Origin of the sequence: Kineococcus gurbantunggutensis (genome assembly GCF_050871925.1) — a bacterium.
In the GTDB taxonomy this organism is placed as follows: Bacteria; Actinomycetota; Actinomycetes; order Actinomycetales; family Kineococcaceae; genus Kineococcus.
This window is the reverse complement of record NZ_JBJLSG010000007.1, coordinates 1-55,413: the sequence shown is the minus strand read 5'-3', so window position 1 is coordinate 55,413 and position 55,413 is coordinate 1. Positions and strand designations below refer to the sequence as shown.

The 55,413-nt window shown below is 73.4% G+C and carries 61 protein-coding genes; 4 read left to right on the top strand and 57 right to left on the bottom strand.

The features are described from left to right. Positions 1–228: 228 nt before the first annotated feature. A complete protein-coding gene (locus ACRYR7_RS02345; protein ID WP_432570443.1) occupies positions 229–1,254 on the bottom strand; it encodes a MerR family transcriptional regulator in 1,026 nt (341 codons plus the stop codon). A 390-nt stretch (positions 1,255–1,644) separates the two neighbouring features. Here ACRYR7_RS02345 and ACRYR7_RS02340 point away from each other — a divergent pair, with 390 nt between their 5' ends. Then, positions 1,645–1,947, top strand: a complete 303-nt coding sequence (locus ACRYR7_RS02340; RefSeq protein WP_432570442.1) for a WhiB family transcriptional regulator — start codon at positions 1,645–1,647, stop codon at positions 1,945–1,947. Between the two features lie 207 nt (positions 1,948–2,154). On the opposite strand, the gene groL is transcribed toward ACRYR7_RS02340, so the two are convergent. Both groL and groES read right to left on the bottom strand, forming a co-directional pair. Continuing rightward, positions 2,155–3,771, bottom strand: coding sequence for a chaperonin GroEL (gene groL / locus ACRYR7_RS02335; protein WP_432570441.1), 1,617 nt, complete (start codon positions 3,769–3,771; stop codon positions 2,155–2,157). A 92-nt stretch (positions 3,772–3,863) separates the two neighbouring features. After that, positions 3,864–4,160: a co-chaperone GroES gene (gene groES, locus ACRYR7_RS02330; RefSeq protein WP_432570440.1), complete on the bottom strand. Its 297-nt coding sequence runs from the start codon at positions 4,158–4,160 to the stop codon at positions 3,864–3,866. A gap of 212 nt (positions 4,161–4,372) precedes the next feature. Here groES and ACRYR7_RS02325 point away from each other — a divergent pair, with 212 nt between their 5' ends. Continuing rightward, on the top strand, positions 4,373–5,554 hold the full coding sequence (locus ACRYR7_RS02325; protein WP_432570439.1) for a class I SAM-dependent methyltransferase: 1,182 nt from the start codon (positions 4,373–4,375) through the stop codon (positions 5,552–5,554). Between the two features lie 18 nt (positions 5,555–5,572). Here ACRYR7_RS02325 and rimI read toward each other — a convergent pair whose 3' ends face one another. The 4 genes from rimI to tsaB form a co-directional block, all read right to left on the bottom strand. Continuing rightward, positions 5,573–6,055 carry a ribosomal protein S18-alanine N-acetyltransferase gene (gene rimI / locus ACRYR7_RS02320; protein ID WP_432570438.1) on the bottom strand — a complete coding sequence of 161 codons (483 nt, stop codon included), beginning with the start codon at positions 6,053–6,055 and terminating at the stop codon, positions 5,573–5,575. 78 nt (positions 6,056–6,133) lie between these two features. Beyond that, positions 6,134–7,522, bottom strand: coding sequence for an MFS transporter (locus ACRYR7_RS02315; RefSeq protein WP_432570437.1), 1,389 nt, complete (start codon positions 7,520–7,522; stop codon positions 6,134–6,136). 88 nt (positions 7,523–7,610) lie between these two features. Then, on the bottom strand, positions 7,611–9,134 hold the full coding sequence (locus tag ACRYR7_RS02310) for a GntP family permease (protein WP_432570436.1): 1,524 nt from the start codon (positions 9,132–9,134) through the stop codon (positions 7,611–7,613). A 162-nt stretch (positions 9,135–9,296) separates the two neighbouring features. Next, the gene (gene tsaB / locus ACRYR7_RS02305) at positions 9,297–9,962 is read right to left on the bottom strand and encodes a tRNA (adenosine(37)-N6)-threonylcarbamoyltransferase complex dimerization subunit type 1 TsaB (RefSeq protein WP_432570458.1); all 666 of its coding nucleotides are present in this window, start codon (positions 9,960–9,962) and stop codon (positions 9,297–9,299) included. Between the two features lie 75 nt (positions 9,963–10,037). On the opposite strand from tsaB, the gene ACRYR7_RS02300 reads away from it, so the two are divergent. Further along, positions 10,038–10,955: a phosphotransferase gene (locus ACRYR7_RS02300; RefSeq protein ID WP_432570435.1), complete on the top strand. Its 918-nt coding sequence runs from the start codon at positions 10,038–10,040 to the stop codon at positions 10,953–10,955. Here ACRYR7_RS02300 and tsaE read toward each other — a convergent pair. The 6 genes from tsaE to glmS all read right to left on the bottom strand — a co-directional run bounded on the left by tsaE (position 10,930) and on the right by glmS (position 17,814). Then, positions 10,930–11,514 carry a tRNA (adenosine(37)-N6)-threonylcarbamoyltransferase complex ATPase subunit type 1 TsaE gene (gene tsaE, locus ACRYR7_RS02295; RefSeq protein WP_432570457.1) on the bottom strand — a complete coding sequence of 195 codons (585 nt, stop codon included), beginning with the start codon at positions 11,512–11,514 and terminating at the stop codon, positions 10,930–10,932. The genes ACRYR7_RS02300 and tsaE overlap by 26 nt on opposite strands. Positions 11,515–11,522: 8 nt before the next feature. Further along, positions 11,523–12,593, bottom strand: a complete 1,071-nt coding sequence (locus ACRYR7_RS02290; RefSeq protein WP_432570434.1) for an alpha/beta fold hydrolase — start codon at positions 12,591–12,593, stop codon at positions 11,523–11,525. After that, positions 12,590–13,753, bottom strand: a complete 1,164-nt coding sequence (gene alr / locus ACRYR7_RS02285; protein WP_432570456.1) for an alanine racemase — start codon at positions 13,751–13,753, stop codon at positions 12,590–12,592. The genes ACRYR7_RS02290 and alr overlap by 4 nt, the downstream gene beginning before the upstream one ends. A 166-nt stretch (positions 13,754–13,919) precedes the next feature. Further along, positions 13,920–15,410 (bottom strand): NAD(P)H-hydrate epimerase, encoded by a 1,491-nt coding sequence (locus ACRYR7_RS02280; protein ID WP_432570433.1) that lies wholly within the window; start codon positions 15,408–15,410, stop codon positions 13,920–13,922. A gap of 88 nt (positions 15,411–15,498) precedes the next feature. Then, positions 15,499–15,852 (bottom strand): holo-ACP synthase, encoded by a 354-nt coding sequence (locus tag ACRYR7_RS02275; RefSeq protein WP_432570432.1) that lies wholly within the window; start codon positions 15,850–15,852, stop codon positions 15,499–15,501. 90 nt (positions 15,853–15,942) lie between these two features. After that, entirely contained in the window at positions 15,943–17,814 is a 1,872-nt protein-coding gene (glmS, locus tag ACRYR7_RS02270; protein WP_432570431.1) for a glutamine--fructose-6-phosphate transaminase (isomerizing), read from the bottom strand. A gap of 228 nt (positions 17,815–18,042) precedes the next feature. Between glmS and coaA the strand changes: the two genes are divergently transcribed. Then, entirely contained in the window at positions 18,043–18,993 is a 951-nt protein-coding gene (coaA, locus tag ACRYR7_RS02265) for a type I pantothenate kinase (RefSeq protein WP_432570455.1), read from the top strand. A 36-nt stretch (positions 18,994–19,029) separates the two neighbouring features. Here coaA and glmM read toward each other — a convergent pair whose 3' ends face one another. The 44 genes from glmM to rplJ form a co-directional block, all read right to left on the bottom strand. Beyond that, positions 19,030–20,385: a phosphoglucosamine mutase gene (gene glmM, locus ACRYR7_RS02260; RefSeq protein WP_432570430.1), complete on the bottom strand. Its 1,356-nt coding sequence runs from the start codon at positions 20,383–20,385 to the stop codon at positions 19,030–19,032. A gap of 127 nt (positions 20,386–20,512) precedes the next feature. Beyond that, the gene (gene rpsI, locus ACRYR7_RS02255; RefSeq protein WP_432570429.1) at positions 20,513–21,010 is read right to left on the bottom strand and encodes a 30S ribosomal protein S9; all 498 of its coding nucleotides are present in this window, start codon (positions 21,008–21,010) and stop codon (positions 20,513–20,515) included. Between the two features lie 35 nt (positions 21,011–21,045). Continuing rightward, positions 21,046–21,489 carry a 50S ribosomal protein L13 gene (gene rplM, locus ACRYR7_RS02250; protein WP_432570428.1) on the bottom strand — a complete coding sequence of 148 codons (444 nt, stop codon included), beginning with the start codon at positions 21,487–21,489 and terminating at the stop codon, positions 21,046–21,048. A 177-nt stretch (positions 21,490–21,666) separates the two neighbouring features. Continuing rightward, positions 21,667–23,349: an ABC-F family ATP-binding cassette domain-containing protein gene (locus ACRYR7_RS02245; RefSeq protein ID WP_432570427.1), complete on the bottom strand. Its 1,683-nt coding sequence runs from the start codon at positions 23,347–23,349 to the stop codon at positions 21,667–21,669. Positions 23,350–23,435: 86 nt separating this feature from the next. Then, on the bottom strand, positions 23,436–23,918 hold the full coding sequence (locus tag ACRYR7_RS02240) for a SixA phosphatase family protein (protein ID WP_432570426.1): 483 nt from the start codon (positions 23,916–23,918) through the stop codon (positions 23,436–23,438). 103 nt (positions 23,919–24,021) lie between these two features. Next, positions 24,022–24,882: a tRNA pseudouridine(38-40) synthase TruA gene (truA, locus tag ACRYR7_RS02235; RefSeq protein ID WP_432570425.1), complete on the bottom strand. Its 861-nt coding sequence runs from the start codon at positions 24,880–24,882 to the stop codon at positions 24,022–24,024. A 128-nt stretch (positions 24,883–25,010) separates the two neighbouring features. Next, positions 25,011–25,628: a 50S ribosomal protein L17 gene (gene rplQ, locus ACRYR7_RS02230; protein WP_432570424.1), complete on the bottom strand. Its 618-nt coding sequence runs from the start codon at positions 25,626–25,628 to the stop codon at positions 25,011–25,013. A 60-nt stretch (positions 25,629–25,688) separates the two neighbouring features. Beyond that, entirely contained in the window at positions 25,689–26,702 is a 1,014-nt protein-coding gene (locus tag ACRYR7_RS02225; protein ID WP_432570423.1) for a DNA-directed RNA polymerase subunit alpha, read from the bottom strand. Positions 26,703–26,858: 156 nt separating this feature from the next. After that, positions 26,859–27,266: a 30S ribosomal protein S11 gene (rpsK, locus tag ACRYR7_RS02220; RefSeq protein ID WP_106209584.1), complete on the bottom strand. Its 408-nt coding sequence runs from the start codon at positions 27,264–27,266 to the stop codon at positions 26,859–26,861. A gap of 90 nt (positions 27,267–27,356) precedes the next feature. Further along, positions 27,357–27,737 (bottom strand): 30S ribosomal protein S13, encoded by a 381-nt coding sequence (gene rpsM, locus ACRYR7_RS02215; protein WP_166609805.1) that lies wholly within the window; start codon positions 27,735–27,737, stop codon positions 27,357–27,359. Between the two features lie 168 nt (positions 27,738–27,905). Beyond that, the gene (rpmJ, locus tag ACRYR7_RS02210; protein ID WP_012084954.1) at positions 27,906–28,019 is read right to left on the bottom strand and encodes a 50S ribosomal protein L36; all 114 of its coding nucleotides are present in this window, start codon (positions 28,017–28,019) and stop codon (positions 27,906–27,908) included. Positions 28,020–28,092: 73 nt separating this feature from the next. Then, complete coding sequence (gene infA, locus ACRYR7_RS02205; RefSeq protein WP_012084955.1) at positions 28,093–28,314, bottom strand: translation initiation factor IF-1; 222 nt, start codon at positions 28,312–28,314, stop codon at positions 28,093–28,095. A gap of 161 nt (positions 28,315–28,475) precedes the next feature. Continuing rightward, the gene (gene map, locus ACRYR7_RS02200; RefSeq protein ID WP_432570422.1) at positions 28,476–29,288 is read right to left on the bottom strand and encodes a type I methionyl aminopeptidase; all 813 of its coding nucleotides are present in this window, start codon (positions 29,286–29,288) and stop codon (positions 28,476–28,478) included. Between the two features lie 10 nt (positions 29,289–29,298). Next, positions 29,299–29,874: an adenylate kinase gene (locus ACRYR7_RS02195; RefSeq protein ID WP_432570421.1), complete on the bottom strand. Its 576-nt coding sequence runs from the start codon at positions 29,872–29,874 to the stop codon at positions 29,299–29,301. Beyond that, on the bottom strand, positions 29,871–31,172 hold the full coding sequence (secY, locus tag ACRYR7_RS02190; RefSeq protein ID WP_432570420.1) for a preprotein translocase subunit SecY: 1,302 nt from the start codon (positions 31,170–31,172) through the stop codon (positions 29,871–29,873). Before secY ends, ACRYR7_RS02195 begins: the two co-directional genes overlap by 4 nt. Positions 31,173–31,388: 216 nt before the next feature. Next, entirely contained in the window at positions 31,389–31,850 is a 462-nt protein-coding gene (gene rplO, locus ACRYR7_RS02185; RefSeq protein ID WP_432570419.1) for a 50S ribosomal protein L15, read from the bottom strand. Between the two features lies 1 nt (position 31,851). Further along, positions 31,852–32,034: a 50S ribosomal protein L30 gene (gene rpmD / locus ACRYR7_RS02180; protein WP_166609810.1), complete on the bottom strand. Its 183-nt coding sequence runs from the start codon at positions 32,032–32,034 to the stop codon at positions 31,852–31,854. Further along, on the bottom strand, positions 32,034–32,687 hold the full coding sequence (gene rpsE / locus ACRYR7_RS02175) for a 30S ribosomal protein S5 (protein ID WP_432570418.1): 654 nt from the start codon (positions 32,685–32,687) through the stop codon (positions 32,034–32,036). Before rpsE ends, rpmD begins: the two co-directional genes overlap by 1 nt. Positions 32,688–32,721: 34 nt before the next feature. Beyond that, positions 32,722–33,099 (bottom strand): 50S ribosomal protein L18, encoded by a 378-nt coding sequence (gene rplR / locus ACRYR7_RS02170; RefSeq protein WP_432570454.1) that lies wholly within the window; start codon positions 33,097–33,099, stop codon positions 32,722–32,724. Positions 33,100–33,101: 2 nt separating this feature from the next. After that, positions 33,102–33,641 carry a 50S ribosomal protein L6 gene (rplF, locus tag ACRYR7_RS02165; protein WP_432570417.1) on the bottom strand — a complete coding sequence of 180 codons (540 nt, stop codon included), beginning with the start codon at positions 33,639–33,641 and terminating at the stop codon, positions 33,102–33,104. A 13-nt stretch (positions 33,642–33,654) separates the two neighbouring features. Further along, on the bottom strand, positions 33,655–34,053 hold the full coding sequence (gene rpsH, locus ACRYR7_RS02160) for a 30S ribosomal protein S8 (protein WP_166609813.1): 399 nt from the start codon (positions 34,051–34,053) through the stop codon (positions 33,655–33,657). Positions 34,054–34,135: 82 nt separating this feature from the next. Then, positions 34,136–34,321 carry a type Z 30S ribosomal protein S14 gene (locus ACRYR7_RS02155; RefSeq protein WP_369055792.1) on the bottom strand — a complete coding sequence of 62 codons (186 nt, stop codon included), beginning with the start codon at positions 34,319–34,321 and terminating at the stop codon, positions 34,136–34,138. A gap of 2 nt (positions 34,322–34,323) precedes the next feature. Next, positions 34,324–34,893, bottom strand: coding sequence for a 50S ribosomal protein L5 (gene rplE, locus ACRYR7_RS02150; RefSeq protein ID WP_432570416.1), 570 nt, complete (start codon positions 34,891–34,893; stop codon positions 34,324–34,326). Further along, positions 34,893–35,264 carry a 50S ribosomal protein L24 gene (gene rplX / locus ACRYR7_RS02145; RefSeq protein WP_432570415.1) on the bottom strand — a complete coding sequence of 124 codons (372 nt, stop codon included), beginning with the start codon at positions 35,262–35,264 and terminating at the stop codon, positions 34,893–34,895. The genes rplE and rplX overlap by 1 nt, the downstream gene beginning before the upstream one ends. Before the next feature lie 2 nt (positions 35,265–35,266). Further along, positions 35,267–35,638 carry a 50S ribosomal protein L14 gene (rplN, locus tag ACRYR7_RS02140; RefSeq protein WP_242126750.1) on the bottom strand — a complete coding sequence of 124 codons (372 nt, stop codon included), beginning with the start codon at positions 35,636–35,638 and terminating at the stop codon, positions 35,267–35,269. Positions 35,639–35,747: 109 nt separating this feature from the next. Continuing rightward, on the bottom strand, positions 35,748–36,032 hold the full coding sequence (gene rpsQ, locus ACRYR7_RS02135; protein ID WP_432570414.1) for a 30S ribosomal protein S17: 285 nt from the start codon (positions 36,030–36,032) through the stop codon (positions 35,748–35,750). Beyond that, positions 36,029–36,277: a 50S ribosomal protein L29 gene (gene rpmC / locus ACRYR7_RS02130; RefSeq protein WP_432483605.1), complete on the bottom strand. Its 249-nt coding sequence runs from the start codon at positions 36,275–36,277 to the stop codon at positions 36,029–36,031. Before rpmC ends, rpsQ begins: the two co-directional genes overlap by 4 nt. Next, entirely contained in the window at positions 36,277–36,693 is a 417-nt protein-coding gene (gene rplP, locus ACRYR7_RS02125) for a 50S ribosomal protein L16 (protein ID WP_242126754.1), read from the bottom strand. Before rplP ends, rpmC begins: the two co-directional genes overlap by 1 nt. A 3-nt stretch (positions 36,694–36,696) precedes the next feature. After that, positions 36,697–37,551 (bottom strand): 30S ribosomal protein S3, encoded by an 855-nt coding sequence (gene rpsC, locus ACRYR7_RS02120; RefSeq protein WP_432570413.1) that lies wholly within the window; start codon positions 37,549–37,551, stop codon positions 36,697–36,699. Further along, a complete protein-coding gene (rplV, locus tag ACRYR7_RS02115) occupies positions 37,551–37,931 on the bottom strand; it encodes a 50S ribosomal protein L22 (protein ID WP_432570412.1) in 381 nt (126 codons plus the stop codon). The genes rpsC and rplV overlap by 1 nt, the downstream gene beginning before the upstream one ends. A 52-nt stretch (positions 37,932–37,983) precedes the next feature. Next, a complete protein-coding gene (gene rpsS, locus ACRYR7_RS02110; protein ID WP_432570411.1) occupies positions 37,984–38,265 on the bottom strand; it encodes a 30S ribosomal protein S19 in 282 nt (93 codons plus the stop codon). Positions 38,266–38,283: 18 nt separating this feature from the next. Continuing rightward, complete coding sequence (gene rplB, locus ACRYR7_RS02105; protein WP_432483613.1) at positions 38,284–39,120, bottom strand: 50S ribosomal protein L2; 837 nt, start codon at positions 39,118–39,120, stop codon at positions 38,284–38,286. Between the two features lie 54 nt (positions 39,121–39,174). Continuing rightward, positions 39,175–39,486, bottom strand: coding sequence for a 50S ribosomal protein L23 (gene rplW, locus ACRYR7_RS02100; protein WP_432570410.1), 312 nt, complete (start codon positions 39,484–39,486; stop codon positions 39,175–39,177). Further along, the gene (gene rplD / locus ACRYR7_RS02095) at positions 39,483–40,178 is read right to left on the bottom strand and encodes a 50S ribosomal protein L4 (RefSeq protein WP_432570409.1); all 696 of its coding nucleotides are present in this window, start codon (positions 40,176–40,178) and stop codon (positions 39,483–39,485) included. Before rplD ends, rplW begins: the two co-directional genes overlap by 4 nt. 4 nt (positions 40,179–40,182) lie before the next feature. Then, on the bottom strand, positions 40,183–40,842 hold the full coding sequence (gene rplC / locus ACRYR7_RS02090; RefSeq protein WP_432570408.1) for a 50S ribosomal protein L3: 660 nt from the start codon (positions 40,840–40,842) through the stop codon (positions 40,183–40,185). A 13-nt stretch (positions 40,843–40,855) separates the two neighbouring features. Beyond that, positions 40,856–41,164 carry a 30S ribosomal protein S10 gene (gene rpsJ, locus ACRYR7_RS02085; protein WP_012084982.1) on the bottom strand — a complete coding sequence of 103 codons (309 nt, stop codon included), beginning with the start codon at positions 41,162–41,164 and terminating at the stop codon, positions 40,856–40,858. Between the two features lie 439 nt (positions 41,165–41,603). Continuing rightward, on the bottom strand, positions 41,604–42,797 hold the full coding sequence (tuf, locus tag ACRYR7_RS02080; RefSeq protein WP_432570407.1) for an elongation factor Tu: 1,194 nt from the start codon (positions 42,795–42,797) through the stop codon (positions 41,604–41,606). A gap of 129 nt (positions 42,798–42,926) precedes the next feature. Continuing rightward, positions 42,927–45,029, bottom strand: a complete 2,103-nt coding sequence (fusA, locus tag ACRYR7_RS02075; RefSeq protein ID WP_432570406.1) for an elongation factor G — start codon at positions 45,027–45,029, stop codon at positions 42,927–42,929. Positions 45,030–45,085: 56 nt separating this feature from the next. Continuing rightward, a complete protein-coding gene (rpsG, locus tag ACRYR7_RS02070; protein ID WP_432570405.1) occupies positions 45,086–45,556 on the bottom strand; it encodes a 30S ribosomal protein S7 in 471 nt (156 codons plus the stop codon). Continuing rightward, positions 45,556–45,930 (bottom strand): 30S ribosomal protein S12, encoded by a 375-nt coding sequence (rpsL, locus tag ACRYR7_RS02065; RefSeq protein ID WP_012084987.1) that lies wholly within the window; start codon positions 45,928–45,930, stop codon positions 45,556–45,558. Before rpsL ends, rpsG begins: the two co-directional genes overlap by 1 nt. A gap of 315 nt (positions 45,931–46,245) precedes the next feature. After that, positions 46,246–50,127 (bottom strand): DNA-directed RNA polymerase subunit beta', encoded by a 3,882-nt coding sequence (locus ACRYR7_RS02060; RefSeq protein ID WP_432570404.1) that lies wholly within the window; start codon positions 50,125–50,127, stop codon positions 46,246–46,248. 106 nt (positions 50,128–50,233) lie between these two features. Then, positions 50,234–53,719: a DNA-directed RNA polymerase subunit beta gene (gene rpoB / locus ACRYR7_RS02055; protein ID WP_432570403.1), complete on the bottom strand. Its 3,486-nt coding sequence runs from the start codon at positions 53,717–53,719 to the stop codon at positions 50,234–50,236. Between the two features lie 382 nt (positions 53,720–54,101). Then, positions 54,102–54,491: a 50S ribosomal protein L7/L12 gene (gene rplL / locus ACRYR7_RS02050; protein ID WP_432570402.1), complete on the bottom strand. Its 390-nt coding sequence runs from the start codon at positions 54,489–54,491 to the stop codon at positions 54,102–54,104. A gap of 73 nt (positions 54,492–54,564) precedes the next feature. After that, complete coding sequence (gene rplJ, locus ACRYR7_RS02045) at positions 54,565–55,137, bottom strand: 50S ribosomal protein L10 (protein ID WP_432570401.1); 573 nt, start codon at positions 55,135–55,137, stop codon at positions 54,565–54,567. Between the last annotated feature and the right edge of the window lie 276 nt (positions 55,138–55,413).

Below are 55,413 nucleotides of genomic sequence, written 5' to 3'. Positions count from 1 at the left end.
ACCTCTTCCCTGTACGGGTGGAGCGCACCCGTCCGTGGGAGCGCCGCGACGCGCGTCGGGCGCGCCACGCTGAGGTCATCGGCACGCCGGGGCACCCACCTGAGCGTCCGATAACGGGTGGAGCGCTCCGGTGTCAAGCGGGTCCGCCGGAACGGGGGCGGCAGAAGGGGCCGGGCCGGTGTCCGGGCCGGTGTCCGGGCCGGCGCGCGGGTGCCGGGCGGGCCGTCCTCAGGCGTGCACGGCGGCGGCGCACCGGCGCACCGCGTCGGCCAGGGACGCGGCGCGCTCGCAGCCCTCGACGGCGGCCGGCCAGCCGGGCCCGCTGAGCACGAGCAGGGGCGCGGGCCGCACGGCGAGCAGCGCGGCCAGCGCGGCCACCTGGGCCGGGGAGCGCTCGGCGCGCGCGTGCAGCAGCACCGCAGGGGGCCGCGCGCGGCGCACGGCCGCGGCCAGCATCCGCACCGGCACCCCGTCGCCCACCGCGCGGGCGCCGGCGCCGGCCTCGGCCAGCGCCGCGGCGGCAGCCACCAGGACCGGCCCGCGGGGGGCGGGGTCGAGGCCGGCGAGCACGACGGAGCGCTCGTCGTCGCGGGTGGGCAGCAGCGCCAGGGCGCGGGCGACGGCCTCGTGCAGGGCGGCGTCGTCGGTGGTCAGGGCCGGGCCCAGGACCGCGTCCCAGGCGGCGGCGGCGCCGCGGGCGCGCACCTCCTCGGCGAAGCGGTCGGCCAGGCTCTGCACGGCCCAGTCCTGCAGCTCGTCCAGCCCGCGCGGGGCGGCGGGCTCGTCGTCGTCGGCCTCGTCCGCCTCGTCGTCGGCCTGCTCGGCCGCCTCGGCCGCGGCGGTGCCCCCGCCGGCGGGGGCGACCGGGCCCGCGTCCGCGGCCAGACCGGCGCGCGGGTCGGCGGCCGGTCCCCCGGCGCGGCCGGGGGCGGCCTGCTCGGGGCCGGCGACGGCGGCGGCGTCGGCGGCGGCGGCCTCGACGACGGCGGCGGGGATGGTGGAGACGCTGGCCAGCGCGAAGCCGCCGTCGGCCACGGCGGTGGTGGCGGCGAGGGCTGCGGCCTCGGCGGGCGCCACGCCCTCCAGGGTCAGGCGGCGCATGACGACGAGGCGGGCCAGGTCCGTGGAGGAGTAGCGGCGGTGGGCCCCGGCGGTGTGCTCGGAGGGACCCAGGCCGTAGCGGCGGTCCCAGGTGCGCAGCGTGGCCGGCGCCACGCCGAGCCGGCGCGCCACCGCCGCGACGGTCAGCGTCATCCGCGGGGCCGACGGGGCTCCTTGGGGCGGCGAGGACACGCACCGATCTTCCCGCGCCCCGGACGGGCGCGCCACTCACCGCGCCGAGCGGTGCTCCACCCGGGCGACCGGACCGCGCCACCGGGTTGTTCAGCGTTGTTCACCGCAGGTCAGCAACGGTGCGGGCCGGTGAGCGAAAGTTGTTCACAGGGTTGTCCACCGGTGGTGCACGACGGGCGCGCACGCAGCGCGACGATCGATCGCCGTGTGGTGCAGGTCACACGGCTCACTTCTGAACAACCTGCCCCCAGGGCCTTGAACAACTTCTGACGCGGTTGTAGCGTCCTACCTCGTCAGCAAGATCCACCGCCCCGGCGGTCCCCCCGCACCACGCACCTCAAGGAGCGCACCATGGCCGAGATCTCCCGCCTCCCCGGACCCGTCGCCGACATCTGGGAGTGGCAGCTCATCGGTGCCTGCCGCGAGGCCGACCCGGACCTGTTCTTCCACCCCGAGGGCGAGCGCGGCCCGGCCCGCCGCAACCGCGACGCCGCCGCCCAGGCCGTGTGCGCCGGCTGCCCCGTGATCGAGCAGTGCCGCAAGCACGCCCTGAAGGTGCGCGAGCCCTACGGCGTCTGGGGCGGCCTGACCGAGGACGACCGCGAGACCATCTACGCCGCCGAGCGCCGCCGCACCCTGCGCATCGCCAGCTGACGCCGCCCGGCGGGCGGGGGCCCGCCGGCGTCGCACGGCGCCACCGCGCACGGGACGGTGCGGTGCGCGGGACGCCACGACGAGCAGCACGGCACGACCAGCACGACTCAGCAGCACGACGCAGCAGCACCGGCGGCACCGCCGCCGGGACGACGGAAGGCCCGGCCCCCTCGGGGGGACCGGGCCTTCGTCGTGCTGCGGGAGGGGTCAGTGGCCGTGGCCGTGACCGTGGCCGGCGGCCGCCGGCTCCTCCTCCTTCTTGTCCACCACGAGGGTGTCGGTGGTCAGGACCATCGACGCGATCGAGGCGGCGTTGCGCAGCGCCGAGCGGGTCACCTTCACCGGGTCGATGACGCCGGTGGCCAGCAGGTCCACGTACTCGCCGGTGGCGGCGTTCAGCCCGTGGCCCGGCTCGAGGTCGCGGACCTTCTCGACCACGACGTAGCCCTCGTGGCCGGCGTTCTCCGCGATCCAGCGCAGCGGCTCGGTGGCGGCGCGGTGCACCAGCTTCACGCCGGTCGCCTCGTCGCCCTCGAGGCCCAGGCCGCCCTCGAGCACCCGCACCGCGTGGGTCAGGGCGCTGCCGCCGCCGGCGACGATGCCCTCCTCGATCGCGGCGCGCGTCGCGGAGACGGCGTCCTCGATGCGGTGCTTCTTCTCCTTGAGCTCGACCTCGGTGTGCGCGCCGACCTTGATGACGACGACGCCGCCGGCGAGCTTGGCCAGGCGCTCCTGGAGCTTCTCGCGGTCCCAGTCGGAGTCCGTGCGCTCGATCTCGGCCTTGATCTGGGCCACGCGGCCCGCGACCTCGTCGGAGTCGCCCGCGCCCTCGACGATCGTGGTGTCGTCCTTGGTGACGACGATGCGCCGGGCGGTGCCCAGGACGTCCAGGCCGACCTGGTCGAGCTTGAGGCCGACCTCCTCGGCGACGACCTGGCCGCCGGTGAGGGTGGCGATGTCGCCCAGGATCGCCTTGCGGCGGTCGCCGAAGCCGGGGGCCTTGACGGCCACGGCGTTGAAGGTGCCGCGGATCTTGTTGACGACCAGCGTGGACAGCGCCTCGCCGTCGACGTCCTCGGCGATGATCAGCAGCGGCTTGGAGGCCTGCAGGACCTTCTCCAGCAGCGGCAGCAGCTCGGTGACCGTGGAGATCTTGCCCTGGTGCACGAGGACGTACGCGTCCTCCAGCACCGCCTCCTGGCGCTCGGCGTCGGTGACGAAGTAGGGCGAGATGTAGCCCTTGTCGAACTGCATGCCCTCGGTGAAGTCCAGCTCCAGCGCGGTCGTGGAGGACTCCTCGACCGTGATGACGCCGTCCTTGCCGACCTTGTCGAAGGCCTCGGCGAGCAGGTCGCCGACGGTCGCGTCCTGCGCGGAGATGGTGGCGACGTGGGCGATGTCGCCCTTGCCGTCGACGTCGCGGGCGAGCTTGAGCAGCTCGTCGCTCACCGCGTCGACGGCCGCGTCGATGCCGCGCTTGAGGGCGGACGGCGCCGCGCCGGCGGCGACGTTGCGCAGGCCCTCGTGGACCATCGCCTGCGCCAGGACGGTCGCGGTGGTGGTGCCGTCACCGGCGACGTCGTTGGTCTTGGTGGCGACCTCCTTGGCGAGCTGGGCGCCGAGGTTCTCGTACGGGTCCTCGAGCTCGACCTCGCGGGCGATGGTGACGCCGTCGTTCGTGATCGTCGGCGCACCCCACTTCTTGTCGATGACGACGTTGCGCCCCTTGGGGCCCAGGGTCACCTTGACGGCGTTGGCGAGGGCGTCGACACCGCGCTCCAGGGAGCGGCGGGCGTCCTCGTTGAACGAGAGCTGCTTGGCCATGCGCTTCTTCCTTCCAGATCCTCGTGCGGCAACGGCAGACGCCCCGGGCACCCGGTGACTCGGGCGCCCGGGGCGTCGTGACCTGCTGCGGCTTACTTGGAGACCTTGGCGAGCACGTCGCGCGCCGAGAGGATCAGCAGCTCGTCGCCGCCGTACTTGACCTCGGTGCCGCCGTACTTGGAGTAGATGACCTTGTCGCCGACGGTGACGTCGACGGGCACGCGGTTGCCGTTGTCGTCCACGCGGCCCGGACCCACGGCCAGGACCTCGCCCTCCTGGGGCTTCTCCTTGGCGGTGTCCGGGATGACCAGACCGGAAGCGGTCGTCTGCTCCGCGTCGAGCGGCTTGACGACGATGCGGTCCTCGAGCGGAGTGATGGAGACCGACACTGGGCGGCCCTCCCCTTCTGCGTACTCGGTGCGGATCTGGCGTACTGGTGGGTCGGGTGCGAGGCGGGCGCGCGACCGTCGTCGCGGGTGCCGGGCGGCGCCGCCTCGCTGCTGGCACTCCCGGTCAGGGAGTGCCACCGACGCTGGGAGAGAAGTTAGCACTCCCGCCCACCGAGTGCCAGGGACGGTCCCCGCCTGGCACAGTCGGGCGGGTGGACCCCGCCGACGTCGCCGCGCTCACCTCCCCCGCCGGGCGCGCCCTGCTGGACCTGGTCGCCGCCGCCGGCCCCGCGGACCCCCTGGCGCTGGGCCAGCGGCTGCGCCGCGAGGGCCACGAGCCCGCCCTGGTGGCCCTGGCCATGACCCAGGCGCGCCTGCGCGAGCGCGCCGCCGCCAAGCTCGGCCCGCGCGCGCACGGGCTGCTGCTGACCGCCGCCGGGGTGGAGCAGGCCACCCGCGCCGTCGTGGCCGCCGAGCACGCGCGCCGCTTCGCCCAGGCGGGGGTGCGCCGCGTGGCCGACCTCGGCTGCGGGATCGGCGCCGACTCCCTCGCCTTCGCCGACGCGGGCCTGGGCGTGCTGGCCGTCGACGCCGACCCCGGCACCGCCGCGGTGGCCGCCGCCAACCTGGCCGGGCGCGCCGAGGTGCGCTGCGCCGACGTCACCGCCGGCGTCACCGGCGAGCTCGGGCCCGGCGACGGCGCCTGGTTCGACCCGGCCCGGCGCACCGCGGGCGGGCGGCGCCTGTTCGACCCCGAGGCCACCTCCCCGCCGCTGTCCTTCGTGCTGGCCACCGCCGCCGCCGTGCCGGCCACCGGCGCCAAGCTCGCCCCGGGCCTGCCGCACGAGCTGGTGCCCGCCGGCGCCGAGGCGCGGTGGACGTCCGTGGACGGCGACGTGGTCGAGTCCGCGCTGTGGTGCGGGCCGCTGGCCCGGCCGGGCGTGGCCCGCAGCGCCCTGGTGGTGCGCGGCGGCGAGCGCTTCGAGCTCGACGACGCCGACAACCCCGTGCCGGACGTCGGCGCGGTCGGCTCGCACCTGCACGAGCCCGACGGCGCCGTCATCCGCGCCGGCCTCGTCGGCGCCGCCGCCCGGCTGCTCGGCGGGCGCCTGGTGGACGAGTCCATCGCCTACGTCACCACCGACGGCCCGGCGGCCTCGCCGTTCGCGCGCTCCTACGCCGTGCTGGACGTGCTGCCGTTCGGGCTCAAGGCGCTGCGGCGCCACCTGCGCGAGCGCGACGTGGGGCCGCTGACGGTGAAGAAGCGCGGCACCGCCGTCGACCCGGACGTGCTGCGCCGCCAGCTCGCCCTGAAGGGCTCGGTGCCGGCCACCGTGGTGCTGACGCGGGTGGCCGGCCGGCAGTCGGTGCTCGTGGTGGAGCCGGTGGCCTGAGCGCTCGCGCGCCGGGGCTCACAGCCGCGCGCGCAGCACCAGCGCGTCGATGCCGCCGGGCTCGTAGTAGCGCGCCCGGCGGGCGATCTGCTCGAAGCCCTCCGAGCGGTACAGCGCCTGCGCCGGCTCGTTGTCGGCGCGCACCTCCAGCAGCACGTGCGTGGCGCCGCCGGCGCGGGCGGCCCCCAGCAGCGCGCGCAGCAGCCGCCGGCCCAGCCCGCGGCCCTGCGCCGCGCGCGCCACGCCGAGGGTCTGCACGTCGGCGTCGGCGCCGGCCACGGCCAGGCCGCCGTAGCCGAGCACCTCCCCGCCCTCCAGCGCGACCAGGTACGTGCGCCCCGGCGCGGCCAGCTCGCCCCAGAACGTCTCGGGCGACCACGCGGTCGGCCCGAACAGGTCGGCCTCCAGGCGGTGCACGTCCGCCAGGTGCCACCACCGCGCCGGGGCGAGCACGACCCCGCCGGCGCCCGTGCCCGTCGCGGTCCCCGGTGCGCAGCTCACCGGGGCGACGCTACCCGCCGGCCGCCGGGCCCACCGCCGGGCTCGGCGGGTGGCCCGGCGGCCGGCGCGGCGGGTGGCTCAGCGGGTGGTGCTGCGCTCGTCCGCGGCGCGCACGTCGAGCAGGGTGTTCGCCCGGATCGTGAACCGCTTGGTGCCCCACATCATCGCCGCGGCCAGGAAGGGCAGGACGCCCAGCGCGTACAGGCCCGCGTCGTCGGAGCCGAACGCCTCGGCGATGTTCGCCCGCAGGATCGGGGCGACGAACCCGCCGAGGTTGCCCAGGGAGTTGATGAGCCCGATGCCGGCCGCGGCGGCGGTGCCGGCCAGGAACGCCGTCGGGAACGACCAGCAGATGGGACCGGTGGACAGGAACGAGCACACCGCCAGGGTGATGAAGACGATGCCCAGCACCGGGCGCCCGGTCGAGCCCGCCCACGCGGAGCCGAAGATGCACAGCCCCGTGGTGGTGAAGAACAGCGTGCCCAGCAGCCGGCGGCGGTGCACCGTGTTCGCGACCCGGCCGACGAAGTAGCAGGCGAAGAGGCCGAAGAACCACGGGATCGCGGCCAGCAGGCCCACCTCCCAGCCGACGTCGCGCCCGACCAGGCGGGAGACCTGCTGCGGCAGGTAGAACGTCACCCCGTACACGGCGATCTGCAGGCAGAAGTAGATGACGGTGAAGTACCAGACCTTGCCGTGGCGCATCGCCGCCGCCACGCCGCGCGGGCCGTCCTCGTCCTTGACGGCGTTCTCGTCGGCCATCACCTCCCGCAGGGCCCGCTTCTGCCCCTCGTCGAGGAACTTCGCCTCCTGCGGGGAGTTGGTGAGCAGGAAGAACGCCGCGACACCGGCCACGACCGCCAGCCCGCCCTCGACGGCGAACATCAGCTGCCAGCCGGCGACCCCGTCGATGCGGTCGCCGATCGAGATCAGCGCGCCCGACAGCGGGGCGCCGATCATCTGCGAGAACGGCTGCGCCAGGTAGAACACGGCGAACATCTGCACGCGCACCCGGTTGGGGAACCACTCCGCCAGGAACATGATGACGCCGGGGAACAGCCCGGCCTCGGTGACCCCGAGCAGGAAGCGCAGGACGATGAACGAGGTCTCGCCCTGCACGAACGCGAAGGCCGCCGAGACCAGCCCCCACGTGATGGCGATGCGGGCCAGCCACGCCTTGGCGCCGAAGCGCTGCAGCGCCAGGTTGCTGGGGATCTCGAAGAGGGCGTACCCGACGAAGAAGACGCCGGCGCCGAAGGCGTACGCGGCGGCGCTGATGCCGCGGTCGACCTCGAGCCCCTCCTCGGCGAAGCCGACGTTCGTGCGGTCCAGGAAGGCGACGACGTACAGGACGACCAGCATCGGCATGAGCCGGCGGGAGGCCCGCGAGACGGCGGAGCGCAGCTCCGGTGAGGCCAGGCGCTCGTGCGCCGAGGAGGACGAGGGTTGGGGCGACGTCGGTGTCATGACCGCTCCACGGTGAGGGGAGCCCCCACGCTGGCGGCGCGCACGGGCCGTGTCAACCGCGACACGGCCCGTGCGCGGCCGCGCCGGGTCAGAGCAGCGCGTACCCCAGGCAGGCCAGGGCGAAGCCGACGACCCCGATGACCGTCTCCATCACCGTCCAGGTGCGCAGCGTCGTGGGCACGTCCATGCCCAGGAAGCGGCCCACCAGCCAGAACCCTGAGTCGTTGACGTGGCTCAGGGCCGTGGCCCCGGCGGCGATGGCCACCACGACGAAGCACAGGTCCAGGCTCGAGAGCCCGGCCGCGGCGTCCACCGCCGGCGCGATGAGCCCGGCCGTCGTCGTCAGCGCCACCGTGGCCGAGCCCTGCGCCACGCGCAGGCCCAGGGAGATGACGAACGCCGCCACGATGACCGGCAGGCCGGCGGCCTCCAGGGTGTCCGCCAGCGCCGCGCCGATGCCGCTGGTGCGCAGCACGTAGCCGAACATGCCGCCGGCGCCGGTGATGAGGATGACGGCGCACACCGGCCCCAGGGCGCCGTTGGCCAGGTCCTCCACCCGGCTCCTGCTGAAGCGGCCCCGGCCCAGCACGACCATCGCGACCAGGACCGCGATGAGCAGCGCGACCGGCGTCTGCCCGAGCAGGCGCAGCACCTGCACCCAGCCGGCGTCGCCGTCGACGCTGCCCGCGGTGGCCAGCGTGTTCAGGCCGGTGTTGAGGAAGATGAGCACCAGCGGCAGCAGCAGCAGGAGCACCACCGTGGTGAACGCCGGCGGCGGGCCGGGCAGCTCCCCGCCCTCGCTCGCGGCGGGCTCGCCGGCGCCGCCGCCCGTGGCCGCGGCCCCGGTGGCCGGGCCGCCGGCCCCGCCGTCCGCGCCGTCCGCGCCGGCGCCCGCCCCGGCGGAGGAGCCCTGCCCGCCGCCGACGTTCGCGGCCACCCGCCCGGCCCACTCCGCCGGCAGGGGCACGTCGGTGCGCCGGGCGGCCCACAGGCCGAACAGGTAGCAGGAGACGAACCAGGTGGGCACGGCCAGCACGGTGCCCACCAGGATCAGCAGGCCGATGTCGGCGCCCAGGCCCAGCAGTTCGCCGGCGGCCACCGGCCCCGGGTGCGGCGGCACGAAGGCGTGCATGACGGCGAAGGCGCCGGCCGCCGGCAGCGCGTAGCGCAGCACCGAGCCGCCGAAGCGGCGGGCCACGGAGAAGATGATCGGCAGGAAGACGACGAACCCGGCGTCGAAGAAGATGGGGAAGCCGAAGATCAGGGAGGCGACGCCCAGGGCCAGCGGCGCGCGCCGCTCCCCGAACCGGGCGATGAGGGTGTCGGCGAGCACCCTGGCGCCGCCGGTCACCTCCAGCAGGCGACCGATGATCACGCCGAACCCGACGAGCAGCGCGACGCTGGCCAGCGTGCTGCCGAAGCCCTGCAGGAGGGTGTCGACCACGTCGCCGGTGGGGATGCCGGTCGCCACGGCGGTCAGGACGCTGACGAGCACCAGGGCCGGGAAGGCGTGCAGCTTGAAGCGGATGATGAGCAGCAGCAGCACGGCGACGGCGGCGGCGGCGATCGCCAGCAGCACTCCGGTGCCGTAGGCGGGTTCGACCTCGGTCATCGGGACCTCCGGGGACGGGGACGGCGGTGTCCCGCGGCCGGCACCGGGCCGGGGCGGCACCCCACCGGCACGTCGCGGTGCTCGAACCCTCCCACGCCGGACCGGCGTGTCAACCGTGCGCCGGCCCGGCGCGCCGACCGCGCGCCGCGTCCGGCGCCCGGCTCAGGCGGTGACGCGCTTGCGCGCCGCCGGCTCCACCGCGTCGGGGCGGCGCAGGTACAGCGGCTCGGCCGGCAGCAGCCCGGGCCCGCCGCGGCCGGCGAGCGCGTCCACGGCGACCTGCGCCAGCCAGCCGGCGTCGACGTCGGCGAGCGGGCCCGCCGGGCCGAGCTCGTCCGGGTACAGCGCCGCGCCGCGGCCCACCACCGGCAGGCCCGCGCGCGCGACCGCCGCCGCCGGGCCCACGTCCGGGCCCGCGGTGCGCACCGCCCGCCCGTCCTGCGCGCGGTAGCGGGCGGTGTGCACCTCGCGCCGGCGCGCGTCCGTGGCGACGAGGAACTCCGCGCCCACCAGGCCCTGCGCGAGCGCCTGCGCGGCCAGCGCGTCCAGCGAGCACACCCCGTGCAGCGCCGCCCCCCACGCCATCGCCAGGGTGCGGGCGGTGACCAGCCCCACCCGCAGGCCGGTGAAGGGCCCCGGGCCCACGCCGACGGCGACGTCGGTGACCTCGGTGCGCTCGCGGCCGGCGGCGGCCAGCGAGGCGGCGACCGTCGGCACGAGGACCTCGTTGTGGTGGCGGGCGTCGCCGGCGCGGCGGGCGTCCAGGACGCGCTCGCCGTCGTGCAGCGCCACGGCGACCCCGTCGGTGGCGGTGTCCAGGGCCAGCATCAGCACGCCCGGCAGCTTAGGGCGTGGCCGGGAAAGGCGTGGCGCGGCGGGACCCGCAGCCGCGAGGCTGCGCACGTGGGGACCCCGGTCGTGGAGGGCGTCGTGGAGGGTGTCGTGGACCGGTCCGACGCCGCGGTGCTGCGCTGGGCGGCGCGGCGGGTGGAGGTGACCGGCGCGCCGGTGCTGGTCAAGCGGCGCCCGTGGTCGCGGGTGTGGTGGCTGCCCGTGCCCGGCGGGCGGGCCTGGCTCAAGGCGTGCCCGCCCGCGGTGGCGCACGAGGTCGCGCTGGTGGCCGCGCTGTCCGCGCGCGGCGCGCCGCACCTGCTGGCACCGCTGGCGGCCGACGCCTCCCGCGGGTGGCTGCTCACGCCCGACGGCGGGCCCACGCTGCGCGAGGCGCTCGCGGCGGCCCCGCGCGGCGGCGACCCCTGGCCGGCCGCCCTGGCGCGCTACGCGCAGCTGCAGCGGGCCAGCGCCCCGCACGTCGGCGAGCTGCTCGCCCTCGGCGTGCCGGACGCGCGGCCGCCGGTGCTGGCCGACCTCGCCGCCGCCCTGGTGCAGCGCCGCGCCCCGCACCTGCGCGGCCTGCTGCCCCGCGTGGCGGACGAGGCCGCGGAGCTGGCCGAGCTGGGACCGGAGCCGACCGTGCAGCACGACGACCTGCACGACGGCAACGTCCTGGCCGCGGGGCTGCGCCCCTTCGACTGGGGCGACGCCTGCGTGGGGCACCCCTTCACGAGCCTGCGGGTGGGGGCGCGCCCCGGGCGCGCCGACGGCGACCGCGCGGCCCACCTGGCCGGCTGGCCCGGGGCGCCGGGGGTGCTGCAGCGCGCCGCTGACCTGGCCGTCCACCTCGGGGCGATCACCCGGGCGCTGTCGTGGGAGCGCGCCCTGGCGTCGGCCGAGGACGCCGGGGACGCGGTGCCCGGCGGGTTCGCCGACGCCCCCGCGCGCTGGCTGGAGCGGCTCAGCGAGCCGGTGGGCGCGGCGTGACGCCCCCGTCCCCGCTGCCGTCCCCGCTGCCGTCCCCGCTGCCGTCCCCGTCCCCGGGCCCGGTGAGCGCCGCCGCCAGGTCCACCCCGGCCCAGCGCCGCCCGTGCGCGCTCAGCCGCGCCGCGCGCGGCTCGACGGGCACCTCGCCGGACTCCCCCGCGGGCGCGGCGCCGTGCGGGCGCTCCAGGTGCACCTCCAGCCGCTGCCCGGTGAGGTCCTCCACCAGGCCGGCGCCCCACTCCACGACCGTGACGGCCTCCTCGGCGTCCGCGTCCAGGTCGAGGTCGTCGACCTCGGCCAGGGAGCCGACCCGGTAGGCGTCCACGTGCACCAGCGGCGGGCCGCCGCGCAGCGAGGGGTGCACGCGGGCGATGACGAACGTGGGCGACGTGACGGGCCCGCGCACCCCCAGCCCCTCGGCCAGCCCGCGGGTCATCGTCGTCTTGCCGGCGCCGACGTCGCCGGAGAGCACCACGAGGTCCCCGGCGCGCAGCAGCGCGCCCAGCCGGCGGCCCAGCGCGACGGTGTCCGCGTCGGTGGCCAGCCGCAGCTCCAGCACCGCCGCGCTCACCGCCGCCCCCGGCGGGCCCGGGCCGCGCGCGCCGCGCGGGCCGCGCGCGTGCGCTCCGCCAGCGGCAGCACGACCTCGTCGCCGGGCGGGGCGCCGTCCCCGTCGGCGGTGGCGCGCGCCAGCAGCCGCTCCAGCCGGGACGTCACCACGGCGGGGTGCTCCAGCATCACCAGGTGCCCGGACTGGCGCACCAGGACGTGCTCGGCGCCGGGGACCGCGTCGGCGATGGTGCGCCCGTGCGCGGCGGGCGTCATCAGGTCCCGCTCGGCGGCGACGACGAGGACCGCGCGCCCGGCCAGCGCGGTCAGGGCCTCGCTCTCGTCGAGGGTGCCGAACGCCGGCAGCAGGTCGGCGATGGTGCCCACCGAGGTGCCGGCCATCATGCGCGCGGCCAGCCGCTCCACCTCCGGGGCGACCGGCGAGGCGAAGGACCAGTGCGACACCAGGCGCTGCTCCACCTCGGCGCCCAGGCGCCGGCCGCGCTCGAGCACGTCGGCGCGCTCGGCGGTGCGCTGCAGCGCCTGCTCGGCCCAGCGCACCAGGTGGCGCCCCAGCAGCGGCAGGCCGTGGTCGAAGGCGGCCAGGCCGCCGGAGCTGGTGGCGACGAGGGCGACGGCGCGGGTGCGCTCGAGCAGGTCCGGCCGGCGCACCGCCAGCTCCATGATCGTCATCCCGCCGAGGGAGTGCCCCACCAGCACCAGCGGGCCGGTGGGCACCACCGCGTCCAGCACCTGCCCCAGGTCGTCGGCCAGCCGCGCCACGCCCACCGGCCCGGCCGGGCCGCGGGTGGAGCGCCCGTGGCCGCGGTGCTCGGGCAGCACCAGGCGGTGCCGGCCGCGCAGCGCCAGGCGCTGGAAGTGCCAGGCGTCGGCGGACAGGCCGTACCCGTGCACCATCACGACGGTCGGCGCGCCCGCCGGCGCGGCGTCGGCGGGGTCGACCTCCACGTGCAGGCGCGCGCCGTCGTCGACGGTGACCTCCACCGGCTCGCCCACCAGCGGGTGCAGCTCCTCGCGGGCCGCGACGGCGGGGCGCCGGCGCGGGCGCAGCGCCCCGGCGGCCCTCACGCGGCGCCCCCGGCCACCGCGCCCGTCCAGCGGCGCGGCACGCGCGGGCCGATGCGGGTGACGACCTCGTAGGCGATCGTGCCGGCGGCGTCGGCCCAGTCCTGCGCCGTGGGCTCCGCGGGGCGCCCGGCGGCCTCCCCCGCGCCGAAGACCACGACCGGCTCGCCGGGGCCGGGCCGGTCGCCGTCGAGGTCGACGACGACCTGGTCCATGCACACCCGGCCCAGGACGGGCCGGCGGCGGCCGCCGACGAGCACCGCGCCGGCGCCGGCGGGGCCGGAGGAGGCGTGCCGGGGCAGGCCGTCGCCGTAGCCCAGGGGCACCAGGCCCAGCGTGGTCGCCCGCGTCACCACGTGCGTCAGGCCGTAGGAGACCCCCGCGCCCGCCGGCACCGCGCGCACGTGCGCCAGGCGCGCGGTGAGCGTCATCGCCGGCACCAGGCCCAGCTGCGCGGAGGTGGCCACGTCCGGCGCGGGGCTGACGCCGTACAGCGCGATGCCGCAGCGGGCCAGGTCGAAGCGCGCGCGCGGCTCGAACAGCGCGGCCGCGGAGTTCGCGTGGTGCAGCAGCCCGGGTTCCACGCCGCGGGAGCGGGCGGTGGCCACCGCGCCGGCGAAGGCCGCCAGCTGCGCGTCCACGGAGGCGTCGCCGGGGGCGTCGGCGGAGGCGAAGTGCGCCCAGGTGCCGCGCACCCGCACGGCGCCCTCGGCGACCAGGGCGGCGACCGCGTCGAGCAGGTCGGCCCACTCCGCCGGGGAGGAGCCCCCGCGCGACATGCCGGTGTCCAGCTCCAGGTGCACGCCGGCGGTGCGCCCGGTGGCGCGCGCGGCGGCGGCGACCTCGGCCAGCGCCCACGGCGCCGCCACCGACAGGTCCACGTCCGCCGCCACGGCCGCGGTCAGGTCCAGCCCGGGGGTGAGCAGCCAGGCCAGCACGGGGGCGGTGACGCCGGCGCGGCGCAGCGCCAGCGCCTCGTGCACGTGCGCCACGCCCAGCCAGGTCGCGCCGCCGGCCAGCGCCGCACGGGCCGCCGGCACGGCGCCGTGCCCGTACCCGTCGGCCTTGACCACGGCCATCAGCTGCGCGCCGGCCAGCCGCCCGCGCAGGACGGCGGCGTTGCCGGCGACCGCGTCCAGGTCGACGACGGCCTCGGCGGGCAGCCCGGGCGACGGCTCGGGCGGCGGCTGCGGCGAGGGGTGCCCACCGGCGCGCGATGCGGCGGCGCGGTCCTCGGTCCGGTGCGCGGCTTCGTCCACGGGTGAACCCACGCCTCCGACGGTACCCGGACCCGCGCGCCCCTCCCCCGCCCCGGGCCGCGGGCCCGGCTCACCAGCCCGGCAGCGACGTCAGCGCCGCCGGCACCGCCTCGGCGACGTCCAGCGCCGTCAGCGGCCCGCCCGCGCTGGCCAGCTCGGCCGCCCAGCCGTGCAGCACCGCGGCCTCGGCGGCCACGTCCGCGGCCAGCGCGGGGTCCGCGGCCAGCTCGGCGGCCCGGGAGGCCAGGGCGGCGCCGAGGACCCCGGCGAGCACGTCGCCGGCGCCGGCGGTGGACAGCCACGCGGGCGCGGCGGCCGCGGTCAGCACCCGCCCGTCGGGGCCGGCGACGGTGGTCACCGACCCCTTCAGCAGCACGGTGGCGCCGGTGGCGGCGGCGGCGCGGCGCGCGTGCGGCAGCGGGTCGGCCTCGACCGCGACGCGCGGCACGTCCTCGCCCAGCGCGTCCAGCAGGCGCGAGAGCTCCCCGGCGTGCGGGGTGAGCACGTGCTGGGGGCCGAGGCCGTCGAGCAGCCCGGGCAGCCCGGCCAGCGCGCCGGCGTCCACGACGGCGGGCTCGCCGGAGGCCAGGGCCTCGCGCACGCGCGCGCCCTGCTCGCCGTCCTCGGGCGAGACCCCCGGCCCGAGGACCCACGCCTGCACGCGGCCGGGGCCGGCGACCGCCTCGGGGCGGTGGTGGCGCACCAGCTCGGTGGGGTGCTCGGGCCCGAGGTAGCGCACCATGCCCGCGCCGGCGCGCACGGCGGCGTCCACGGCCAGCAGGGCGGCGCCGGTGTAGTCCGGGCCGCCGGCGACGACGCCGACGACGCCGCGGGAGTACTTGTCGTCCCCCGGGCCGGGACGGCGCCAGCCGCGGGCGACGTCGGCGGGCTCCACGCGGCGCACCGCCGGGGCGGGCAGCTGCCCGCGCACGCCGATGTCGGCGACGACCAGGCGCCCGCAGCGGGCGGCGGCCGGGGCCAGCAGGTGCGCGGGCTTGGCGGTGCCGAAGGTGACGGTGACGTCGGCGGCTAGCACGCCGCCCTCCACGGCGCCGCGGTCGGCGTCCAGGCCGCTGGGCACGTCCACGGCGACGACGACGGGGCCGTCCGCGCCGGCGCCGGCCAGCGCGGCGGGCAGCCCGTCCAGGGGCGCGCGCAGCCCGCCGCGCCCGCCGATCCCGGCGACGCCGTCGAGCAGCAGGTCCGCGGCGCGGCAGGCGGCGGGGCCGTCCCCGTCCCAGGGGCGCACGCGCACCCCGGCGGCCAGGGCCGCGCGCAGGCCCTCCGCGTGCACGGCGGGCGCGGTGGTCAGCGCGAGCACGCCGGCCCCGCGCCCGGCCAGGCGGGCGGCGGTGAGCAGGGCGTCGCCGCCGTTGTCGCCGGAGCCGGCGAGCACGACGACGCGGCGGCCGGTGACGCGGCCGGTGGCGGCGCGCAGCACCGCGGCGCACTCGGCGTCCAGGGCGGCGGCGGCGCGCTGCATGAGGGTGCCCTCGGGCACGGTGGCCATCACGGCCCGCTCCGCGGCGCGGACGTCGGCGACGGCGTGGGCTTCGATCACGGCTCCGACCCTGGCACCGGTGGCGGCCACCGGCACCTCGGCGCCCCGGGCCCGGCCCGCCCGCTCGGCGGCCCGGCTCGCGCAGGGGTCAGCGGCCCTCGGCGACGACCATCGCGGTGGCGATGCCGGCGTCGTGCGAGAGGGAGAGGTGGAAGCGCTCCACGCCGGCCTCGCGGGCGATGCGCTCGGCGCTGCCGCGCACGACGATCTCGGGGCGGTGCCCGTCCTCGCGCTCGACGACCACGTCGCGCCACACCAGGCCCACCGGTGCGCCCAGCGCCTTGGCGACGGCCTCCTTGGCGGCGAAGCGCGCGGCCAGCGACTCGGCGGGCAGGCCGCGCTCGCCGTCGCCGAACAACCGCTCCAGCAGCCGCGGCGTGCGCTCGACCTGGCGCACGAACCGGGCGATGTCGACGACGTCGATGCCCACTCCGACGATCACGCTCGTCCCCCCTCCGCAGGCGGCCACGGTCCCACGAGGGGTCCGGGCCGCCCCCGGCGGGGTGCCCTCAGCGCGGGCGCGGGCGGGTGCTCACTCGACGGTGACGGACTTGGCCAGGTTGCGGGGCTGGTCCACGTCCAGGCCCTTGGCGGTGGCCAGCTCGCACGCGAACACCTGCAGCGGCACCACCGCCAGCAGCGGCGAGAGCAGCGTGGAGGTGCGCGGGATGCGGATGACCACGTCCGCGTACGGCTCCACGTCGGTGTCGCCCTGCTCGGCGATCACCAGGGTGCGGGCTCCGCGCGCGCGCACCTCCTGGATGTTGGAGACGACCTTGGAGTGCAGCGAGTCGCGCCCGCGCGGGCTGGGCACGACCACGAACACCGGCTGGCCGGGCTCGACCAGGGCGATGGGGCCGTGCTTGAGCTCGCCGGCGGCGAAGCCCTCGGCGTGGATGTACGCCAGCTCCTTGAGCTTGAGCGCGCCCTCCATGGCCACCGGGTAGCCGACGTGGCGGCCCAGGAAGAGCACCGAGCGGGTGTCGGCCATGTACCGGGCGATCTCGCGGACCTGCTCCAGGCCGTCGAGCACCTGGCGGACCTGCCCGGGGACCTCGTGCAGCTGCGCGAGGACCTCGGCGACCTCGTCGGCGAACTTGTTGCCGCGCAGCTGCGCCAGGTACAGCCCCAGCAGGTAGCAGGCGGTGATCTGCGCCAGGAACGCCTTGGTGGAGGCCACCGCGATCTCCGGGCCGGCGTGCGTGTACAGCGCGGCGTCGGACTCGCGCGGGATGGTGGAGCCGTTGGTGTTGCAGATGGCCAGCACCTTGGCGCCCTGCTCGCGCGCGTGCCGCACCGCCATGATCGTGTCCATGGTCTCGCCGGACTGCGAGATCGCCACCACCAGGGTGCGCTCGGAGACCACCGGGTCGCGGTAGCGGAACTCGTGGGCCAGCTCCACCTCCACCGGGATGCGGCACCAGTGCTCGATGGCGTACTTGGCCACCTGCCCGGCGTAGGCGGCGGTGCCGCAGGCGATGACGACGATCTTGTCGACGCTGCGCAGCTCCGCCTCGGAGATCTTCATCTCGTCCAGCTGCAGGCGCCCGGCGGCGTCGGTGCGGCCCAGCAGGGTGTCGGCGATGGCCTGCGGCTGGTCGTGGATCTCCTTGGCCATGAAGGAGGGGAAGCCGCCCTTCTCGGCGGCGGAGGCGTCCCAGTCCACGTGGAAGCGCCGGCCCTGCGCGGGCGCGCCGTCGAAGCCGACGACCTCGACGGACTCGGGCGTGATGGTCACGACCTGGTCCTGGCCCAGCTCCAGGGCCTCGCGGGTGTGGGCGATGAAGGCGGCCACGTCCGAGCCGAGGTAGTTCGCCCCCTCGCCCAGGCCCACCACGAGGGGGGAGTTGCGGCGCGCGCCGACGATGACGCCGGGGGCGTCGGCGTGCACGGCCAGCAGCGTGAAGGCACCCTCCAGGCGCAGGCACACCGCGCGCATGGCCTCGGTGAGGTCGCCGGTGCGCCCCAGCTGGGCGCCCAGCAGGTGCGCGACGACCTCGGTGTCGGTCTCGCTGGTGAACTCCACGCCGGCCTCGCGCAGCTCGCCGCGCAGCGCCGCGAAGTTCTCCACGATGCCGTTGTGGATGACGGCCACGCGGCCGGTGCCGTCCACGTGCGGGTGCGCGTTGGCGTCGGTGGGGCCGCCGTGGGTGGCCCAGCGGGTGTGCCCGATCGCGGTGTGCGCCTGCGGCAGCGGGTCGGCGTCCAGCAGCTCCACGAGGTTGGCGAGCTTGCCGGCGCGCTTGCGCACCGCCACGGCCCCGTCGCTGACGACGGCGATGCCGGCGGAGTCGTACCCGCGGTACTCCAGCCGCCGCAGCCCCTCCAGGGCCACGGCCGCGCCGCCCCCCGCTGCCGCGCCCGGTGTCCCGGGTCGCCCGACGTAGCCCACGATGCCGCACATGCCCGACAGGTTACGGTCCGCGACCCGTGCGCCGGTGGAGCCGGGGCCGGGCGTCACCCGTGCGCGCCGGGGGCGCGCGCCCGCCTCCCCCGGACGGGCGAGCGCGCGGGCCGTCCACCCGCACGGGGTACCGTGCCGCCGGTGAGCACGGCCGGACCACTGCCCGGGACCCCGCTGGCGGCGGCGCCGCCGCGGCGCCGCGACGACGCGCCCGGGACGCACCGGGAGCTGCAGCGCGAGGCGTCGGAGCACTCCCCCTACGTGGTGCTGGACCGCGACGAGTGGAGCCGGCTGCGGGCCTCGACCCCGATGACGCTGACCGCCGAGGACGTCGCGCGCCTGCGCGGCCTGGGCGACCGCGTGGACCTGCGCGAGGTGGAGGAGGTGTACCTGCCGCTGTCGCGGCTGCTGACGCTGTACGAGCGCGCCACCGGCAGCCTGCACGCGGCGACCTCGACGTTCCTGGGCGAGCGGGCGCGGCGCACCCCCTTCGTGGTGGGCGTGGCCGGGTCGGTGGCGGTCGGCAAGTCCACCACGGCGCGCGTGCTGCGCGAGCTGCTCTCGCACTGGCCGGAGACGCCGCGCGTGGAGCTGGTCACCACCGACGGGTTCCTGCTGCCCAACGCGGAGCTGGAGCGGCGCGGGCTGCTGCACCGCAAGGGGTTCCCGGAGTCCTACGACCGCCGGGCGCTGCTGCGCTTCGTCTCCTCGGTGAAGTCCGGGGCCGCGGAGGTGCGCGCCCCGGTGTACTCGCACCTGACGTACGACATCGTGCCGGGCGAGGAGGCCGTGGTGCGCCGCCCGGACGTGCTCATCGTGGAGGGCCTGAACGTGCTGCAGCCGGCGCGGGTGCGCGCCGACGGCACCCAGGGCGTGGCCGTCAGCGACTACTTCGACTTCTCGCTGTACGTCGACGCGCGCACCGACGACGTGCGCTCCTGGTACGTGTCGCGCTTCCTGGAGCTGCGCCGCACCGCCTTCAGCCGGCCGGAGTCGTACTTCCGCCGCTACGCCGAGCTCACCGACGAGCAGGCCGTGGCGCGCGCGGAGCGCATCTGGGCGGACATCAACGAGCCGAACCTCGTGGAGAACGTGCGCCCCACCCGCGGGCGGGCCACCTGCGTGCTGCGCAAGGGCGCCGACCACTCGGTGCAGCAGGTGCGGCTGCGCAAGCTCTGAGCCGCCCGCCCGGGCGCGGCGGGCCGGGGGCCCGGCTCAGAGGGCCAGGCGCTGCTGCACGACCCCGGCGAGGCGGTCGGCGATCTGCTGCGCGTGCTCGGTGCGGGCGGCCTCGACCATGACGCGCACGAGGGGCTCGGTGCCGCTGGGGCGCAGCAGCACGCGCCCGGTCTCGCCCAGCTCGGCCTCGGCCGCGGCCACGGCCGCGGCCAGGGCCTCGTCCTGCCCGGCGCGGGACTTGTCCACGCCGGGGACGTTGACGAGCACCTGCGGCAGGCGCTCGACGACGCCGGCCAGCTCGGCCAGCGACCGGCCGGTCTGCGCCACGCGCGCCAGCAGGTGCAGCGCGGTCAGCACCCCGTCGCCGGTGGTGGCGTGCGCGGGCAGCACGACGTGGCCGCTCTGCTCGCCGCCGATGCTCCAGCCGCCGGCGCTGAGCGCCTCCAGCACGTAGCGGTCGCCCACGCCCGTCTCGACCAGGCGCACGCCCTCGCGCCGCATGGCCAGGCGCAGGCCCAGGTTGCTCATGACGGTGGCCACCAGGGTGGAGTCCACCAGCTCGCCGCGGTCGCGCAGCGCCAGCGCGAGCACCGCGAGGATCTGGTCGCCGTCGACGACGTTCCCGGCGGCGTCCACGGCCAGGCAGCGGTCCGCGTCGCCGTCGTGGGCGATGCCGACGTCGGCGCCGTGGGCCAGCACGGCCTCGGTGAGCGGGCCCATGTGGGTGGAGCCGCAGCCGTCGTTGATGTTCAGCCCGTCGGGGTGCGCGAACAGGGTGGTCACGCGCGCGCCGGCCTCGGCCAGCACCCGCGGGGCGATCGCGCTGGCGGCGCCGTTGGCGCAGTCCACGACGACGTGCAGGCCCTCCAGGGAGTGCGGCAGCGAGGCCAGCAGGTGCGCGGCGTAGGTGTCGGCGGCGTCCTGCTCGACGTCGGGGCCGGAGTGCACGCGGCCCACCGCCGCGCCGGTGGGACGGCGCCCGGCACCGGCGCGGAACTCCCGCTCCACGGCGTCCTCGACCTCGTCGGGCAGCTTCACGCCGCCGCGGGCGAAGATCTTCAGCCCGTTGTCGGGCATGGGGTTGTGCGAGGCGGAGAGCATGACGCCGAAGTCGGCGCCGGAGGTCTGCACCAGGTGCGCCAGCGCCGGGGTGGGCACCACGCCCACGTCGAGCACGTCCACGCCGGCGCTGGCCAGGCCGGCGACGACGGCCGCGGAGAGGAACTGCCCCGACACCCGGGGGTCGCGCGCGACCAGGGCGCGCGGGTGCGTCTCGCCGCCGGCGTCCACGAGCACGGTGGCCGCGGCGACGGACAGGCCCAGGGCCATGTCCGCCGTCAGGTCCACGTTGGCCAGACCGCGCACCCCGTCGGTGCCGAAGAGCCGTCCCACTGCGCCTGTTCCCCCACTCGGTCGAACCCGTCCTGACGCCACGACGGCCCCGGGGGGCGGATGTCCCCCGGGGCCGTCGTGGTGCTGCCTCACTGCTGCTGCGCGTGCCCGTCGTGACGGGCCCGGATCAGCGCTTGCTGAACTGCGGCGCCTTGCGGGCCTTCTTCAGACCGGCCTTCTTGCGCTCGGTGGCGCGCGGGTCGCGGGTCAGGAACCCGGCCTTCTTCAGCGCCGGGCGGTTGGCCTCGAGGTCGATCGCGTTGAGCGCGCGGGCCACGCCCAGGCGCAGCGCACCGGCCTGGCCGGAGCTGCCGCCGCCGTGGATGCGGGCGATGACGTCGAAGGCCCCCTCGAGCGCGGTGACCCGGAACGGCTCGTTGACGAGCTGCTGGTGCACCTTGTTCGGGAAGTAGCCCTCGAGCTCACGGCCGTTGATCGACCACTTGCCCGAGCCGGGGACGATGCGCACGCGGGCGATCGCCTCCTTGCGGCGGCCGGTGGCCCCGCCGGGGGCGATCACGCTGCTGCCGCCGGTCTGCGGCTGCGCGGACTCGCTGGTGTAGGTGCCGGTGAACTCGTCGGACTCGGTGATGTCGTCGACGGTCTCGGTGGTGTACTCGGCCACGGTTCTCCTCAGTCAGTTCGCAGTGGGCGCAGTGCTCACTGCGCGACCTGGGTCAGCTCGAAGGGCTGCGGCTGCTGCGCCGCGTGCGGGTGCTCGGGGCCGGCGTAGACCTTGAGCTTGGCCAGCACCTGCCGCCCCAGCGAGTTCTTCGGCAGCATGCCGCGGATGGCCTTCTCGACGGCCTTCTCCGGGCTCTTCTCCAGCAGGTCGACGTAGTTGGTCGCCTTCAGGCCGCCCGGGTAGCCGGAGTGGCGGTAGGCGATCTTCTGGTCGCGCTTGGAGCCGGTGAGGGCCACCTTCGCCGCGTTGACGATGACGACGTAGTCGCCGCCGTCGACGTGCGGCGCGAAGGTCGGCTTGTGCTTGCCGCGGAGGAGGATGGCCGCCTGCGACGCGAGGCGGCCCAGGACGACGTCCTCCGCGTCGATGACGAGCCAGCGGCGGTCGATGTCGCCGGGCTTCGGGGTGAACGTGCGCACGGGGCTTGCCCATCTCCTCGAGACGATTGCGGAACGGGCCCGCGCTCGGGGCCGCCCGCTCCGGTCCCCCGTTGCGGGGCTCAAAGCCGACAGGCACTGCGTGGGCACAACGACCCATGACGTTACCCGCCCGATCGCCGAAGGGTCAAAACGGCTGGTGGCGCCGCCGGCGGCGGCTTAGCGCGCGCGGGCCACCCGGGCCACGTCCCAGACCGGTTCGGCGCTCTCGGCGACCCGCCCGTCGGCGCCGAAGACCAGGAAGCGGTCGAAGCCGCGGGCGAACCACCGGTCGTGCGTCACGGCCACCACGGTGCCCTCGAAGGCGGCCAGCGCCTGCTCCAGCGCCTCGGCCGAGTGCAGGTCCAGGTTGTCCGTCGGCTCGTCCAGCAGCAGCAGCGTGGCGCCGGACAGCTCCAGCAGCAGGATCTGCAGCCGGGCCTGCTGCCCGCCGGACAGGTGCTCGAAGCGCTGCTCGGCGGCGCCCGCCAGCCCGTAGCGGTCCAGCGCCCGCGCGGCCGCCTCGCGGTCCAGCCCGCCGCGGTGGGCGGTGCCGCGGTGCAGCACGTCCAGCAGGGTGCGCCCCACCAGCGCCGGCTGCTCGTGGGTCTGCGCGAACCAGCCCGGCCGCACCCGCGCGCCCAGGCGCACGGAGCCGGTGTGCGGCACCGGCGCCACGGGGTGCTCGTCGACGGGGGCGTGCTCGGGGTCCGGGTCCGAGCCGCCGGCGGCCAGCAGCCGCAGGAAGTGCGACTTGCCCGAGCCGTTGGAGCCCAGCACCGCCACCCGGTCGCCCAGGTGCAGCTCCGCGTCGAAGGGCTGCATCAGCCCCGTCAGCCCCAGCCGCTCGCAGACCACCGCCCGCTTGCCGGTGCGCCCCCCGCGCAGGCGCATGCGCACGTCCTGCGAGGCCGGCGGCGCCTGCGGCGGGCCGGCCTCCTCGAAGCGCGCCAGGCGGGTCTGCGCGGCCGCGTAGCGCGAGGCGACGCCGTCGTTGAACTTCGCCTTCTCCCGCAGCGTGAGCACCAGGGTGCGCAGCTTCGCGCGCTCCTCGTCCCAGCGCCGGCGCAGCTCCTCCAGCCGCTCCCCGCGCGCGGCGCGCGCCTGCCCGTAGGTGGTGAACGAGCCGCCGTGCACCCACGAGACCGCGCCCAGCGCGCCCGGCTCCAGCGTGACGATGCGGTCGGCGGCGGCCGAGAGCAGCTCGCGGTCGTGGCTGACCAGCAGCACCGACTTCGCCGTGGCCCGCAGCTGCTCCTCCAGCCAGCGCTTGCCCGGCACGTCCAGGTAGTTGTCCGGCTCGTCGAGCAGCAGCACCTCGTCGGGCCCGCGCAGCAGCGCCTCCAGCACCAGGCGCTTCTGCTCGCCGCCGGAGAGGGTGCGCACGAGCCGGTGGCGGCAGGCCTCGAAGCCCACCCCCAGCGCGGCGGCGGTGCACTCGTCCCAGCCGACCTCGGCGTCGTAGCCGCCCGCGTCGCCGAAGTCGGCCAGCGCCTGCGCGTAGCGCATCTGCTCGCGCTCGGCGTCCGTCTCCAGCATCGCCAGCTCGGCGGCGTCCACGGCGGCCGCGGCCGCGCGCAGCGCCGGCGGCGCCACGGAGACCAGCAGCTCGCCCACGGTCGTGGCGTCGCGCACCGAGCCGACGAACTGGCGCATCACGCCCAGCCCGCCGCTGCGGGCGACCGCCCCGGACTGCAGCGGCTCGTCGCCGGCCACCAGCCGCAGCAGCGTGGTCTTGCCGGTGCCGTTGGGGCCCACCAGCGCCGTGGTGGTGCCGTCGGCGACGCGGAAGGAGACCTCGTGCAGCAGCGGGCGCCCGTCGGGCAGCTCGTGGCTGACGGCCTGGACGTCGACGTGACCCACGGGCGGTCAGTCTGCCCGGGCGCCGGCGCGCGGCGCGCCCGGTTTTCCCGCCGGGGCCGCGGCGGGCCCGCGGGCCGGGGACGGCCTCACGCGCGCGGGGTGCGGGTGGTGCGCAGGGAGCAGCTCGTGCTGTCCGCGTCGGCCCACTCCCCCGCCACGTCCACGACCGCGATCCCGGCGGTGCGCAGCTGCTGCACCTCGCCGGTGAGGGACTCCAGCAGGGCGCTCAGGCCGGGGTTGTGCCCGACCAGGACCACGACGGCGTCGGGGCGCTCGGTGTCCAGGCCGCGCACCAGGCGCAGCAGGTCGCCCAGGGAGGCCTCGTAGACGCGCTCCTCGTCCACGACGACCGGCGCGACGCACCAGGCGTCCAGCAGCCGGGCGGTCGTCTCCTCGGTGCGGCGGGCGGGCGAGGTCACCAGCAGGTCCGGTGCGGCGACGTTGTCCGCCAGCCACCGCCCGGCGGCGACCGCGTCGGCGCGGCCGCGCTCGGTCAGCGGGCGGGCGATGTCCTGCAGGCCGACGGGGGTGTCCGCCTTGGCGTGGCGGACGAGCACGAGCGTGGGCACGGCGCAAGGGTGCCCCACGCCCGTCCCGGCCCCCGAACCGGCCCCGCGGCACCCGGGGAGCCGCCGGGGCCGCTCCGGGGGCCCCGGGGCCGCGCGGGGCGGCTCAGGGCGGCGCGGCGCCGGGCAGCGAGCGCACGGCGCGCGCCTCGCGGGCGCGGGCGGCCAGGTCGGCGTCGGCCGGGTAGGAGACCTCCTCCAGGCACAGCCCGTGCGCGGCCACGACGGCCACCGCGGGGTCGCGCACGGCCAGGCCCAGCACGCGCGCGGGCCAGTCGACCTCGCGCCGGCCCTCCCCCACGGCCAGCGCGGCGCCCACCAGGGCGCGGACCATGGAGTGGCAGAAGGCGTCGGCGCGCACGTCGGCCACCAGCAGCCCGGCGTCGGGGCCCTGCTCCTCGCGCCGCCAGGAGTACGCCAGCAGCGTGCGCACGGTGGTGGCCCCGGCGCGGGGCCGGCAGTACGCGGCGAAGTCGTGCAGGCCCACCAGGGAGCGCGCGGCGGCGTCCATGGCGGCGGCGTCCAGCGGCCGGCGGTGGGCCAGCACGTCGTGGCGGCGCAACGGCGGCGCGCCGGCGGGGTGGTCGCTGACCCGGTAGGCGTAGCGGCGCCGCAGCGCGGAGAAGCGCGCGTCGAAGCCGGCCGGCGCCCGGCGCACGGCGTGCACGCGCACGTCGGGCGGCAGCACCCCGGCGAGCCGGCGCACGAGGGCGACCTCGGGGGTGGAGCCCGAGCGCCCCGGCGCGGCGGCCAGCGCCGCGGGCGGCACGTCCACGTGCACGACCTGGCCGCGCGCGTGCACGCCGGCGTCGGTGCGCCCGGCCACGGTGGCGCGCGGGGGCGGCTCCAGGCGCAGCACGCGCCCCAGGGCGCGCGTCAGCTCGCCCTGCACGGTGCGCAGGCCGGGCTGCTCGGCCCAGCCGGCGAACCCGGTGCCGTCGTAGCCGAGGTCCAGGCGCAGCCGCACCGCCTGCGCCGCTCCGGCCGCGGCGTCCGCACCGCCCGCCGCGGCGTCCGCACCGCCGGCGCCAGAGCGGACGAGCCCGCCCTCCCCGGTGGGGAGGACGGGCTCGTCGGCGTGCGAGGGGGTGGCGCTCAGACCTTGTCCTCGGTGGTGCCCTCGGTGGAGGTCACCGGCGTGGTGCCGGCGGCCTCGTCGCTCGGGTCAGCCTCGGCGGCGTCGACCTCGGCACCCTGGTCGGGCAGGGTGTCGGGCTGGTCCACGCTGCCGGCCTCGACCGGCTCCTCCGCCGCGGCCGAACCGGCCTCGGCGTCGGCGGCGACCGCGGCGGAGGCCGCCGCGGCGCTGGCGGCGGCCTGCTCGGCCTCGCGCACGGTGGCCTGCTTGGCGCTGACCGGCTCCATGACGAGCTGGATGACCGCCATGGGGGCGTTGTCGCCCTTGCGCGGGCCGATCTTCACGATGCGGGTGTAGCCGCCGTTGCGCTCGGCCATCGCCGGGCCGATCTCGGTGAAGAGGAAGTGCACGACGGACTTGTCGCGCACGGTCCTCATGACCTGGCGGCGCGAGGCGAGGTCGCCCTTCTTGGCGAAGGTGATCAGCTTCTCCGCGAACGGGCGCAGGCGGCGGGCCTTGGCCTCGGTCGTGGTGATGCTGCGGTGCTCGAAGAGCTGCGTCGCCAGGTTGGCGAGGATGAGCTTCTCGTGGGCCGGCCCGCCGCCGAGCCGCGGACCCTTGGTGGGGGTGGGCATGGTTGTCGATCTCCTCGGGGTCGCCGTCGCCCGGTCGTGGGGGCGACGGTCAGCGGACGGTCAGAGCTGCTCGTCCTCGGCGAAGGACGAGTCGTCCTCCTCGAAGTCGTTGACGGCGGTGCTCGGGTCGAACCCGGGCGGGGAGTCCTTCAGGTGCAGGCCCATGCCGACCAGCTTGGCCTTGACCTCGTCGATGGACTTCTGCCCGAAGTTGCGGATGTCGAGCAGGTCGGCCTCGCTGCGCGAGACCAGCTCGCCGACGCTGTGGATGCCTTCGCGCTTGAGGCAGTTGTAGGAGCGGACGGTGAGGTCCAGCGCCTCGATCTCCAGCGCGAGGTCGGCGGCCAGCGCGGCGTCGGTGGGCGAGGGGCCCATGTCGATGCCCTCGGCCTCGACGTTGAGCTCGCGCGCCAGGCCGAACAGCTCCACCAGCGTCTTGCCGGCCGAGGCGACGGCGTCGCGCGGGGTGATGGCGTGCTTGGTCTCCACGTCCACGACGAGGCGGTCGAAGTCCGTCCGCTGCTCGACGCGGGTCGCCTCGACCTTGTACGTCACCTTCAGGACCGGGGAGTAGATCGAGTCGACCGGGATGCGGCCGATCTCCTGCTCGCCGGACTTGTTCTGGGCGGCGGAGACGTAGCCGCGGCCGCGCTCGACCGTCAGCTCCACCTCCAGCTTGCCCTTGCCGTTGAGGGTCGCGATGTGCAGGTCGGGGTTGTGCACCTCGACACCGGCCGGGGGCGCGATGTCGGCGGCGGTCACGGCGCCCGGACCCTGCTTGCGCAGGTACATCACGACGGGCTCGTCGTGCTCGGAGGAGACGACGAGGTTCTTGACGTTGAGGACGATCTCGGTGACGTCCTCCTTCACCCCCGGCACGCTGGTGAACTCGTGCAGCACGCCGTCGATGCGCAGGCTGGTCACGGCCGCGCCCGGGATCGAGGACAGCAGGGTGCGGCGCAGCGAGTTCCCGAGGGTGTACCCGAAGCCGGGCTCGAGGGGCTCGATGACGAAGCGCGAGCGGTACTCGTCGACGACGTCTTCGGTGAGGGTGGGGCGCTGTGCGATCAGCACGGAGGTTCCTTCCCGCGGGCGTCCGCCATATGACGCCCCGCACGCCCGTCAGCATCGGTCCACCGACGGGGTCTGGCTGGCTGGACCGGCGCGCAGGCCGGTCGGGAGGTACCGGGCCCGCCCCGTCCAGGGGCGGGCCCGGCCACCGTCACCGGGTCAGACGCGCCGGCGCTTGGGCGGCCGGCAGCCGTTGTGCGGGCTGGGGGTGACGTCCTGGATCGCGCCGACCTCGAGGCCGGTGGCCTGCAGGGAGCGGATCGCGGTCTCGCGGCCGGAGCCGGGACCCTTGACGAAGACGTCGACCTTGCGCATGCCGTGCTCCTGGGCGCGGCGGGCGGCGGCCTCGGCGGCCATCTGGGCGGCGAACGGGGTGGACTTGCGCGACCCCTTGAAGCCGACCTGGCCGGCGGACGCCCAGGCGATCACCGCACCGGTCGGGTCGGTGATCGAGACGATCGTGTTGTTGAACGTCGACTTGATGTGCGCGTGGCCGTGCGCGACGTTCTTCTTCTCCTTGCGACGCGGCTTGCGCGTCGCCGTGGCCTGGCGGCTCTTGGGAGGCATGGTGTCCGGTCTCCTGGTGGACTGCGACGACTGAGTTCGAGGGCGAGCCGGTGCGCGGCTCGCGAGGCGGCCCGGGGGGCCGCGCGCGCCTTACTTGCGGCCGGCCTTCTTCTTGCCGGCCACCGTGCGCTTCGGGCCCTTGCGGGTGCGCGCGTTGGTCTTGGTGCGCTGCCCGCGGACGGGCAGGCCGCGGCGGTGCCGCAGACCCTGGTAGGTGCCGATCTCGACCTTGCGGCGGATGTCGGCGGCCACCTCGCGGCGCAGGTCGCCCTCGACGCGGTAGTTGCCCTCGATGTGGTCGCGCAGCGCGACCAGGTCGTCGTCCGTCAGGTCGCGGACGCGCAGGTCCGGGCTGACGCCCGTCGCGGTCAGCGTCTCCTGGGCGCGCGTGCGCCCGACGCCGTAGATGTAGGTGAGCGCGATCTCCAGCCGCTTCTCGCGGGGGAGGTCGACACCGACGAGACGTGCCATTGCGGTGGTCCCTCTTCTGTCGCGGAGGTCTGCCGCAGCACCGCTCCCGCTCTCGTCGGGCGGGTCCCCGGCCTCCGACCGGGGGTGTCGCCCGTCCCGGTGGTCACCGGGAGGGCGGGTGCTGCGATGGGTGCCGCCGGCTGCGGGGCCCGGCGGCGGGGGGTGCGATCAGCCCTGGCGCTGCTTGTGGCGCAGGTTCTCGCAGATGATCATGACTCGGCCGTGACGCCGGATCACCTTGCACTTGTCGCAGATCTTCTTGACGCTCGGCTTGACCTTCATCGTGTCTCCGGTCGTGCAGACCGGACCCCGACCACGGGCGTGGCGGGACCGCGGCCGGCGGCCAGTGGTGGGATCACTTGTAGCGGTAGACGATGCGCCCGCGGGACAGGTCGTAGGGGCTGAGCTCGACGACCACCCGGTCCTCGGGCAGGATGCGGATGTAGTGCTGCCGCATCTTCCCGGAGATGTGGGCGAGCACCTTGTGACCGTTGCTCAGCTCGACGCGGAACATCGCGTTCGGCAGTGCTTCGATCACGGTGCCTTCGATCTCGATGACGCCGTCCTTCTTCGGCATGTCCTCCGCTTTTCCATCAAGTGTCGGTTCGGTGTCTGCCCGCTCCCCCCGACGCTCGCGCGTCGGGACATGGGCATGGCGGACCGACGGTCAAGCTTAGACGACGGCGTGCCGTACACGAAATCGGGGTGGAGCGCACGGGCGGAGGTGCTGCGCGGCAGTCACTCCCGCGGGACGCGCACGCCGAGCGGCTCGAGCTCGGAGGCTCCCCCGTCGGGCGCGGTGAGCACCCACAGGCCCTCCTCCAGCACCGCGACGGTGTGCTCCCAGTGCGCCGCGCGCGAGCCGTCGGAGGTGACCACGGTCCACTCGTCCGCCAGCACGTCGGTCTCCACCCCGCCGCGCGTGCACATCGGCTCCACGGCCAGGCACAGACCGGGCCGCACCTTGGGGCCCTTCTCGCGCACCCGGTAGTTGAGCACCTCGGGGGCCATGTGCATCGCGGTGCCGATGCCGTGGCCGGTGTAGCCGTCGACGATGCCGAAGCGCCCGTCCACCGCGTCCTCCACCGCGGCGCCCACGTCGCCCACGCGCCCGCGGCGGTCCAGGGCGGCGATGCCGGCCCACAGGGCGCGGCGGGTGGTCTCCACCAGCTCCGCGTCGGCCGGGTCGGCCGGCTCCCCCACGATGGTCGTGAAGGCGGAGTCGCCGTGCCAGCCGTCCACGACGGCACCGCCGTCGACGGAGACCACGTCGCCCTCGCGCAGGACCTGCTCACCGGGGATGCCGTGCACCACGACGTGGTTCACGGAGATGCACAGGGTGGCCGGGTAGCCGTGGTAGCCGAGGAAGTTGGACGTGCCCCCGCCGGCGCGGATGACCTCCGCGGCGACGGCGTCCAGCTCGCGGGTGCTCACGCCCGGGCGGATCGCCGCCCGCGCGCTCTCCAGCGCCGCGTGGGTGAGCAGGCCCGCCCGGCGCATGGCCAGCACCTGCTCGGGGGTCTTGATCTCGATGCGCTCGCGGCCGAACAACGCCCGTGCCTCAGCCGGCGTCGGAGGCGAGCGCGTCCAGCAGGCGCGCGGTGACCTCGGGCACCTCGCCCAGGCCGTCCACGCTGCGCAGCAGGCCGCGCTCGGAGTACAGCGAGACCAGCGGGGCGGTCTGCTCCAGGTAGACCTGCTGGCGGGTGCGGATGACGTCCTCGGTGTCGTCGCTGCGGCCCTCGAGCTGGGCGCGCCGGCTCAGGCGGCGCACCAGCTCGTCGGGGTCGGCGGTGATCTCCAGGACGCGGTCCAGCTTGGAGCCGGCCGCGGCGAGCATGTCGTCCAGCTCGTGCACCTGGTCGGTGGTGCGCGGGTAGCCGTCGAGGATGAAGCCGCCGGCGGCGTCGGGCTGCGCGAGGCGGTCGCGGACCATCGCGTTGGTCACGGCGTCGGGCACGTAGCGGCCGGCGTCCATGTACTCCTTGACCTTCACGCCCAGCTCGGTGCCCTGCGCGACGTTGGCGCGGAAGATGTCGCCGGTGGAGATCGCCGGCACGCCCAGGCGGGCGGACAGGAGCTTGGCCTGCGTGCCCTTGCCGGCGCCGGGCGGACCGAGGAGGACGAGACGACTCATCGCAAGAACCCTTCGTAGTTGCGCTGCTGGAGCTGGGACTCGATCTGCTTCACGGTCTCGAGCCCGACCCCGACGATGATCAGGATCGACGTGCCCCCGAAGGGGAAGTTGGAGTTGGCGTTGAACGCCACCAGCGCGATCAGGGGGAGCAGCGAGACGAGCCCCAGGTAGAGCGAGCCGGGGAGGGTGATGCGCGTGAGGATGTAGTCCAGGTACTCGGCGGTGGGCCGGCCGGCGCGCACGCCGGGGATGAAGCCGCCGTACTTGCGCATGTTCTCGGCGACCTCGTCCGGGTTGAACGTGATCGCGACGTAGAAGTACGCGAAGAAGATGATCAGCAGGAAGTACGCGATCATGTAGTACGGGTGGTCGCCGCGCACCAGGTGGGCGTTGATCCACACCACCCACGAGGCGTTCTGGTCGCTGAACTGCGCCACCAGCGCCGGCAGGTACAGCAGCGACGAGGCGAAGATCACCGGGATGACGCCCGCCATGTTGACCTTCAGCGGGATGTAGGTGGAGGTCCCCCCGTACATGCGCCGGCCGATCATGCGCTTGGCGTACTGGACGGGCACCCGGCGCTGGGACTGCTCCACGGCGACGACGGCGGCGACGACGACGAGGCCCATCAGCAGCACCGCGGCGAAGGTCAGCGTGCCGCGCTCGCGCTGGATCGCCCACAGCGACGTGGGGAAGCCGGCGGCGATCTGGGTGAAGATCAGCAGGGACATGCCGTTGCCGACGCCGCGCTCGGTGACCAGCTCGCCCAGCCACATGATCAGCCCGGTGCCCGCGGTCATGGTCATGACCATGAGCAGGATCGTCGGCACGCTCTGGTCGGGCACGACGTCGGCGTTGCAGGCGGTGCCGAACAGCCGCGAGGGGTCGCGGGCGATCGTCACGTACGTCGTCGACTGCAGCACCGCCAGGGCGATGGTCAGGTAGCGCGTGTACTGGGTCAGCTTGGTGGTGCCCTGCTGACCCTCCTTCTTCAGCGCCTCGAAGCGCGGGATCACCACGGTGAGCAGCTGGATGATGATGCTCGCCGTGATGTACGGCATGATCCCGAGCGCGAAGATGCTCAGCTGCAGCAGCGCGCCGCCGGAGAAGAGGTTGACCAGGCCGAGCAGGTCGTTGCCGGACTCGGCCAGCGCGATGCACTGCTGCACCGCGGAGTAGTCGACCCCGGGCGTGGGCACGAAGGAGCCGACGCGGACGAGGACGATGATCCCGAGCGTGAACAGCAGCTTGCGGCGCAGGTCCGGCGTGCGGAACGCCCGGGCCAATGCGGTGAGCACGTGAACCTCCTGCGCCGCCGCTGCCCGGCGGGCCGCGGCGGGTGGACTTCGAGGACGGACTTGCGGAGGACCTGCGGGGAGGGCGGGCGCAGCGCGCTGCGGGCCCTCACCGGAGCACCCTACAGTCCCCCACAACGCGCACACGGCGGTAGCTGGCGATCACTCGCCGCTACCGCCGTGTGCCGGTGGAGCTGGTGCAGCCGTGGGGCCGGAGCCTCAGGCGGTGGCGGTCGTGCCGCCGGCCGCCGCGATCTTCTCGGCGGCGGAGCCGGAGAAGCGGTCCGCCGTCACCTGCAGGGCCACGGTCACCTCACCGGTGCCGAGGACCTTGACGGGCTGGCCCTTGCGGACCGCGCCCTTGGCCACGAGGTCGTCCACCGTGACGGTGCCGCCCTCGGGGTAGAGCGAGGCGAGCTTGTCCAGGTTGACGACCTGGTACTCGACCCGGAAGGGGTTCTTGAAGCCGCGCAGCTTGGGCAGGCGCATGTGCAGGGGCATCTGGCCGCCCTCGAACGCCTCGGGCACCGAGTAGCGGGCCTTGGTGCCCTTGGTGCCGCGGCCGGCGGTCTTGCCCTTGCTGGCCTCACCGCGGCCGACGCGGGTCTTGGCGGTGTGCGACCCGGGGGCGGGGCGCAGGTGGTGCAGCTTCAGGACGTGCTCGCCCGGCTGGTTCGCCATGTCAGTCAACCTCCTCGACGGTCACGAGGTGCGCGACCGTGTTGGCCATGCCGCGGAACTCGGGCTTGTCGTCCTTGACGACGCTCTGCCCGATCTTGTGCAGCCCGAGGCTGCGGAGGGTGTCGCGCTGGTTCTGCTTGCCACCGATGCCCGACTTCACCTGGGTGACCTTGATGCGACCCATCAGGCGGTCACCCCCGCGGCCTGGGCGCGCAGCAGCGCGACCGGGGCGACCTGGTCCACCGGCAGACCGCGGCGGGCCGCGACCTGCTCGGGGCGCTCGAGGCCCTTGAGGGCCTCGATCGTCGCGTGGACGATGTTGATGGCGTTGTCGCTGCCCAGGGACTTGGACAGGACGTCGTGCACGCCGGCGCACTCCAGCACGGCGCGCACCGGGCCGCCGGCGATGACGCCGGTACCCGGGGAGGCCGGGCGCAGCATGACCACGCCGGCCGCCTTCTCGCCCTGGATGGGGTGCGGGATGGTGCCCTGGATGCGGGGCACGCGGAAGAAGTTCTTCTTGGCCTCCTCGACGCCCTTGGCGATCGCCGCGGGCACCTCCTTGGCCTTGCCGTAGCCGACACCGACGGTGCCGTCGCCGTCGCCCACGACCACGAGGGCCGTGAAGCTGAAGCGGCGGCCGCCCTTGACGACCTTGGCGACGCGGTTGATGGTCACGACGCGCTCGACGAAGTTGCCGCGGTCGCCCGCGTCGCCCCGTCCACGGTCGCCGCGGCCACCACCGGCGTTGTCGCGGCGTCCGCGGTTGTCGTTGTTGCGGTTGTCGCCGCCGCCGGCCGCACCGGCGCCGGCGCCTCGGCGCTGGGGTCCAGGCATCAGACGTTCCTCATCTCATCGACAGTTCGGGTCATCACAGGGCGAGACCAGCCTCGCGGGCGCCGTCGGCGATCGCCGCGACGCGACCGGCGTAGCGGTTGCCGCCGCGGTCGAAGACCACGGCCTCGATGCCGGCCGCCTTGGCCCGCTCGCCGACGAGGACGCCGACGGCCTTCGCCTTGGCCGACTTGTCGTCGCCGCTGGCGCGCAGGTCCGTCTCCATGGTCGAGGCCGACACGAGGGTGTGACCCGCCGCGTCGTCGATGACCTGCACGAAGACGTGCCGGGTGGACCGGGTGACGACCAGGCGCGGACGCGCGGCGGTGCCGACGACCTTCTTGCGCACGCGGGTGTGGCGGCGCTTGAGGGCGGCGGACTTGCCCTTCTGGGTGCGCTGGGTGGAGAGAGCCATCGTCACTTACCAGCCTTTCCGACCTTGCGGCGGATCTGCTCGCCGGCGTAGCGCACGCCCTTGCCCTTGTACGGGTCGGGCTTGCGGAGCTTGCGGATGTTCGCAGCGACCTCGCCGACCTGCTGCTTGTCGATGCCGGCCACCGAGAAGCGGGTGTTGTTCTCGACCGCGAAGGTGATGCCCTCGGGGGCCTTGACGACGACCGGGTGGCTGAAGCCGAGCGCGAACTCGAGGTCCGTGCCCCTCGGCGTCACGCGGTAGCCGGTGCCGACGATCTCGAGGCGCTTCTCGTAGCCCTGCGTCACGCCCTGGACCATGTTGGCCAGCAGCGTGCGGGTCAGCCCGTGCAGCGCGCGCGAGGTGCGCTCGTCGTTGGGGCGGGTCACCTGCAGGGTGCCCTCGTCCGTCCGCTCCACCGCGATGGGCGAGGCGACGGTGTGCGTCAGCGAACCCTTGGGGCCCTTGACCGTGACGGCGGAGCCGTCGATGGTCACGTCCACGCCCGCGGGGACGGTGATCGGGAGTCGACCGATGCGCGACATGAGTCCTCCTCCCTCACCAGACGTAGGCGAGGACTTCCCCGCCCACGCCCTTCTTGTTGGCCTGCTTGTCGGTCAGCAGCCCCGAGGACGTGGACAGGATCGCCACGCCGAGGCCACCGAGCACGCGGGGCAGGTTGGTCGACTTCGCGTACACCCGCAGACCGGGCTTGCTCACGCGGCGCAGGCCGGCGATCGCACGCTCGCGGTTGGGGCCGAACTTCAGGTTCAGCGTGAGCTTCTTGCCGACCTCGGCGTCCTCGACAGTCCACGAGGCGATGTAGCCCTCGGCCTGGAGGATCTCGGCGATGTGCGACTTGAGCTTGCTGTACGGCATGGAGACGGTGTCGTGGTACGCCGAGTTGGCGTTCCGCAGACGCGTCAGCATGTCCGCGATGGGGTCGGTCATCGTCATCGGGCTCGTCCGCCCTTCCTCGCCGGGGTTTCCGCACCGCGGGGCGCGGTGCGGACCTTCGGCGTCGTCGTGATGTTGGAGGTCACCAGCTGCTCTTGGTCACACCGGGCAGCTCGCCGCGGTGCGCCATCTCCCGCAGGCAGATGCGGCAGATGCCGAACTTGCGGAACACCGCGTGCGGCCGGCCGCAGCGCTGGCAACGGGTGTAGGCGCGAACAGCGAACTTGGGCTTGCGCGCGGCCTTGGTAACGAGAGCGGTCTTCGCCACTGTCAGTTCTCCCTGAAGGGGAAGCCCAGCGCACGGAGCAGCGCGCGGCCCTCCTCGTCGGTCTTGGCGGTCGTCACGACCGTGATGTCCATGCCGCGGACGCGGTCGATCTTGTCCTGGTCGATCTCGTGGAACATGGACTGCTCGTTGAGGCCGAAGGTGTAGTTGCCGTTGCCGTCGAACTGCTTGGGCGACAGCCCGCGGAAGTCGCGGATGCGCGGCAGCGCCAGCGACACGAGGCGGTCCAGGAACTCCCACATCCGGTCGCCGCGCAGCGTGGTGTGCGCACCGATCGGCATGCCCTCGCGGAGCTTGAACTGGGCGATGGACTTGCGGGCCTTGGTGACCTGCGGCTTCTGGCCGGTGATCACGGTCAGGTCGCGCACGGCGCCGTCGATCAGCTTGGAGTCGCGGGCGGCCTCGCCGACACCCATGTTGACCACGACCTTGACCAGGCCGGGGATCAGCATGACGTTCGCGTAGCCGAACTGCTCGTTCAGCTGGCCCTTGATCTCGTCGCGGTAGCGCTGCTTCAGGCGGGGCAGCGCGCGGGTCTCGGTCTCAGTAGTCATCAGATGTCCTTGCCGGAGCGCTTGGCGACGCGGATCCGGTTGGTCTTGGTCCGCCCGTCGCGCTCGACCTGCTCGGTGCGGATGCCCACGCGGGTCGGCTTGCCCGACTCGGGGTCCACCAGCTGCACGTTGCTGATGTGGATCGGGGCCTCGCGGACCTCGATGCCGCCGGCGACACCCGGACGGGCCTTGGTGTGGCGCTTGATCTGGTTGACGCCCTCGACCAGCACGCGCTCGGTGTCGGCGAAGACCTCCAGGACCTTGCCCTGCTTGCCGAGGTCCGAGGTCTTGGTGCCGTCCTCGTTGCGACGCCCGCGGACGCGGGTGACGACCTGGACGAGGTCACCCTTCTTGATGCGGATCTTCCCCATGGTCAGAGCACCTCCGGAGCCAGCGAGATGATCCTCATGAACTTCTTCTCGCGCAGCTCGCGACCGACGGGCCCGAAGATGCGGGTCCCGCGCGGGTCGCCGCCGTCGGCGCGGAGGATCACGGCGGCGTTCTCGTCGAAGCGGATGTAGGAACCGTCGGCGCGGCGACGCTCCTTCTTGGTGCGGACGATCACGGCCTTGACCACGTCGCCCTTCTTCACGTTGCCACCGGGGATCGCGTCCTTGACCGTGGCCACGATCACGTCACCGATGCCCGCGTAGCGGCGGCCGGAGCCACCGAGCACGCGGATGCACAGGATCTCCTTGGCACCCGTGTTGTCGGCGACCTTGAGCCGCGACTCCTGCTGGATCACTCTCTACTCCTTCGTCGCGCCGGTTCTCGGCGCCCCACCCGGGGGCGCCGAGCCTGGCCGAACGGACATGGGGTACGGGGGGCGGTGCGCACCGGCGCTCCGCCCGAGGTCACTTGGCGCGCTCGAGGACCTCGACCACGCGCCAGCGCTTGGTCGCCGACAGCGGACGGGTCTCGGCGATCAGGACGAGGTCGCCCACGCCGGCCGTCGAGGCCTCGTCGTGCGCCTTGACCTTGGTGGTGCGGCGGATGACCTTCGCGTAGAGCGGGTGCTTCACGCGGTCCTCGACCTCGACCACGACGGTCTTCTGCATCTTGTCGCTGACGACGTAGCCGCGGCGGGTCTTGCGGTAGCCGCGCTCGCTCGTCGTGGCGGCGGCGGTCTGCTCGCTCACTCCGCAGCCTCCTTCGTGATCGGCGCCTCGGTGATGCCGAGCTCGCGCTCGCGCATCGTGGTGTAGATGCGGGAGATGTCCCGCTTGACGGCCCGGAGGCGGGAGTTGTTCTCCAGCTGCCCGGTCGCGGACTGGAAGCGCAGGTTGAACAGCTCTTCCTTGGCCTTCTTGAGCTCGTCGACCAGCTTGGCGTCGTCGAACTCGCGCAGCTCGTCGGGGCTCAGACCCTTGGTCCCGATGGCCATCACTCACCACCCTCGCGGCGCACGATCTTGCACTTCACCGGCAGCTTGTGGATGGCGCGGGTGAGCGCCTCCGAAGCGACCTTCTCGTTGGGGAACGACAGCTCGAACATGACCCTTCCCGGCTTCACGTTCGCGATCCACCACTCCGGGGAGCCCTTGCCGGAACCCATGCGGGTCTCGGCCGGCTTCTTCGTCAGCGGCCGGTCCGGGTAGATGTTGATCCAGACCTTGCCGCCACGACGGATGTGGCGGGTGATGGCGATACGGGCCGACTCGATCTGCCGGTTGGTCACGTAGCCGCCCTCGACGGCCATGATCCCGTACTCGCCGAACGTGACGCGGGTGCCACCGCTGGCCGCACCGCGCCGCGTGGGGTGGTGCTGCTTGCGGTGCTTGACTCGCCGTGGGATGAGCACGACTCAGGCCTCCGTTCCGTTGGTGCCCTTGCCGGTGACCGGCTGGGCCGCCGCAGTGCCGGTGGGAGCAGCGCCGGCGGCCGCGGCCTCGGCCACGGGGGCGCCGGTGCTCTCCTGCTGGGTCGGACGGCGACGGCCGCGACCCTCGCCACCGCGGTCGCTGCGCTCGTTGCGGCGGGGGGCGCGCGGGGCGGCCGCCTGCGACTGCGCGAGCTCACGGCTGGTGACGTCACCGTGGTAGATCCAGACCTTCACGCCGATGCGGCCGAAGGTGGTGCGGGCCTCGTAGAACCCGTAGTCGATGTTCGCGCGCAGCGTGTGCAGCGGCACGCGACCCTCGCGGTAGAACTCCGAGCGGCTCATCTCGGCGCCGCCCAGGCGGCCGGCGCACTGCACGCGGATGCCCTTGGCGCCGGAGCGCAGGGACGTCTGCATGCCCTTGCGCATGGCGCGGCGGAAGGACACGCGGCTGGCGAGCTGCTCGGCGATGCCCTGGGCCACGAGCTGGGCGTCCACCTCGGGGTTCTTGACCTCGAGGATGTTCAGCTGCACCTGCTTGCCGGTGAGCTTCTCCAGCTCACCGCGGATGCGGTCGGCCTCCGCGCCGCGACGGCCGATGACGATGCCCGGCCGGGCGGTGTGGATGTCGACGCGCACGCGGTCGCGGGTGCGCTCGATCTCGACCTTGGAGATGCCGGCGCGCTCCATGCCCTTGGACATGAGGCGGCGGATCGCGACGTCCTCCTTGACGTAGTCGGCGTAGCGCTGACCCGTCTTGGTGGAGTCCGCGAACCAGCGGCTCTTGTGGTCGGTGGTGATGCCCAGTCGGAACCCGTGCGGGTTGACCTTCTGTCCCACTAGCGGGTCCTCCTCGTCTTCTTGGCGCCGGGCTCGGCCGGCGCGACGACCACCGTGATGTGGCTGGTGCGCTTCAGGATGCGTCCCGCGCGGCCCTGGGCGCGGGGACGGAAGCGCTTCATCGTGGGGCCTTCGTCGACGTGGATGGCCTTCACCACGTAGTCGTTCGGGTCGAACGCCTCAGAGTGCTTGTCCGCGAGGAACTTCGCGTTCGCGATGGCGCTCTCGACGAGCTTGCGCACCGGCTCGGCCGCCGTCTGCGGGGCGAACGAGAGCACGGCGACGGCCTCGGTGGCCTGCTTGCCCCGGACGAGGTCGACGACTCGGCGCGCCTTCTGGGGCGTGACGCGGAGGTACCGCGTCTGCGCCTTGGCTTCCATCCCTGTCCTGCCTTCTTGTGTCAGTCTGTGACGTCGTGGCGCTGAGCGGAGCTCAGCGGCGACGACCCTTGCGGTCGTCCTTCTCGTGGCCCTTGAACGTGCGCGTGGGCGCGAACTCGCCGAGCTTGTGCCCCACCATCGCCTCGGTGACGAAGACGGGGACGTGCTTGCGGCCGTCGTGCACCGCGAACGTGTGGCCCAGGAAGTCCGGCGTGATGACGGAACGGCGGGACCAGGTCCGGATGACGTTGTGCGTACCGGCCTCGTTCTGAGTGTCCACCTTCTTCTGAAGGTGGTCGTCGACGAACGGGCCCTTCTTCAAGCTGCGAGGCATGGTGGCCTGGACTCCCTATCAGCGCTTCTTGCCGGTGCGGCGGCGACGGACGATGAGCTTGTCGCTCTCCTTGCCCGGACGCCGCGTGCGGCCCTCAGGCTGACCCCAGGGGCTGACGGGGTGACGGCCACCGGACGTCTTGCCCTCACCACCACCGTGCGGGTGGTCGATCGGGTTCATGGCCACACCGCGGACGGTCGGGCGCTTGCCCTTCCAGCGCATGCGGCCGGCCTTGCCCCAGTTGATGTTCGACTGCTCGGCGTTGCCGACCTCGCCGATCGTGGCGCGGCAGCGCACGTCGACGTTGCGGATCTCGCCGGAGGGCATGCGCAGCTGCGCGAAGCGGCCCTCGCGGGCCACCAGCTGCACGCTGGCGCCGGCCGAGCGGGCGATCTTGGCGCCGCCGCCGGGGCGGAGCTCGATCGCGTGGATCACGGTGCCGACCGGGATGTTGCGCAGCGGCAGGTTGTTGCCGGGCTTGATGTCGGCCGTGGGGCCGTTCTCGATGCGGTCGCCCTGCTTCAGGCGGGTCGGCGCGATGATGTAGCGCTTCTCGCCGTCCACGTAGTGCAGCAGCGCGATGCGCGCGGTGCGGTTGGGGTCGTACTCGATGTGCGCGACCTTCGCCGGCACGCCGTCCTTGTCGTCACGACGGAAGTCGATGACGCGGTAGGCGCGCTTGTGGCCGCCACCGATGTGGCGGGTCGTGATGCGCCCGGTCGAGTTGCGGCCACCGGACTTGGTCAGCGGGCGGACGAGCGACTTCTCCGGCTCGCTCCGCGTGACCTCGACGAAGTCGGCGACGGACGAGCCGCGGCGGCCCGGCGTCGTCGGCTTGTACTTGCGGATTCCCATTGCGTCGTTCCTCGGGTTCGAAGGTGTCTACGGCAGTCGTGCGAGCCCTGGGGCTCAGGCGACCGAGCCGCCGAAGATGTCGATCGTGCCCTCGCGCAACGTCACGATGGCCCGCTTGGTGTCCTTGCGCTTCCCGGTGCCGACCCGGGTGCGCCGGCTCTTGCCCTGCCGGTTGATGGTGTTGACCGCGGAGACCTTCACGCCGAACACCTTCTCGACCGCGACCTTGATCTCGGTCTTGTTCGCGCCGGGGTCCACGATGAACGTGTACTTGCCCTCGTCGATGAGCCCGTAGCTCTTCTCCGAGACGACCGGGGCGATGAGGATGTCGCGCGGGTCCTTCTGGGTTCCGCCGAGCGCGCTCACAGGGTGCTCCCTTCCGACTCCGCAGCCACCGCGGTCGCGCTGGGGCCCTTCGGGGGCCCCGCGACGAAGGCGTCGAGCGCCGCGCGGGTGAAGACGACGTCGTCGCTCTTGACCACGTCGTAGGTGTTCAGCTGGTCGGCGGGCAGCACGTGCACGCCGGCGATGTTGCGCAGGCTCTTGGCCGAGACCTGGTCGTCGCGGGTGAGCACGACCAGGACGTTCTTGCGGCCCGAGATCGAGGACAGCAGCTTGACGGCGGTCTTGGTCGAGGGCGCCTCGCCCACGGCCAGGCCCTCCACCACGTGCAGGCGCTCGTGGCGCACCCGGTCGGAGAGGGCGCCGCGCAGGGCGGCGGCCTTCATCTTCTTGGGGGTCCGCTGCGAGTAGTCGCGCGGCTGCGGGCCGTGGACGGTGCCACCGCCGGTGAACTGCGGGGCGCGGATCGAGCCCTGGCGGGCGCGGCCGGTGCCCTTCTGCTTGTAGGGCTTCTTGCCACCGCCGCTGACGTCGCCGCGGGTCTTCGTCGCGTGCGTGCCCTGGCGCGCGGCGGCCAGCTGGGCCGTCACGACCTGGTGGATCAGCGCGACGTTCACCTGGCGGCCGAAGTCCGCCGCGGGCAGTTCGACGGTGCCGTTGGTGCCGCCGTCCGCGGTGCGCAGCGGGACGGTGATGGCCTCAGTCGTCGTGGTCATCTGCTCAGGCCTCCTTCACGCGCGCCTTGGCGGCGGTCTTGACGAGCACGAGGCCGCCGCGGGGGCCGGGGACGGCGCCCGTGATGAGCAGCAGCCCCTTCTCCGCGTCGACGGCGTGCACGGTCAGGTTCTGGGTCGTCTGGCGCGCGGCACCCATGCGGCCGGCCATGCGCATGCCCTTGAAGACGCGGCCCGGGGTGGCGCAGCCGCCGATCGAACCGGGCTTGCGGTGGTTGCGGTGCGCACCGTGGGAGGCGCTCACACCGGCGAAGCCGTGGCGCTTCATGACACCGGCGGTGCCCTTGCCCTTGGTGGTGCCGACCACGTCGACGGTCGCGCCGGCGTCGAAGACCTCGGCCGTGACCTCCTGGCCGGGCTCGTAGGACGCGGCGTCCGTGGTGCGCAGCTCGACCAGGTGGCGGCGCGGGGCCACGGCGGCCTTGGCGAAGTGCCCGGCGGCCGGCTTGTTGGCCTTGCGCTGCGGGATCGCCGTCGTGGCGAGCTGGACGGCCTCGTAGCCGTCGGTGGTAGTGGTGCGGACCTGGGTCACGACGTTGGGCTCGACCTTGACCACCGTGACGGGCACGAGGCGGTTGGCCTCGTCCCACAGCTGGGTCATGCCGAGCTTGGTGCCGAGCACCCCTCGCACTTGCCTGTCGCTCATCGTGTGCAGTCCCTCAGAGCTTGATCTCGATGTCGACACCGGCCGGGAGGTCGAGACGCATCAGCGAGTCGACGGTCTTCGGCGTGGGGTCGATGATGTCGATGAGGCGCTTGTGCGTGCGCATCTCGAAGTGCTCGCGGCTGTCCTTGTACTTGTGCGGCGAGCGGATCACGCAGTAGACGTTCTTCTCGGTCGGCAGCGGCACGGGCCCGGCGACGGAAGCGCCGGTCCGGGTCACCGTGTCGACGATCTTGCGCGCCGAGCTGTCGATGACCTCGTGGTCGTAGGCCTTGAGCCTGATGCGGATCTTCTGTCCCGCCATGGCGTCGTCTGACTCTCTCTCTTCGTACCGCTACTGACTCGCGCGCGGCGCGGAGCCCCGCCTGGGGCTCCGACCCCCGAGGTCGGGCGTGTCGTGCTCTCGCACGTTCTGCACCCTCGCCCGGTTGCCCGGTGTGGTCCCTAGCCGTGGTCGCCCACGGCGGTCTTCCTGTTCAGGTTGACCGTCCGCCGCCCGTACGAGACGTTCGACGTTCGCGGCCGCCGGCCGCCAGGCGGTGTGAAGACCCGCGGCGGCACAGCAACCCCGACAGTCTGCCAGACCGGACCCCGCCTTGGCGAATCGAGCCGCGCAGCGGAGGGCTGACGGGGCACCGCCGGCGGCGGCGCCCCTCACGACGGAGGGGCGGGCCCAGGTGGACCCGCCCCTCCGCGCAGGGAACGACCCGGCGGGGGTGCTCGCGCTCCCCCGCCGGCTCAGCTCACTTGATGATCTTCGTGACCCGACCGGCGCCGACGGTGCGGCCACCCTCGCGGATCGCGAACTTCAGGCCCTCTTCCATCGCGATGGGCTGGATGAGGTCGACCTTCATCTCGGTGTTGTCGCCGGGCATGACCATCTCGGTGCCCTCGGGCAGCGAGACGACGCCGGTGACGTCGGTCGTCCGGAAGTAGAACTGCGGACGGTAGTTGTTGTAGAAGGGCGTGTGACGGCCACCCTCGTCCTTGGACAGGATGTAGGCCTGGCCCTCGAACTCGGTGTGCGGCGTGATGCTGGAGGGCTTCACGACGACCTGACCGCGCTCGACGTCGTCACGCTTCATACCGCGCAGCAGCAGGGCGGCGTTGTCGCCGGCCTGGCCGGTGTCCAGCATCTTGTTGAACATCTCGATGCTGGTCACGGTGGTCTTGGCGGAGGTCGGCTTGATGCCGACGACCTCGACCTCCTCGTTGACCTTGAGGACGCCGCGCTCGATGCGCCCGGTCACGACGGTGCCGCGGCCGGTGATGGTGAAGACGTCCTCGATGGGCATGAGGAAGGGCTGGTCGATCGCGCGCTGGGGCTCGGGGATCGCGGTGTCGACCGCGTCCATGAGCTCCATGAGCTTCTCGCCCCACTCGGCGTCGCCCTCGAGGGCCTTCAGCGCGGAGACGCGCACGACCGGCACGTCGTCGCCCGGGAACTCGTAGGACGAGAGGAGCTCGCGCACCTCCATCTCGACGAGCTCGAGGAGCTCCTCGTCCTCCACCATGTCGGCCTTGTTCAGCGCGACGACGATGTAGGGGACGCCGACCTGGCGGGCCAGGATGACGTGCTCCTTGGTCTGCGGCATCGGGCCGTCGGTGGCCGCGACCACCAGGATGGCGCCGTCCATCTGCGCCGCACCGGTGATCATGTTCTTGATGTAGTCCGCGTGACCCGGGCAGTCGACGTGCGCGTAGTGGCGCGCCTCGGTCTGGTACTCGACGTGCGCGATCGAGATCGTGATGCCGCGCTGACGCTCCTCGGGAGCCTTGTCGATCTGGTCGAAGGCCGAGGCCTTGTTCAGCTCCGGGTACTTGTCGTGCAGCACGCGGGTGATCGCCGCAGTCAGCGTCGTCTTCCCGTGGTCGATGTGACCGATCGTGCCGATGTTGACGTGCGGCTTAGTCCGCTCGAACTTCGCCTTCGCCACTGGGGGTCCTCCTCGGACTGTCGCTTCTTCCCCGACCCGTGGATCGGTCGGGTGGGTGGGTGGCCGGCCTGCTGGCGACCGGCGTGGTGCCGGCGGGAGGTGTGGACCTCCCGCCGGCTCCCGGGGCGCCTACTCCCCGCGGACCTTCTTCACGATCTCCTCGGCGACGTTCCGCGGAACCTCGGCGTAGTTGGAGAACTGCATCGTGTAGACCGCGCGGCCCTGGGTCTTGGACCGCAGGTCGCCGACGTAGCCGAACATCTCCGACAGCGGGACCGTGGCCTTGACGACCTTGGCGCCGCTGACGTCCTCCATGGACTCGATCTGCCCACGGCGGGAGTTCAGGTCGCCGATGACGTCGCCCATGTAGTCGGCGGGCGTGCGCACCTCGACGGCCATGACGGGCTCGAGCAGGACCGGGTCGGCGCGCTTGACGGCCTCCTTGAGGACCATCGAGCCCGCGATCTTGAAGGCCATCTCGGAGGAGTCGACGTCGTGCGCCGCACCGTCGAGCAGGCTGGCCTTGATGCCGACCAGCGGGTAGCCCGCCACGACGCCGAGCTGCATGGCGTCCTGGATGCCGGCGTCCACGGAGGGGATGTACTCGCGCGGGACGCGGCCACCGGTGACCTTGTTCTCGAACTCGTAGAACTCCCCGTCCGAGGTGTCCAGCGGCTCGATGGTCACCTGGACCTTCGCGTACTGGCCGGACCCACCCGTCTGCTTCTTGTGGGTGTAGTCCATCTTCTCGACCGCGCGGCGGATGGTCTCGCGGTAGGCGACCTGCGGCTTGCCGACGTTCGCCTCGACCTTGAACTCGCGCTTCATGCGGTCGACGAGGATGTCGAGGTGGAGCTCGCCCATCCCCTTGATGATCGTCTGGCCGGTCTCCTGGTCCAGCTCGACCTGGAAGGTCGGGTCCTCCTCGGCCAGGCGCTGGATCGCGGTGCCCAGCTTCTCCTGGTCGCCCTTCGTCTTGGGCTCGATGGCCACCGAGATGACGGGCTCGGGGAAGGTCATCGACTCCAGCACGACCTGCTGCGCCGGGTCGGACAGCGTGTCGCCGGTGGTCGTCTCCTTGAGGCCGATCATCGCGTAGATGTGGCCCGCGCGGGCCTCGTCGACCGGGTTCTCCTTGTTGGAGTGCATCTGGAAGAGCTTCCCGATGCGCTCCTTCTTGCCCTTGGTCGAGTTGACGACCTGCGAGCCGGCGGCGATGCGCCCGGAGTACACGCGGACGTAGGTCAGCTTCCCGAAGAACGGGTGCGCGGCGACCTTGAACGCCAGGCCCGAGAAGGGCTCCTCGGCGTCCGGCTTGCGGATGATCTCCACCGACTCGTCGCCGACCTTGTGGCCCACCATCGGCTTCACGTCGAGGGGGGACGGCAGGTAGTCGATGACCGCGTCGAGCATGGGCTGCACGCCCTTGTTCTTGAACGCGGAGCCGCAGAAGACCGGGTAGAGCTCGGAGGCCACGGTCAGCTGGCGGACCGCGCCCTTGATCTCCTCCTCGGTCAGCTCCTCGCCGCCGAGGTACTTCTCCAGCAGCGCCTCGTCGGTCTCCGCGACGCGCTCGACGAGCGCCTGGCGGTACTCCGCCGCCTGCTCGGCGAGGTCGGCCGGGATCTCCTCGACGGTGTAGTCCGCGCCCATCTGCACGTCGCCGTGCCAGGTCAGCGCCTTCATGCGGACCAGGTCGACGACACCCGCGAAGGTGTTCTCCGCCCCGATCGGGAGCTGCATGACCAGGGGCTCGGCGCCCAGGCGGTCCTTGATGGTGCCGACGGTGAAGAAGAAGTCCGCGCCCAGCTTGTCCATCTTGTTGACGAAGCAGATGCGGGGGACGTCGTACTTGTCCGCCTGCCGCCACACCGTCTCGGACTGGGGCTCGACGCCCTCCTTGCCGTCGAAGACGGCGACAGCACCGTCCAGGACGCGCAGCGACCGCTCGACCTCGACCGTGAAGTCGACGTGGCCGGGCGTGTCGATGATGTTGATCTGGTTGCCCTCCCAGAAGCAGGTGGTGGCGGCGGAGGTGATGGTGATCCCCCGCTCCTGCTCCTGCTCCATCCAGTCCATCGTCGCCGCGCCGTCGTGGACCTCGCCGATCTTGTAGTTGATCCCCGTGTAGAAGAGGATCCGCTCGGTCGTCGTGGTCTTGCCGGCGTCGATGTGGGCCATGATGCCGATGTTGCGGACCTTGGTCAGGTCCGTCAGCACGTCCTGTGCCACGGTTTACTGCCTCTTCCCTGGGATCGAGGGGGTGAGTCGGCGAAGCACCGCTGGGATCACCAGCGGTAGTGCGCGAAGGCCCGGTTCGACTCGGCCATCTTGTGGGTGTCCTCGCGGCGCTTCACCGCGGCGCCGAGGCCGTTCGAGGCGTCGAGGATCTCGTTGAGCAGGCGCTCGGTCATCGTCTTCTCGCGGCGCTGGCGCGCGTAGCCGACCAGCCAGCGCAGGGCCAGGGTCGTCGAGCGGCTGGGGCGCACCTCGATCGGCACCTGGTAGGTCGAGCCGCCGACGCGGCGGGAGCGCACCTCGAGGGCCGGCTTGACGTTGTCCAGGGCGCGCTTGAGCACGACCACCGGGTCGCCGCCGGTCTTGGCGCGGGCGCCCTCGAGAGCGCCGTAGACGATGGCCTCCGCGACGGACTTCTTGCCGTCCAGGAGGATCTTGTTGACGAGCTGCGTCACCAGCGGGGACTGGTAGACGGGGTCCACCACGAGGGGACGCTTGGGGGCGGGGCCCTTGCGCGGCATCAGCTCTTCTCCTTCTTCGCGCCGTAGCGGCTGCGCGCCTGCTTGCGGTTCTTCACGCCCTGCGTGTCGAGGGAACCGCGGACGATCTTGTAGCGGACGCCGGGGAGGTCCTTCACCCGGCCGCCGCGGACCAGGACCATCGAGTGCTCCTGGAGGTTGTGGCCCACGCCGGGGATGTACGCGGTGACCTCGATGCCGCTGGTGAGCTTCACGCGGGCGACCTTGCGCAGCGCGGAGTTCGGCTTCTTCGGGGTGGTCGTGTACACGCGCGTGCACACGCCGCGGCGCTGAGGGCTGCCCTTCAGGGCGGGCGTCTTGGTCTTGACGACCTTGTCCTCCCGGCCCTTGCGGACCAGCTGCTGGATGGTGGGCACCCTGTCTCCGTCTGTCGATCTCGTTCGTCGGCTGTACTGCTCGGGACGCGCTGCTCGTCGTGAGCCTGCGCACGACTCCCCGCCGACCCACGAGGTCGGGCGTGTCGTTCGGTCGAGGACCCGAGCTGGTGACGTCCTGTCACCTGATCGCGGGCACGCTCGTGTCAAGCGCACACGAGCCTACCCGCCGCAAATCAGGGGGTCAAAACGAGCTCCCCCACGGCACGGTCGGGACTGCGGGGCCGCCGGTGCGGGGCCCCGCCGGGCACCGCCCGCCCCCGCGCTCGCGGCGCGGGGGCGGGCGGTGCGGCGGCCTCAGCGGTAGTCGCTGCTGCCGTAGTCGAACTCCTCCAGCGGGACCGCCTGGCCGGAGCCCACGCCGAACTGCGCGTAGTCGACCTCGTCGTAGCCGGGCACGGAGTACATCTGCGCCTTGGCCTCCTCGGTCGGCTCCACCCGGATGTTGCGGTAGCGGGGCAGCCCCGTGCCGGCCGGGATGAGCTTGCCGATGATGACGTTCTCCTTGAGGCCCAGGAGCGGGTCGCTCTTGCCCTCCATCGCGGCGTTGGTCAGCACGCGCGTCGTCTCCTGGAAGGAGGCCGCGGACAGCCACGAGTCCGTCGCGAGCGACGCCTTCGTGATGCCCATCAGCTCCGGGCGGCCGGAGGCCGGCTGCCCGCCCTCCGCCATGACCCGGCGGTTCTCCTCCTCGAAGCGCGCGCGCTCGGCCAGCTCGCCGGGCAGGAGCTCGGAGCCGTTCTGCTCGATGATCGTCACCCGCTTGAGCATCTGGCGGACGATGACCTCGATGTGCTTGTCGTGGATCGACACGCCCTGGGAGCGGTAGACCTCCTGCACCTCGTCGACCAGGTGCATCTGCACCCGGCGCGGGCCGAGGATGCGCAGGATCTGCTTGGGGTCGACCGCGCCCTGGACGAGCTTCTGCCCGACCTCGACGTGCTGGCCGTCCTCCACCAGCAGGCGCTGGCGGCGGGTGACCGGGTAGGCCACCTCCTCCGCGCCGTCGTCGGGGGTGACGACGATCGAGCGGCCCTTGTCGGTCTCGTCCACGCGGACCCGGCCGGCCACCTCGGTGATCGGCGCGTTGCCCTTGGGGGTGCGGGCCTCGAACAGCTCGACCACGCGCGGCAGGCCGTGCGTGATGTCGCCGGACTCCGAGGCCGCACCACCGGTGTGGAAGGTGCGCATCGTCAGCTGCGTGCCGGGCTCGCCGATCGACTGGGCCGCGACGATGCCGACGGCCTCGCCGATGTCGACGAGCTTGCCGCTGGCCAGCGAGCGGCCGTAGCAGCGGGCGCAGGTGCCGACCCGGGACTCGCAGGTGAGCACCGAGCGGACCTTCACCGACTCCACGCCGCGGCGGACGAGCTCGTCGATGACGACGTCGCCGAGGTCGGCGCCGGCGGCCAGCGCCACCTCGCCGTCGGCCACCACGTCGGTGGCCAGCGTGCGGGCGTAGACGCTCGTCTCGACGTCGTCGTGGCGGCGCAGCGAGCCGTCGGCGTTGCGCTCGGCGATCGGCATCTCCAGGCCGCGGCGGGTGCCGCAGTCGTCCTCGCGCACGATGACGTCCTGGGAGACGTCGACGAGGCGGCGGGTGAGGTAGCCGGAGTCGGCGGTGCGCAGCGCGGTGTCCGCCAGGCCCTTGCGGGCGCCGTGCGTGGTGATGAAGAACTCACCCACGGTCAGGCCCTCGCGGAACGAGGCCTTGACCGGGCGGGGGATGATCTCGCCCTTCGGGTTCGCCATCAGACCGCGCATGCCGGCGAGCTGGCGCATCTGCATCCAGTTGCCTCGCGCACCCGAGCTCACCATGCGGTGGATCGTGTTGTGCGTCGGCATCGCCTGCTCGAGGTCCCGGGCCACGTCGTTCGTGGCCTGGGTCCAGATCTCGATGAGCTCCTGACGGCGCTCGTCGTCGGTGATCAGGCCGCGCTCGTACTGCTGCTGGACCTTCTCGGCCTTGGCCTCGTAGGTCTCCAGGATCGCCTGCTTGTTGGGCGGGGTGATCACGTCGGAGATCGCCACGGTGGTGCCCGAGCGGGTGGCCCAGTGGAAGCCGGCCTCCTTCAGGGCGTCCAGCGTCGCCGCCACCTGGACCTTCGGGTAGCGCTCGGCCAGGTCGTTGACGATGGCCGACAGCCGCTTCTTGTCCACGACCGCGTTGACGTACTCGTAGTCCACCGGCAGCGCCTCGTTGAACAGCGCGCGGCCCAGGGTGGTGTCGACGAGCAGGTCGTCGCCGGCCTGCCAGCCCTCGGGCAGGGCCATGTCCGGCGTCGGGACGACGCCCGACAGGCGGATGCGGACCTTGGCGTTGAGGTTCATCTGCTTGGCGTCGAAGGCCATGATCGCCTCGGCGAGCGAGGAGAACTGCCGGCCCTCGCCGTCCACGTCGTCCCGGTCCGCCGTCAGGTGGTACAGGCCGATGATCATGTCCTGGGTGGGCATGGTCACCGGACGGCCGTCCGCCGGCTTGAGGATGTTGTTGGACGAGAGCATGAGGATGCGGGCCTCGGCCTGCGCCTCCGCGCTCAGCGGCACGTGCACGGCCATCTGGTCGCCGTCGAAGTCCGCGTTGAAGGCGGTGCAGACGAGCGGGTGGATCTGGATGGCCTTGCCCTCGACCAGCTGCGGCTCGAAGGCCTGGATGCCCAGGCGGTGCAGCGTGGGCGCGCGGTTGAGCAGCACCGGGTGCTCGGTGATGACCTCGGACAGGACGTCCCAGACCACCGGGCGGGCGCGCTCGACCATGCGCTTGGCCGACTTGATGTTCTGCGCGTGGCTCAGGTCCACCAGGCGCTTCATGACGAAGGGCTTGAAGAGCTCCAGCGCCATCTGCTTGGGCAGGCCGCACTGGTGCAGCTTCAGCTGCGGGCCGACGACGATGACCGAGCGGCCCGAGTAGTCCACGCGCTTGCCGAGCAGGTTCTGGCGGAACCGGCCCTGCTTGCCCTTGAGCATGTCGGACAGCGACTTCAGCGGGCGGTTGCCCGGGCCCGTCACCGGCCGGCCGCGGCGGCCGTTGTCGAACAGCGCGTCGACGGCCTCCTGCAGCATGCGCTTCTCGTTGTTGACGATGATCTCGGGCGCGCCGAGGTCCAGGAGCCGCTTGAGGCGGTTGTTGCGGTTGATCACCCGGCGGTACAGGTCGTTCAGGTCGGAGGTCGCGAACCGGCCGCCGTCCAGCTGCACCATCGGGCGCAGGTCCGGCGGGATGACCGGCACGCAGTCCAGGACCATGCCCTCGGGCGAGTTGCGCGTGGTCAGGAACGCCGAGACGACCTTCAGGCGCTTGAGGGCGCGGGTCTTGCGCTGGCCCTTGCCGGTGGCGATGGTCTCGCGCAGCGACTCGGCCTCGGCCTCCAGGTCGAAGCTCTGCAGGCGCTTCTGCAGGGCCGCCGCGCCCATGCCGCCCTCGAAGTACATGCCGAAGCGCTCGCGCATGGCGCGGTAGAGCACCTCGTCGCCCTCGAGGTCCTGGACCTTGAGGTTGCGGAAGCGGTCCCACACCGCGGTCAGGCGGTCGATCTCGGCGTCGGCGCGACGGCGGATCTGCGCCATCTCGCGCTCGGCCGACTCGCGCACCTTGCGGCGCACGTCCGACTTCGCGCCCTCGGCCTCGAGCTCGGCGAGGTCCTGCTCCAGGGTCTTGGCGCGGGCGTCCACGTCGGCGTCGCGACGGTTCTCCACCTCGCGCTTCTCGACCTCGATCTGCGCCTCGAGCGAGGAGTGGTCGCGCTGGCGGCCCTCCTCGTCGACCCACGTGATCATGTAGGCGGCGAAGTAGATGACCTTCTCGAGGTCCTTGGGCGCCAGGTCCAGCAGGTAGCCCAGGCGGCTCGGGACGCCCTTGAAGTACCAGATGTGCGTGACGGGCGCGGCCAGCTCGATGTGGCCCATCCGCTCACGACGCACCTTGGCGCGCGTGACCTCCACGCCGCAGCGCTCGCAGATGATGCCCTTGAAGCGCACGCGCTTGTACTTGCCGCAGTAGCACTCCCAGTCCCGGGTGGGACCGAAGATCTTCTCGCAGAAGAGCCCGTCCTTCTCCGGCTTCAGGGTGCGGTAGTTGATGGTCTCCGGCTTCTTGACCTCACCGTGCGACCACGTGCGGATGTCGTCCGCGGTGGCAAGCCCGATGCGCAGCTCGTCGAAGAAGTTGACGTCGAGCAACGTGATCTTCCTTCTGTCGTGTCCTGAGGTCTGACTCATCCGTGGGACTCAGAGGTCCCGTTGGCCGGCGGCGGCGGGCCGGGGGTCCTCCCCCGGCCCGCACCCGTCAGACCTCTTCGACGCTGCTCGGCTCGCGCCGAGCCAGGTCGATGCCCAGCTCCTCGGCCGCCCGGAAGACGTCCTCGTCGCTGTCGCGCATCTCGATGGCCATGCCGTCGGAGGACAGGACCTCCACGTTCAGGCAGAGCGACTGCATCTCCTTGATGAGCACCTTGAAGGACTCGGGGATGCCCGGCTCGGGGATGTTCTCGCCCTTGACGATCGCCTCGTAGACCTTCACGCGGCCCAGGACGTCGTCGGACTTGATCGTCAGCAGCTCCTGCAGGGCGTAGGCGGCGCCGTAGGCCTCCAGGGCCCAGACCTCCATCTCGCCGAAGCGCTGACCGCCGAACTGCGCCTTACCACCGAGCGGCTGCTGGGTGATCATCGAGTACGGGCCGGTCGAGCGCGCGTGGATCTTGTCGTCGACCAGGTGGTGCAGCTTCAGGATGTACATGTAGCCGACCGAGACCGGGTCCGGGAACGGCTCGCCGGAGCGGCCGTCGAACAGCCGCGCCTTGCCGTCGCCCTGCACCAGGCGGTCGCCGTCGCGGGTCGGGGTCGTCGAGCTGAGCAGCCCGGTGATCTCCTCCTCGCGCGCACCGTCGAAGACGGGCGAGGCGATGCGCGAGCCGGCCGGGGCCTGGCGGATCTCCTCGGGGATCAGCTCGGCCCAGTCCGGCGCGCCCTCGATCTGCCAGCCGCGCGAGGCGATCCAGCCCAGGTGCAGCTCCAGGACCTGCCCGACGTTCATCCGGCTCGGCACGCCGAGCGGGTTGAGGATGACGTCGACCGGGGTGCCGTCCTCGAGGAACGGCATGTCCTCCACGGGCAGGATCTTGGAGATGACGCCCTTGTTGCCGTGGCGGCCGGCGAGCTTGTCGCCGTCGGTGATCTTGCGCTTGTTGGCGACGTAGACGCGGACCAGCTGGTTCACGCCCGGGGGCAGCTCGTCGCCCTCCTCGCGGTCGAAGACCTTCACGCCGATGACCGTGCCGGTCTCGCCGTGGGGCACCTTCAGCGAGGTGTCGCGCACCTCGCGCGCCTTCTCGCCGAAGATCGCGCGCAGCAGGCGCTCCTCGGGGGTCAGCTCGGTCTCGCCCTTGGGCGTGACCTTGCCGACGAGCAGGTCGCCGTCGCGGACCTCGGCGCCGATGCGGATGATGCCGCGCTCGTCGAGGTCGGCCAGCACGTCCTCCGCGACGTTGGGGATGTCGCGGGTGATCTCCTCCGGCCCCAGCTTGGTGTCGCGGGCGTCGACCTCGTGCTCCTCGATGTGGATCGAGGACAGGACGTCGTCCTGCACGAGGCGCTGCGACAGGATGATCGCGTCCTCGTAGTTGTGGCCCTCCCACGGCATGAACGCCACGAGGAGGTTGCGGCCCAGGGCCATCTCGCCACCGTCGGTGGAGGGGCCGTCGGCCAGCACGGTGCCGACCTCGACGCGGTCGCCCTCGCCGATGACCACGCGCTGGTTGTACGCGGTGCCGTGGTTGGAGCGGCGGAACTTGGCCACCCGGTAGGTGGTCGTGGTGCCGTCGTCGTTGCTGACGGTCACCAGGTCCGCGGACACCTCGGTCGCCACGCCGGCCTTCTCGGCCACGATGACGTCACCGGCGTCGACCGCGGCGCGGAACTCCATGCCGGTGCCGACCAGCGGCGCCTCGGTCTTGACCAGCGGCACCGCCTGGCGCTGCATGTTCGAGCCCATGAGCGCGCGGTTGGCGTCGTCGTGCTCGAGGAACGGGATCATCGCGGTGGCGACGGAGACCATCTGCCGCGCGGCGACGTCCATGTAGTCGACCTCGGAGCGCTGCACGAACTCCGTCTCGCCGCCCTTGGCGCGCACCAGGACGCGGGCCTCGGCGAAGGTGCCGTCCGGGTTCAGCGGGGCGTTCGCCTGCGCGATGACGAAGGCGTCCTCCTCGTCGGCGGTGAGGTACTCGACCTCGTCCGAGACGACGCCGTCGACGATCTTGCGGTACGGCGTCTCGATGAAGCCGAACGGGTTGATGCGCCCGTAGGACGACAGCGAGCCGATCAGGCCGATGTTCGGGCCCTCGGGGGTCTCGATCGGGCACATGCGGCCGTAGTGCGACGGGTGGACGTCGCGGACCTCCATGCCGGCGCGGTCGCGGGCCAGGCCGCCGGGGCCCAGCGCCGACAGGCGGCGCTTGTGGGTCAGGCCCGCCAGCGGGTTGGTCTGGTCCATGAACTGCGACAGCTGGCTCGTCCCGAAGAACTCCTTGATGGAGGCCACGACGGGGCGGATGTTGATCAGGGTCTGCGGCGTGATCGCCTCGACGTCCTGGGTCGTCATGCGCTCGCGCACGACGCGCTCCATCCGGGACAGGCCGGTGCGGACCTGGTTCTGGATGAGCTCGCCGACGCTGCGCAGGCGGCGGTTGCCGAAGTGGTCGATGTCGTCGACCTCGACCCGCACGTCCACCGGCTGGCCGTTCTTCACGCCCGGCATGGTGGTCTCGCCGGCGTGCAGCTTCACCAGGAACTTGATGGCGCGCACGATGTCGTCGACGGAGAGGACGCTGCTGGTCAGCGGCTCCTCCATCCCCAGCTTCTTGTTGACCTTGTAGCGGCCGACCTTGGCCAGGTCGTAGCGCTTGGGGTTGAAGTAGAGGTTGTCCAGCAGGTTGCGCGCGGCCTCCTGCGTGGGCGGCTCGCCCGGGCGCAGCTTGCGGTAGATGTCCAGCAGCGCGTCCTCGACGCCGGAGGTGTGGTCCTTCTCCAGCGTGGCGATCATGGGCTCGTAGTCCGCGAACTCCTCGCGGATCTGCGACTCGCTCCAGCCCAGGGCCTTGAGCAGGACGGTGACCGACTGCTTGCGCTTGCGGTCGATGCGCACGCCGACCGTGTCGCGCTTGTCGATCTCGAACTCGAGCCAGGCGCCGCGCGAGGGGATGACCTTGGCGGTCCAGGTGTCGCGGTCGGAGGTCTTGTCCGGCACGCGCTCGAAGTAGACGCCCGGGGAGCGGACCAGCTGCGAGACGACGACGCGCTCGGTGCCGTTGATCACGAAGGTGCCGCGGTCGGTCATGAGCGGGAAGTCGCCCATGAAGACCGTCTGGCTCTTGATCTCGCCGGTGTTGCCGTTGATGAACTCGGCGGTGACGAAGAGCGGAGCGGCGTAGGTGAGGTCGCGCTCCTTGCAGTCGTCCAGCGAGTACTTGGGCGGCTCGAAGCGGTGGTCGCGGAACGACAGCGACATGGAGCCCGAGAAGTCCTCGATCGGGGAGATCTCCTCGAAGATCTCCTCCAGGCCGGAGGTCATCGGGACGTCCAGACCGCCCTCGCGGGAGGCGGCGACGCGGTCCTGCCAGCGCTTGTTGCCGAGCAGCCAGTCGAAGCTGTCGGTCTGCAGCGCCAGGAGGTCGGGGACCTCCAGCGGCTCGCGGATCTTGCCGAAGGAGTACCGTCCGGAGACGGTCAGAGCAGAGCTGTTGCCTGGTGCGGACGCTGTGCGCGAGGCGGCCAAGAGGGGTCCTTCCACGGGCCTGCGAACGTGACACGCGCTGACCTGCCCCGCTCGGTCGTCCCACTGGTCGACGACCGGCCATATGACTGAAGGCAGCGCAAAACAGCAAGGTACCCCGTGAAGGCGCGACTGTCCAGCCCCTCACGGGGCGCAGCCGACGCCGGCGCTCGCGCCCGGGCGACGACGGTGTCGCGGGAGGCGGAACGTGATGACAACCGCTGACGAGGATGCTGCCCCGCCGCCTCCGCGTCAAGGCGATCCGCCCGACCTGGGGACGGCGTGTCGCGCCGCGCCCGCCCCCGGACGCGGAGAGGGGCGGCCGGACGCGTGTCCGGCCGCCCCTCTCGGCGGTGTCCCGGGCCCTCTCAGGCCCGGGAGGGGGTCACTTGAGGGTGACGGTGGCGCCGGCGCCCTCGAGGGCGGCCTTGGCCTTCTCCGCGGCCTCCTTGTTGACCTTCTCGAGGACGGGCTTGGGGGCGCCGTCGACGAGGTCCTTGGCCTCCTTCAGGCCGAGGGAGGTCAGCGCGCGGACCTCCTTGATGACGCCGATCTTCTTGTCGCCGGCGGCCTCGAGGATGACGTCGAACTCGTCCTTCTCCTCCTCGGCCGGGGCGGCGGCAGCGCCACCGGCGCCGCCGGCGGCGGCCACGGCCACGGGGGCGGCGGCGGTGACGTCGAAGGTCTCCTCGAACTTCTTCACGAAGTCGGAGAGCTCGATGAGGGTGAGCTCCTTGAACGCGTCGAGCAGCTCGTCGGTGCTGAGCTTCGCCATGGTGGCGGTCCTTCCTAGTGGTGGGGGATCCCGCGGTTCACTGCGGGAGGCGGTGCGGTGCGGTGCGGGACGCTCAGGCGTCCACGGTCTCGGCCTCGGGGGCCTCGGCCGGCGCAGCGTCTGCGGGGGCGCCCGCAGCCTGCTTCTCCCGCAGCGCTTCCACGGTGCGGACGGTCTTCGACAGCGGCGCCTGGAACAGGGCCGCGGCCTTGGCCTGGGACGCCTTGAGGACGCCCGCGACCTTCGCGAGGAGGACCTCGCGCGACTCCAGGTCCGCCAGCGCGGTGACGTCGGCGGCGCTGATCGCGCGGCCTTCGAGCACACCGCTCTTGACGACCAGCTGGGGGTTGGTCCTGGCGAAGTCACGCAGGCCCTTGGCCGCCTCCACCGGGTCACCGGTGATGAAGGCGATCGCGGACGGGCCGGACAGCTGGCCCTCGAAGGCCGTGACACCGGCCTCCTTCGCCGCGATGCTGGCGAGCGTGTTCTTCAGGACCGCGTAGGTCGTGTCAGGACCCAGCGAACGGCGCAGCTCGGTGAGCTGCGACACGGTCAACCCCCGGTACTCGGTGAGCACCGCAGCGTTGGACTCCTGGAACAGCGCCGTGATCTCCTTCACGGCAGCGACCTTCTCCGCCTTCGCCATGCGTGCCCTCCCTTCCTCGTCTCGGGGGCCGGTCGGGGCCCGAACGCGCGAAACGCCCCGGCGCAGGAGCGCGGGGCGTCGGACCGGGGCCTCGGGAGGACCTGGAGGGAGCTCTCACACCTGCGCTGGTCGCCCGGGATCGGGACCTTCTGCCACCCCTCCGAGCGGAGCGGGCGGCGACCGGCGGTCTTCGGTACGGGTCAAGCCTACACGCCGTGAGCAGGTGCTGCCGACCACGGCGGGCGCGTGCGGCACCCCCGGGCGCCGGCGGGCGCC

Coding starts and splice junctions, on each gene's coding strand:
- rplV (WP_432570412.1), bottom strand. CDS start 37,931: ATGGAAGCCAAGGCGCAGACGCGGTACCTCCGCGTCACGCCCCAGAAG.
- ACRYR7_RS02195 (WP_432570421.1), bottom strand. CDS start 29,874: ATGAGTCGTCTCGTCCTCCTCGGTCCGCCCGGCGCCGGCAAGGGCACG.
- rpsG (WP_432570405.1), bottom strand. CDS start 45,556: ATGCCGCGCAAGGGCCCCGCCCCCAAGCGTCCCCTCGTGGTGGACCCC.
- rpsS (WP_432570411.1), bottom strand. CDS start 38,265: ATGCCTCGCAGCTTGAAGAAGGGCCCGTTCGTCGACGACCACCTTCAG.
- groL (WP_432570441.1), bottom strand. CDS start 3,771: ATGGCCAAGCAGCTCTCGTTCAACGAGGACGCCCGCCGCTCCCTGGAG.
- rpmJ (WP_012084954.1), bottom strand. CDS start 28,019: ATGAAGGTCAAGCCGAGCGTCAAGAAGATCTGCGACAAGTGCAAGGTG.
- tsaB (WP_432570458.1), bottom strand. CDS start 9,962: ATGCTGGCCCTGGACACCGCCACCGACGGGGTCGCCGTGGCGCTGCAC.
- rpsM (WP_166609805.1), bottom strand. CDS start 27,737: ATGGCACGTCTCGTCGGTGTCGACCTCCCCCGCGAGAAGCGGCTGGAG.
- rpsE (WP_432570418.1), bottom strand. CDS start 32,687: ATGCCTGGACCCCAGCGCCGAGGCGCCGGCGCCGGTGCGGCCGGCGGC.
- rpmD (WP_166609810.1), bottom strand. CDS start 32,034: ATGGGTCGCATCAAGGTCACCCAGGTGAAGTCGGGCATCGGTGGCAAG.
- ACRYR7_RS02310 (WP_432570436.1), bottom strand. CDS start 9,134: ATGACCGAGGTCGAACCCGCCTACGGCACCGGAGTGCTGCTGGCGATC.
- glmS (WP_432570431.1), bottom strand. CDS start 17,814: ATGTGCGGCATCGTGGGCTACGTCGGGCGACCCGGGACACCGGGCGCG.
- ACRYR7_RS02345 (WP_432570443.1), bottom strand. CDS start 1,254: ATGACGCTGACCGTCGCGGCGGTGGCGCGCCGGCTCGGCGTGGCGCCG.
- rplR (WP_432570454.1), bottom strand. CDS start 33,099: ATGGCTCTCTCCACCCAGCGCACCCAGAAGGGCAAGTCCGCCGCCCTC.
- rplL (WP_432570402.1), bottom strand. CDS start 54,491: ATGGCGAAGCTCAGCACCGACGAGCTGCTCGACGCGTTCAAGGAGCTC.
- rpmC (WP_432483605.1), bottom strand. CDS start 36,277: ATGGCCATCGGGACCAAGGGTCTGAGCCCCGACGAGCTGCGCGAGTTC.
- rplE (WP_432570416.1), bottom strand. CDS start 34,893: ATGACTACTGAGACCGAGACCCGCGCGCTGCCCCGCCTGAAGCAGCGC.
- rplJ (WP_432570401.1), bottom strand. CDS start 55,137: ATGGCGAAGGCGGAGAAGGTCGCTGCCGTGAAGGAGATCACGGCGCTG.
- ACRYR7_RS02340 (WP_432570442.1), top strand. CDS start 1,645: ATGGCCGAGATCTCCCGCCTCCCCGGACCCGTCGCCGACATCTGGGAG.
- rplD (WP_432570409.1), bottom strand. CDS start 40,178: ATGACCACGACGACTGAGGCCATCACCGTCCCGCTGCGCACCGCGGAC.
- rplC (WP_432570408.1), bottom strand. CDS start 40,842: ATGAGCGACAGGCAAGTGCGAGGGGTGCTCGGCACCAAGCTCGGCATG.
- rpsH (WP_166609813.1), bottom strand. CDS start 34,053: ATGACGATGACCGACCCCATCGCGGACATGCTGACGCGTCTGCGGAAC.
- ACRYR7_RS02315 (WP_432570437.1), bottom strand. CDS start 7,522: ATGACACCGACGTCGCCCCAACCCTCGTCCTCCTCGGCGCACGAGCGC.
- rplF (WP_432570417.1), bottom strand. CDS start 33,641: ATGTCGCGCATCGGTCGACTCCCGATCACCGTCCCCGCGGGCGTGGAC.
- rplO (WP_432570419.1), bottom strand. CDS start 31,850: ATGGCGAACCAGCCGGGCGAGCACGTCCTGAAGCTGCACCACCTGCGC.
- infA (WP_012084955.1), bottom strand. CDS start 28,314: ATGCCGAAGAAGGACGGCGTCATCGAGATCGAAGGCACCGTGATCGAA.
- rplB (WP_432483613.1), bottom strand. CDS start 39,120: ATGGGAATCCGCAAGTACAAGCCGACGACGCCGGGCCGCCGCGGCTCG.
- rpsK (WP_106209584.1), bottom strand. CDS start 27,266: ATGCCTCCCAAGAGCCGCCAGGCCACGGCGACGCGCAAGCCGCGTCGC.
- rplX (WP_432570415.1), bottom strand. CDS start 35,264: ATGGGGAAGATCCGCATCAAGAAGGGTGACCTCGTCCAGGTCGTCACC.
- rplQ (WP_432570424.1), bottom strand. CDS start 25,628: ATGCCCACCCCCACCAAGGGTCCGCGGCTCGGCGGCGGGCCGGCCCAC.
- rpsJ (WP_012084982.1), bottom strand. CDS start 41,164: ATGGCGGGACAGAAGATCCGCATCAGGCTCAAGGCCTACGACCACGAG.